The organism is Armatimonadota bacterium (genome assembly GCA_013314775.1).
Taxonomy (GTDB): Bacteria; Armatimonadota; Zipacnadia; order Zipacnadales; family JABUFB01; genus JABUFB01.
This window is the reverse complement of sequence record JABUFB010000001.1, coordinates 230,686-288,356: the sequence shown is the minus strand read 5'-3', so window position 1 is coordinate 288,356 and position 57,671 is coordinate 230,686. Positions and strand designations below refer to the sequence as shown.

Genomic DNA, 57,671 nt, shown 5'->3' with positions numbered 1-57,671 from the left:
CCCGTGCTCCAGCACCGTGCCCCCGACCAGCGACGCGGAGATCAGTCTGCCCCCACCGTCGCGGCGGATCAGGGCGAAGCGGGCATCAGTGACCACGCTGTCTCCGGCCCGGATCGGATCGCCGCTCTCGGCGCATGAGAGCAGGACGTCTGTTCCGGCGGCGTGACGCACCTCCAGCGCGAGCGCTCTCGGCGGAGCCTCCACCCCGTCCAGGCGGGTCACGGACTGCACCGGGTCCACTGAATCCCAGCCGCGGTGGATGGCGGCGAACACGCTGGACAGCGGGGCCTCAGCGGACCTGCGCAGGACGGCCACGGGCATGCGGTCGCGGTCAACAAGCTTGTCGTCTTCCTTCGCGCGGCGGATGGAGGGCGCATCGCCCAGGGCAATTCGTGTCCCGGCCTCGCACAGGAAGCTGCCGGTGTACCGGGCCCCGGCGCCTTCCGGCTCGAAGGTGATATTCAGCAACTGCCCGGCGGGGCCTTCGCGCAGGTTTTGGATGAAGCCGTAGGCTGGGTTGCGGCCGGCCGGGGCCTTGCCACTGTCTGATTCGCCAAGAGTGGGCAACCGGAACTCCACGCCAGGCCCCAGCAGGCTTCCGTCTATGGACTGGAGCGGGGCATTACAGCGCGCCGTCTGCTCCACGTCGGCGCTTCCGTGGAGGAAGTAGTCGTGCTGCGCGCCGCCGGTCACGCGAAAAACATCCAGGACGTATGCGTCGGCGTCGCCCACGGGAACCAGCGCCAGCATGCGTCGGAAGTCTTCGGCTTTTTCGGGGTAGCTTGCCCGGGATTCTGCCTCGACCACCTGGGCAATCCCGGCTTCTGGCGCCCAGAGGGTGAGATTGCAGACATGGCCCCGGGATGCCTGCTCCTGTTCGTCGATAGCCACCGTGTTGTGGGCGGGGGTACAGACGGTCCAGGCCCGGTAGCGCGTGTGGGTGTAGCCAAGATCGGGCAGCAGTTCATGCCCGGCGGCGTGGAGGCTCAGGTGCAGGTTGTCCCGGTGCTCGTGGCCATACCCGCCGCTGAAATGCAAGTGGGCCTGTACCTGTCCCTGCCCTTTGCCGAACCCGAGGATAGCCTGCCCCATTCCCGGCAGTATCCACGGCTCAGACTGCTCCGGCGCGCGCACGGAACTGTATGGCCATGCATCATGGGTGGGGATGATCCTGCCGTCAGGGTAGACATAACGCTGCCGCATGTTCAGCGCGGTCTTCGCCAGCGGGAACTGGGCCATCAAGTCCAGGTTGTCATAGCGCTGCCCGGTGGTTTCGTCCGCGTACCCGGTGGGGTCGGAGTAGCCCTTGACCATGTCGGCGACCCGGTTCATCCAGAAGATGGTCTGGTCGTGGTACGAGATCGACCCCTCGCGCCAGAAGCCATCATGGAAGAACTGGCGCTGGAGGAGGCCTTTGAAACGTTCGACGCCGTCATGCACATATGAGGGGTCGCCCAGCACCCGCCCGGCGATGATGAGCCCCTCATAGATACCGGGGGACATGTTGCTGTACTCTTCCTTATAGGTGCGCACGAACCAGACGCTGAAGCGGAAGAAGTCCTCCTCGATCTGCTTGCGCACATCCCTGCCAAGCTCGGCCGAAAGCTCCTCGAGCGCGCCGGAACCGGCGATGAGGTCGTAGGCAAGGAGCGGCTCCTTCGGCACATCTACGTAGAACCAACGGTTCCACATACCGCCAGTGGTGGGGAAAGGCGGCTTGGGCGGCACGGGCCCTTTGGGGCGGAAAGGCCAGTCATTGTGGGCGCACCAGCCCCTGTACGCTTCGGCTAGAGCGTGCAGGAGAACCGCCGCCTTGTGCGCTACCTTGGGGTCTTTCGTGGCCGCATAAAGCCTCGCGAGATCCAGCAGGCGATCGGACAGCCAGAGCTTCTTGTCATAACTGATTCTTCCGGAGAAGAAATACTCGTTTCCCTCGGCATCCTGATAGTACCGGTAGGTGACGGTCTGGCCACGGAAGTTGGTACCGGTCTTGGTGCGGTTCTCGGGGTACTTGTCGCTGGGGTATTCGAACCCGCAGAAGCGGCACTGGGCCTTGTCCGGGTCAGCCATGCCTTTCCACTTGATCTGGCCCTCCTGAGTGCCCATATCACAATTGGGGCAGCCACAGAAGAGGAAGCCGTTGACCTTCGGAACAAAGTCGCGCAGCTCCTGGTCGGACATGGCAAGAAGATCTTTCACCGCCGCCTGAAGGCTCGGAACGCCGGCTGCCGTGACGTTTGAGGGATACACGGGATGGGCGACCTCCTGTGCGCTGCAGGGAGTGGAGAGCACGAGAGCGATCAGCGCAAGTAGGGGCATAGTGGACCTCTTTATGGGGCGTTGGGCCCGAGGATTGGCGTAGTCGCTAGTTTCCCCCTGCTCGGCCAAAGGGCCTTCACGAAGGGACGAAGGTGTCGGCCTTGCCGGTGGGGAAAAACGAAGGACTGGCCCACGGTGTTCCATCGATCACTCTCGTCCCCGCCACAAAGTATGAACAAATGGGCCCCGTGGCGCGTTATCGAAGGCAGGTCCGGGGCATAATGGGGCCAAACGCATGAAAGGCGGACTGTCGATGCGACGAACACCGTTCTCGGGGTTTACCCTGATCGAGCTTCTGGTGGTCATCGCCATTATCTCGATCCTGGCCTCGATCCTCTTCCCGGTATTTGCCAGGGCGCGCGCTAAGGGGCGTCAGGCCGCGTGCATTTCCAATGTCTACCAGATTACGCTGGCCGTCGTCATGTACGCCCAGGACTATGACGAGACCGTGGTGCGTGGGGATGCGGACCTGAATGCCGCCACCACCGATGACCAGTGGTATAACGGCGTGTTCGCCTACACCCGCAACCGCCAGATTCTCTTCTGCCCTGACCGGAAGGACAGCGGCCCCGGCTACGGCCTGAACATAGGCGCGAGCGGACAGTCGCTGGGCAATTTCTGGGATCCGTCCACGAAGATCGCGGTCGCTGACGTCCCGCCCGAATGCGTGCAAGGCGATGGGAAGATCTCAACCAGCGGGCGCTGGTGGGCCAATGATGCGAACAATGACATCTGCGGAGCGCCGGCCGACAACTCCTTCATCGGGAACCGCTACCCTCAGCGGCACAATGACGGCATCGTGTTCGGGTACATCGACGGACACGCCAAGTGGGGTCGCGAGGAGCAATTGGACCAGGCGGTTTTCTGGAACCCCTACACCCCGACCGAGTAGCTCTTCGATCACGAACCGCAATGCGAGCGGCGAGCCCAGGATGGGCTCGCCGTTGTTGCTTGCTTCTGCGGCTTGGCCCGGCTATTCGGCCTCAGGCGGCGCACTGTCTTGCGACGCCAACTTGCGGGCAATCTCCGCCACAGTGTCGGGCAGGAACACGAAGTGGTTTCCGTAGCCGTGCTGGGCGGCCTGCTGGAGGATGTCCAGCTGCCGGTTGGCCATGACCGCCGGGTTCTCGGTGTAGATCTTCGCTGCATTGGCCTCGGCCCGGGCAGTGGCCACCTTGTGGCGGGCTTCGATGAGCGCCGCCTGCCCGCGCTGATCGGCGGCAAGCTTGGCCTGGTACGCGGCGCGAAGATCGGAATCGAGCACCGCATCCTTCACCGCCACCAGAGTCACGTCCACGCCGAATTGGGCCGCTGCGGCCGCAACGGTTTTCGTGAGCCTTTCGCCGAGAGTCATGCGCTGGGCAAGGAACTGCTCGAGATCCATGGACACGACGACGTCGCGGGCGGCAAGCTGAGTGGCCTGGTACAAGGCGTCGCTGAACGAGGTCACCTCGTGGATCGCCGCGGCCGGGTCCACCACCCGGTAGCGCACCAGGAGGTTCAGACGCACGGGCACGTTGTCGGCGGTGAGCACTTCCTGCCCGGTGACCTGGAGCGCAGTCTCGCGCATATCCACATTCAGGATGGCGCGGCCCTGGAAAGCCCAGAGGCGGTACTGGCCGGGCTCAAGCACTCCAGCGAAACGCCCCTTGCGGTAGTCGAGCCCCCGTTCGTACTGCCGGATCGTCACGGTGGTGAACACCCTCGTTCGCACCTCCTCGTGCGCGGAATTGCGTCCTGGCCGGGCCTCCGCCCCGCCTTTCGCCGACCAGGGGGAACGTGGTTGAGCCGGAGCAGGTGTCCGGCGGTATCCCCCGCTCGCATACCCGGTCACCGATGCAGGCCGAAGCCTGCGCGGCGGGGCTGGAGGGTGTCGGCTGATAGAGCCCTTTTGCGAGGGCGCAATGGAGGCCTTGCGGGCCTCCGGTCCTCACAACCGCAGCCAATGGGAATACCCTCCGGGCAAGGGATCGCCGCCCGCGGGATGCTTAAGCTGCGGGTGAGCCATATGCGTGCGATCGCCGTCTGCGGCAGTCCTCAGTCGGCTTTGTGGTGGCGCGACATCTTCACCTTCCACGGTTCGTGGAAGTCCCAGATCCGACGGTGCAGTTCATGCACCAGTTCCGGGTTGTCATCAGCAATGTTGTGCTGCTCCGCGGGGTCGGCCACCATGTCGAACAGTTCGTTGCTTTTCTCGCCCCGGTTGTCAATGAACTTGTGGGTCGCGGTCCGCACGCCGGTTCGGTAGTTATAGGCCCCCAAGTAGAGGTTCTCGCGCACGGACGCCTTCTCACCTCGGGCAAGCTGCATGATGTCGTGTCCCGGCAGAGCTATGTCGATTTCGATGCCGGCCATGGCAAGAAGTGTGGGCAGGAAATCAACATTTGAGACCAGCGCCGACGACCGCGCGCCTTCAACTCCCGCACCGGGGACCCGCATTATCCATACGATTCGCGCCAGTTCATCGTACACCGGGTAGCCGAACTTCCGCACCAGTCCGTGTTCACCCAGGGGCATGCCATGGTCGGACAGGATCATCACGACGGTATCCTCGGCGAGGCCGCACTGGTCGATGGTACCGAGAACTCTCCCCACGTACTCGTCAGTTTCCGTGGCCGAAGCTTTGTACAGCGCGCGCACATGCTCGATGTCCCCGGGCATCATCCACTTGTCGGAATCCGGCGCCATGGGCATGGGCAGGTATCGCCCGTCATAGCCGAACCGGGGTTCATACATGCTGCGATACGGCTCCCCTGCATCCCAGGGTTCGTGGGGCTGGAAGCTGTCTACCCACAGGAAGAAAGGCGCCGAGTGGTCCTGACGCAACCATCTGCACACTTCATCGAAGAAATACTCGCCCGGGGTCATGCCGTACTTCTCCAGGCACAGTGCCCGGTTGGTCATGGTCTTGGCGTAGTAGAGGACTTCCTTCTCGGGATACCCCGGCGGGAAGAAAGCTTCGGAAAAATCCACCAGGTCCCGGCCATCGGCAGGCGGCAGGCACTTGCCCGTGGGGAAATGCCGAAACTCCGCGAACCCACGGTCCATGCGCGCACCGTTATTGAAGGGCGTGTCGGACAGGGCCGCCGTGTGGTACCCCGCATCGCGCAGTATCTCGGCGACATGCAGGTCATCAGGCTCCAGCGCCTGCCACGGCCTGCAGGGGAAGGTGTACATCCCGGACACGAAGGCCGTGCGGGCCGGGATTGTGTTCGGGAACTCCGCGTAAGCGGTCTCGAACACGGCAGATTGCGCCGCAAAACGATCGATGTGCGGGGTCTTGACGTCGGGGCTTCCCAGACAGCCCAGGTGATCGGGCCGCAGGGAATCGAGCATGATGATTATGAAGTTCATGGCTTACCGTCACTCCAACAGACGCCGTGCATTGGTGAGTGCGGGGCTCCCGGGCCCGGCCTCACTATCGTCATGTGCTTGACGCAGGAAAGCTTTGCTTCAACACCGCCAACCGGGCGACCTTCGCGGCCGGGCGGCTCCCGTGTCACTTCGCGAGGCCCAGAAGGCCTGATCCCAGCACCGCGCACACCATGGCGAGGGCGATTGTTGCGCGGTGTCGCGCTGCGTCGATTTCCCGGAAAATGAGAATCCCGGCACCGACGGTCACGATGGTATTCAGGTTCGTCACGGGCCAGGTTATGGATAGCCCGATGAGCCGGATCGCTTCGGACATGCTGATGGTCGCCAGAGCCCAGATGCATCCGGCGAGGGCCGCGAAAAGGTGGTCTCGCAGCCGCTCCCTCAACCAGCGCCTGCGGTTGCGGCTGAACACCAGAAACAGCACCAGCCCGCCCAGGAGCGTGCCCAGGCCCATCCAGGCCATGATAGTGGTGCTGTCCAGGCCCGACTTCTGTGCCAGTTTCAGGGGCACCGTGTACGCGGCGAAAAACACCGCCGCGAGGAGGGCGAAGACTGTGCCCAACGGATTGATGCAACTGCGCTCGCAAGTGCGGTCCGAAGCGCGAGAGAGGATCACCGCGCAGGCTACCACCAGCACGCTGCCTATCAGCGCCAGCGCCGCGTTGGTGTCACGCCACTCGGCGAACACCAGCAGGCCCAGGAGCGTACCGAGGACAGCGGTGGTATTCTTGATGGGTGTTGCCAGGGTCAGGCCCATCTGTGACACGGAGAGCGTGTAAAAGAGAATCCCGAGGGTCCAGATGGGGCCGCAGGCGAAGGACAATGCGAGGCCCACGGTGCTGGTATCCCCGACCGAAGGACCGTTCACCACAAGCCGCGCGATCTGGGTCGTGATGACGGCGCCGATGCACATAGACAGCACAAAGTCATAGTCCCGCAGACTGCTCAGCTTCCGCGGGACCATATACAGGCCAAACAGGAACATGGACAGCAATGCGACAGAGAAACCAAGGATGTTCAACGTGCGAAAACCCTCTCGATGCAAGGCGCGCTTCGGTGTCGGGCTCATCCGCCGACCGGGACGGTCGGCCTACGCGGCATCGTTCATCATGTCGCAGCGAGAGGTTGACCTCTCGCCGCGTTGGGCGGGTGTCTCGCCCGCCAGCCGTCCGCCGTCCGTCCATGCCCCGGGTTGAAACCCGGGTCTAGGGGCCTTCGGCCAATCGTCCTGCCGGACGCAAAGGCCGGGCACTTCGCAGGCGTCCCGATCCAGTGTTGGAGCGGGCCAAAGCGACCGCCTGCGGTCGCACCGCGACGCCGTCTGCCTTTAGCCGCGTGGGGCGGGCGTCTCGCCCGCCGGCAGTCCGCCATCCGTCCATGCTGAAAGGGCAGTGGCCGGGCCGGATGCGGCCCTTTCGAACGGCGCTATGTCAGCCCCTGCGGGCACGGGCTGAGGCCATCAGCTCAGAAATCAGGCCTGAACTCCCGGTAGTCGCGGGTGTCCACCCAGGGCGTCTCGCGGGCCCACTCGATGCCCATGTCCGAATAGGTCTTGCGCTCCTCATATCCGCGCCGGATGATGGCCTCAATATCGTTGATGGCGGTGAACACGTCACCATCTTCCTCTTCGTACCGGGTCACATACTCCGCCGGGATTGCCGTTGGCGCACCGTTGGACTGGAACCCGGCATTCACCGCCACTGTGTAGGGCCGGGTCATGGCCGCCGGGCAGTTGAGCTCCGGGGTCAGCCCGCGGATGTACAGGATGGCGTTGCGGAACACCTCGTCGTGCTCGCGCTGGCGGTCCCACTCAATGACCTGCTCGGGCCGGCCCTCGACGCGCAGGATCGTGGGGCCGTTCATGGACCACTCCGCCATGCCTTTCGTTCCATAGACCTTACTGAGCGGGCCGATGTTCTCCCACCCCGCGAGTGTCACGAGATAAGTGATGTCGACGCCACCCGCCGTCTCGGCCTTGATCGCGCCCAGATCGGAACCTGTGATGGGGTGCGCGTGGTACATTTCGCCCCGCACGCGCACCGGGTCATCGGCGTGAAGCCACTTCGGGCTGGCCCAGTAGAGGGCATTGAAGAGATAGTGCGCCAAGGCGTTCTGAGTGGGCCCATCCAGGCAGTACTTGCCCTGCCAGATAAGCTTGCCCGCCCAGTCATTGCGGTGGTAGTACGAATCCTTGCGCACCCAGGTCGCCATGACCTCGATGTGCTCGATGTCCCCAAGCTTCCCGTCGCACACCGCCTGCTTCAGGGCGCGGACCGTGTTCTTGGACTGATTCTGGAACCCGATACAGCAGACTTTGCCGGTGCGATTGGAAGTCTCGATCATGGCATCCAGTTGCTCGATGGTGGCGGCAGGGGGCTTCTCGCACAGCACGTGGTAGCCGGCCTCCATGGCCATGACTGAGGTCTCGCCGTGGTCGGGAATTGCCACCGGAAGCGCAACCAGTTCGGTGTTGCCTTTCTCGGCTTCGAGCATCTCCGGGTACGAGGTGTAGACCTTCACGCCCCGGCTCTTGTAGTTCGTCACGGCGTCGGCGTACTTATCCGGGCTGCGCACCACAGCGCAAGACAGGATGGCGAGTCCTTCGTCCACCATGCGCTGGATGGACCCGGCATGGCTCTGGGCGAAATTGGACACGCCCACCAGGCAGATGCGAACCGGATCGGAAATCGGGCCAGGCATTGTCTCACTTCCCTAGAAAAGCGGACCAGCACACTTCGCAGGAATGAGCCGCGGCATGTTCGTGCAGGAAGCCGTGGCTCCGGCAGAGAAAGGATACCCCTCCGCGAGGGATACTGCAAGGGCGCAGGAGGGCTTTTCGGTGGCATACGACGGTTACCCCGAGGGGTACGCGGCCAACCTTCGACGGGAGCTTGAGGCAGCCGAACCGGTGCTGTGGGAGGGGCGTCCGGTTCGGCGCGGGTTCCGCTTCAGACTCGGGCCCAGCAGTTGCATGGGCGTGCCCTTCCTGGCCTTCTCTCTCTTCTGGACAGGCATGGCTTTTTACATGACCAGCCAGGTTCCTGCCGGAGACGACCTCGGGGGCGCCATGCGCTACATCTTTCCGCTTTTCGGCGTGCCCTTCATAGTGGTGGGCTTTGGCCTGTGCTTCGGTCCGTCCATCGTCGCCACCGCAGGCCTCAGGAATGCGGAGTACCTGGTCACCGACAAGCGGGTGCTGGTGCGTGGCGGCGCGAGTAAGATCACCATCACCCAGGCCCCGCTTACGGATGTGACAAGCGTGACTTCCAGCGGCGGCGCGGTGGGTTCGTTGACGCTGTACTTTGCATCGCCCCCAGCCAGCCGCATGGCCGACGGCACGCCCGCCACCAACACCGAGAACACGCTGGTTTTTGAGAGCATCCCGAACCCATCACAGGTGAGGGTGCTAGTGGAGGATGCGGTGAGGAGGGCGAAGGAGAGTAAGGCGAAGTGAGGGCTGGAGGGCAGCGCGGAAGGGGTCCGTCGCCTATTGTTAGCGGTCCTGCGGCCGCATACCCTCTCGCGTACATAATCATCTGCCAACCGCAAGTCAGGAAGTGATCCACAATGCAGTTGCGTCGGCTGGGACACACAGAGATCCTGGTATCCGCCGTGGGTATGGGCTGCTGGGCAATCGTCGGGGATTCCACCTGGGGCAGCCAGGATGACTCGGACACTTTCGCTGCCATTCGCGCCGCCATGGACTCCGGCATCAACTTCTTCGACACCGCCGAAGCCTATGGGGACGGCTACTCCGAGGAGCTTCTCGCGAAGGCCTTCAAAGGCATCCGGGACAGGGTGGTGATCGCCTCGAAGGCCTCGCCCAATCACCACGCCCCGGCGGACCTGAAGAAGGCCTGCGAGGGCAGCCTGCGCCGGCTGAGCACCGATTACATTGACCTGTACCAGCTTCACTGGCCCTCGCGCGCGGTGGGGTTCGACGAGACCTGGGCGATGATGGAGCAGCTCATCCGCGAAGGCAAGGTGCGCGTTGCGGGGGTCTCCAACTTCGGCGCCGAGGACCTGTCGGCGCTGCTTGAGACCGGCAAGCCCGCCTCGAACCAGCTCTGCTACAACCTGCTGTTCCGGGCCATCGAGTTCGAGATCCAGCCCCTGTGCCTGGAAAAGGAGATCAGCATCATCTGCTACAGCCCCATCATGCAGGGACTGCTCACCGGCAAATTCGCCTCGCCGGATGATGTGCCCGAGGGCCGGGCACGCACAAGACATTTCTCCAAGGACCGGCCCCAGGCGCGACATTCCGAAGACGGCGCCGAGGAGGAAACCTTTGCGGCCCTGGACCGCATCCGGGAGATCAGCCGCAACATCGGGGCGGAGATGGTGGATGTGGCGCTGGCGTGGCTGCTGTATCGCCCCGGGGTGGCGAGTGTGATTTCTGGAATCCGCAATGCGAAACAGGCTGCCGAGAACGCCCGGGCCGCGGCGCTGGAACTGGACCCGGGGACCGTGGAGGAGTTGGCCCGCGCCACCGACGGACTCAAGGAGAAGCTGGGCGCGAACGCGGACATGTGGCAGACGGAGTCGCGGATCCGATAAGTGCGATGCTTCCCCGGCCGGGGGACCCGACGCGATCCCTTCGCGCTGGCCTCCTTAGGAAGGTGCGCATTGATGCCTGGGGGAGGCGTACGCGATGCGTGTTGGTCTTTGTGCAGTTCTCATCGGTCTCATGTTGGTGTCAGTGTCGTTGCTCGGCTGCCGAGTGCGGGGGAGTTCACGAGACCGCCCGGACCGCGACGGCAAGGTGTCCTGGAGGTCGTCGGGGTCTGAGCGCAAGCCCCCGGAGAAGCTGCCTAGGGGGGCACGTACGCTCTTCGAGCGTAATGGCTTTGTTGTTCTTGGCCGCCAGGAATCTCGGAGCATCAAGGATGGATACTTCACCGTCCTCGGCCGGAACTTCATCACCTCGGATGCCGTCTTGTATGTTTTCCACTGTCTCTTCCGCGGGGGGCTCTCTCGGTATGAGAAGGACCGCCTCACGCCGCTCCTGGAGGGTCTTACGGGCAAGTGCCTGGCGCATGCCCGCGAGGAACGTGACAGGCTGCGCGCGGACCCGCTTCTGTCTGAGCCGGCCCGGCGGAACGTGGTCCTGTTCGCCGTCGCTTCCGAGCTTCTGACCGGGCAAGCTGTCCCGGATGAGCGGTCTGATGTAGCCGCGTTGGTCACCGACATCCTCGCCGCAGACAAGCCCGGCTACTACCCCGCCGAGGACTTCACTGTTTACAAGCCCCGGGGCGCCTACGCGTCAGACCCGAGGCTGGCATCCTACTTCCGGGCGACGAAATGGTTGGGCCGGCATATAATGCCCATCATACCCGGAGCGCTGGACACTGAGCCCGAAGCGAGCATCCGGCTGCGACAGGCCCATCTCCTCGGGAAGATGCTTCAGGACCCCGAACTCGCCGGCCTGTGGCGCAAGCTCGAAGGGGAACTCAGCTTCCTCATCACGTACCCCGACAGTATCACGCCCTTGCAGTTCGCTGCTGCCACTGCAGGCATCCCCGGTCCTTGCGATGGCGCCTGGGTGGCGGCCGTCCGACGCGAGTTCGCCTTGGCGAAGTACCCCGACTCAGCGGTAGTCCCCATACCACAAGCCCATCCGGGCGATGCCCCTGCCAAGTATGTGCAATTCCTCGGGGAGCGGTACACGCCAGACGCCCAGATCCACCAGGAAGCCACCTCTCCCCATATCGCGGCAAGAGCCCTCCCGCGCGCCCTGGATATCGGCTATGCGTTGTTTGGGAGCGAGAGGTGCAGGGAGCATCTCGCACCCGAGTTCGAGGCCTATCCCGGACTTGCGGACCAGCTCGACATTCTCCAGAAGCGCTTCGGTGGCTGGGGCGCCGGCAAGACGCCCGGAAGTGTGTATGCAGGTTGGGTCGGCGCCATCCGCGAGGTAATCTCCCCGCCTTCCTCACCGAAGCTGCCGCCCTTCCTGGCAACGGAGGCCTGGAAAGACAAGTCCCTCACCACGGCTCTGGCATCGTGGACGCAGATGCGCCATGATTTCGTACTCTACGCCAAGGAGCCCGTCACCCCTGCGGCCGCAGGCATCGAATGGTTCGTCGAGCCGGTCCCGGAAGCCTAGGAGCGGCTCTCCGTACTCGCCGACGGCCTGGACAAGCGAGGTTTCCAGGGCATGGCGGACTTCGGCAAGCTCTGTAAGGCGCTGAAGATCGCTTCCGAGGCGGAACTGGCGGGAGCAGACCTTCGGGCCGACGAGACCATGAGCAAGGCCTTCCAGGGCATTCCCGGGGACGAGGAATGGCATTTCTACATCGGGGCCTTCGGTCAGTGGCTGCTGGAAAACTTCAGCCCGGTAGTGGCCGAGGAGCATCCCTGCTTGGTCGTGGACGTGGCGGCCGACTCCAACCCGCCCAACCGTGTCCTTCACGAAGCCACCGGCCCGTTCCAACTCGTCGTGATCCCGGGGCGGAAGCGTGACTACCTGTACGGTTGGGTCCTGAGCCATTACGAGTTCAGCGAAGACAACTTCACTCGACTCACCGATTCCGACTGGGAGAAGAGGGTAGACAAGGGACGTCACCGTGAGCTTCGGCCCGAATGGACCAACAGCTATGTGTATCCCGGCTGATTGCAGACGGCAAGAAAACCCTTGCCCACTGCTGGTCGCCGTGTTTCAATAGCCGCCGTTGCCGTGCCAGTACACTCAACCGAAAGCTGAGGCTACCCATGTCTGACAAAGTGCGTCTTGCCATCGTTGGAACCGGCGGTATCGCCAAAGCCCACCTGGGCGGGTACAAGACCCTCCTGGATGCCGGGTACGACCAGTTCGAGATCGCCGGCCTGTGCGACACCAATGAGGGTCGCCGCAGCGAATATGCCGCCCTCGTGAAGGAGAACTTCGGCCTGGAGCCCGCCCAGTACTCCAGCGTCGAAGAGATGTGCGAGAAGGCCGATGACATCCAGGCCGCCGACATCTGCACGCCCCACGCTTTCCACCACACTGCGGCGATCCCGTGTCTGGAAGCGGGCATCGATGTCATGGTGGAGAAGCCCTGCGGAATCACGATCAAGGCCAGCGACAGGATCATTGAAGCGGCGAGGAAGAAGGACCGCATCGTTGCCGTGGCCGAACAGGTGCGCCGCGGCCTGAAAGCGCGCTGCATGGCCTGGGCGGTCAATGAGCAGAAGATGATCGGCGACCTGCGGTTCCTGTCGGTCATCGGCTTTTCGTATCGCGACTGGTCCAAGGAAGCCGCGACCTACGCTATGGGCTGGCGGATGCTGAAGCTCCTCACCGGCGGCGGCATGATCTTCGACGCCGGCGCGCATTTCGCGGACATGATGTACTTCCTGTTCGGCCGTGCCGACACCGTCTCGGCGTGGATCGGCACCTTCCAGGATGTCACCGTGCCCTCCCCCGAGTTGGGCGAGCAGAAGATGGACACCGAGGACACCTGGATGTCGACCATCACTTTCGAGAGCGGCCTGGTCTGCAACTGGTCCTGGTCCTTCTCGGCTGCGGGTGAAGGTTCCGCTGCCCAGATTCTGTACGGTTCTGAAGGCAGCGCTCGGGACCGTGGCGGTTGGATGCACACTTTCCAGAACGGCGCGGACATCACCATGCTGGACGGCTCGAAGAAAAGCTACGAGGAGATCGAGCAGGAGTACCGGGCCCAATTGTGCTGCGAGACCAGGGAGAAGTTGTTCCCGTACGGCGTGGAGAACGACATGGCACTGGAGTGCTGGGACTTCGTGGACGCCGTGCAGAAGCGACGCAAGCCGGAAATCGACGCGGAGACCACCAAGTGGACCAAGGCCCTGTGCCTGGCGCTGTATGAATCGGCCACGGCCGGCAATACGGTGAAGGTCCAGGACGTGTTCGACGGCAAGATCAGCGCCTACCAGGACCCGATCAACGAGTACTGGAAGATCTGAGAGAAGAGGTTTGGCGAGAATAACCCGACCCCGGTGGCGACTGCTGCCGGGGTCGTTTCGTCAGCGCCGGCGATTGTGCGGACCCCCTCCGAGAGCTACAATCGGTGTATGCGCAGGGGCTTCACGCTCTTCGAGATGTGCTGCTGCAGCGCCCTGTTCGCTCTGGGCGCGGCGGTTGCGGTTGCGGTGGGTGGTGTCTGGGGAACGTGGGCAGGCCTGGCGGCTTTCCCCCTCAGCATCGCCGCCGCGGTGCTGCTTTTCATGGGCTTCGCGTACTTCTGGATGTGGCTCACCCTGGACTGGCTGCCGTTCTGCCATAATGAGAAATGCAGTGGTGACCTGCGGGATCCGAACCGTGACTACGACTGGCAGCGTGAGGGCGCCGACTTCCTCGCGGTCTGCAAGTGCGGCCATCGGTATCGCCGCATCGGGCCCAGGTTCCTGCGGGTGAAGGAGGATGGCTCGCTGGAGCCTTACCTGCGCCGGGGACGGCTGCGGGGTTGGGTGAAGGATACGCAGCCGCCGCCCGACGGATGACTGAATCTTCGCGCGCCCATCAGGGGGCCCCGGTCAAATGCTCCAAGTCGGCCAAGTCCTTCAGCCGGCCGCTGGCGGCCTTGTTCGCTCTGAGGTGCTCCAGGCTGATGAGGTTGACCGCCACACCGTCGACGGTATCAGCGATCCGCCGGGCATAGCAATCCTCGAAGGTTACACCAGACACCTTGGTGAGTATCTCAATTCGTATCGGCGGCTCACCGAGGCGGACGATGTTCCCCGGCTCAGTGAAGAGGTCGGGCGTCAGGCCGGGTACGTCGAATCCGAATTCCCGAAGAATCGCGACCAGTTTGGCGGCATTGCTCTCACTCGCCGCGACCCATATATCCATGTCAGCCGTGGCCCGGACATATCCATAGTAGGCCACGGCATAGCCGCCCACGAGCAGGTACTCAACGCTCCTCGAGGCGAGCAACTGTAAGAACTCTCTGAAGTCGGGCGGAAGTTCTTCGATGGCCATACAGGACCTGCCTCAAAGTCTCCACGGCGGCGATGCGTTCGCGGGGCGTCCGGGTCAGCCAGTAGGCCACGTCATCGTCGGCATCGTCCATCCTGGCGACAGAGAAAGCGCGCTTGTTCAGGGTAACGTCACGCCGTGGTTCCATGCCGGTATTGTACATCACAGCAGGTGTGAGCAGAAGCCCCCGAGAGGTCGGAGCCCGTCGAATCCGCCAAGCCCTCACTCCCCCATCTCCACATTGCACACGCCCTCTTCGCCCGGGTGGAAGACGTTGCCCTGGAAATGCACCCCGCGGGGATACACGGGCGCGTGGCCTTCCGTCGCCGGGGCCGGTTCCAGGTACACGGCGTAGCGGTATCTCGGCGGCTCGACGCGCACCTCGCCGTCCACGATGATCCCGTCCCGGTTCTCGTCGTACACCATGTTGCCCTGGATCAGCACGTCGGAGAGCACCGGGTTCGAGGGCAGTTGGGGCCGCAGCAGGGCGATAGCGAAGCTGGAGCCAAGATCGCCGGGTCTGCGCCCCAGATTCCAGTAGTCGTTCCCGCGCCCATAGTCGGTGATGATGTTGCCGCTGATGACGATCCCGGCGTCCACGTTGGCCGCTCGGGCCGGGCGGTCACCTTCGGCCGGCTCCGCAGCGTGGGATGCCGCGCCGGGGTTGATCAGGATGCCCCACAGGTCCACGTGGGTAATGATGTTTTCGGCGACCACAATATTGCGGCACCCGTGGGTCATCTTGATGCCGATCAGACAGTGGTCGATCACATTGCCGCTGACCACCGCCTGATCGCAGTGCAGGTCGATGCCCTGGGCCGCATTGACGATGTGGTTCCCGGTGATGGAGTTATGGCTGGTGGTCTCCGGGCCGGTCATGAGGATCGCCGAGCCCTGGTGCCAGTTGCTGGTGTAGCCCGCCGCGACTACTCCACCCTCAAGCGCTCCTCCTGCCACCGTGGGATAGCGGCCTTCGGTGAGGCTTCCCAGCTTGTACTCGGCTTTGAGTTCGGGGGTGGGGAACAGCCGGCGCTCGATGATGTGGTTGTCGGACACCCGGCAGTTGCAGCAGCCGTTCACCAGAATACCCGTGCCGTCGATGGCCCAGAAAGCATAGCCATAGTTGCCCGGTGTGGCCGACGTGCGATCATCCACGGCGATGCGCTTGTAGTTGAGCACCCGGCAGTCGCGCACCGTGCAGCCCGTGGATTCGCGAACCTCAATGGCGGCGCTGCGGGAGCGGCTGTCGATGACCTGCACGCCGTCGATGACCACATCGTGGCTGTCCCAACAGAAGAGTCCCGGTGCGGTGGCATCCTGCGCGCCTTCGGCCCGAGTGAGGGTGATGTCCTGGATGCGCACCCCCCGGGCGTGCTCGATCTCCAGGATGGTGTCGGCGGGGTTGGTCTGCACGATGCGGCCGAATCCCCACAGGCCCGTGTCGTGGCTGGCGATGCGCAGTTTCTGCGAGATGGGGTAGTCACCCGGGGGCAGGAAGATCATCTTCCCCGGGTTGGCATCCACGGCGGCCTGGAGGGATTCATAGTCCGCCGCGGAGATGGCGCCTGTGGGCGCCTGGGCGAAGATGGGCCCCGCGAGGGCGAGACAGAGGGTCACCAGCAGACGCAACGGCAACATGTTGGGTCTCCGTGATTGTCCTCGGGGTGGTGGGGAGTGACAGAACCTGTCCGTACCTCGGGCTATGGAGCAGGCTTCAACATGTAATCCGGGAAGTACGTTTCCCACGTCTCGGGCGTCACCACGACGCAATCGCATATGTACTTGCGCTTCCACGGCTCGTCGGCTTCCTGTAGCAGGCGTCGGAGAAGGCGATCCTTGAAGTTCACGAGCAGCGCCCTCTCTATCCCCAAAGCGCTTGGGTCATCGAGGAAGACAAACACAAGGTGCCTCGTGTCCTCTTCCATCAGGTGCAGGTACGTGTAGCTGTGGCGCGCTTTGGGAACGAGCTCGTTGTTGATGAGGCCGTCCCCGCGGCGTTTCGTTTCCTCTTCTTCGGCCACCTTTGCGACATGCTGTGCGGGTATGGCGGGGTTAGACGGGTTCTTGATCTCGAGCAGCAAGGTTTTACCGCCCTCGCACACCACAAAATCCACAGCCTTCATGTCGGACGGTCTGCTGCGTTTGTCCAACTCGCAGACTGACACTCCCGGCAGGAAGGCGAACTCAAATCCGCTTTCCAAGAGGGTAGGACTCATCGCGCTTCACCGCCCAGTGCCCGGCGAACGTCCTCGTCGTACAAGTCTGCGAAGGTGTCGGAGATTGCATTGGGCGCGATGAGCGCGTACTTATCGGTGCTGCTCACCATAACTGAATCAGTGTTCGGATCGCGGTACAGTGCATGGTACCGCACCGGGTTCTCCGCTTCCGACCGAAGGTCGAACTGCTTCAGCAGCACGTAGTCATGGGTCGCGAGGTGCACCTGCACACCCATTTCTTGCAAACGCAGCAGGATATCAACCACAGTGCCCATCATGCTCGGGTTGAGGTTGGCCTCGGGCTCGTCCCAGAAGAGCACAGACCCGTTGGTCAGCGTACCGTTCTGGATGAGGCGATAGAGCAATCCGAGCTTGCGGAATCCCTCCGCCAGGAGTGTAAACTCCAGCTTGCCTTCAGGCCCATCCAGGAAGAACACCTCATCCTCGGTCGTGACCCGGCCCTTGACCCTGTCTTGGATGAGGTCCAGTAGGACGGCGCGCTGGGCGTCCGGCTTGCCGCGCAGCGGGTTGCGAAAGGCTCTGTCAATGATGTCCGCGTAGACCTCCTCGAAATGCACTTCCCGAAGCGCGTAGTGAGAGCGGAATCCCGGTGCGTTGGCCAGCATCTCCTTGACGGGGACATAGACGCACTCGATGGGGTCTTTCATCCAAGCGGCTGCGTTCGTGACCTCGGCGGAATCCGCCTTGTCGTGGGTGGCAAACGAGATGCGAACGTGGGTCTTTCGGCTGTGCACCTCAATATGAGCGCGTGCGCGGCCCGGCTGCCGATGCACAAGTCGTCCGAGTTCACCGTGAGGAAGGAACACTCTGTACAGCTTCTCTGCGAATGCAGACTTGGTCTTCGTCACATCGCAGGCGGCGTACATCACCTTGAGCAGGTGGGTCTTGCCGGTGGAGTTGGCACCGATGAACACATTGATGCCTGGACTGAGCTCTAGATTAAGGTGCTCAAATGCAGTGAATCTCGTAAGCTTGACACGAGTGAGCGGCATAACCCTACCCTCCTGTGCTGCCAGAGCAGGCTCCGGCTGTCGGCGGAGCGAGTTCAGCCATCATTCTTGGTCCCCGTCCTCGCTTTCGGGCGTGATCCCTGCGGCTTCCTCGCACTCCCGGGCCTCGCGCTCCAGTTCGGCGCGTTCAAGGCCGATGTCCTGCCAGATGTAGATGCCCATCACCAGCGCGAACCCGAAGAGCACCTTGACGGCGGACGCGGGGCCGAAGACGCTCCACACGCCGCCGACTCCCAGCGTCAACAGGGCGATGCCGATGATCCGGAACGTCCGGGGTTCCCAGTCCTGCCAGTAGGCGAACCTGCGCGCGAAGAAGATCGCCGCCCAACCGAGGGCGAACAGCGTGTAGATGCCGCGGACTTCTCGGTCGGTCACGCCATCACTCCCCCTGTCAGTCGGCTACCCCCGGTCTACCCTCACCACCGCGCGCAGCATGCCGGGCTCGCGGGCGTCGGCGGCCGCGAAGGCTTCCGGGGTCTGGTCGATGGTGAACTCCTTCACCGGGAAGGCGGTCAGGTCGACCTTGCCGGTCTCCACAAGCTCCACGCACTCTTCCAGTGTGTCTCGCGAGCGCCGGGAGAAGAAGACGGTCAGCTCCTTGCGGCGGGGGACGGTGGAGTCGATGACCAATTCATCCGGGTGCGGGATGCCGACCACGACCACTTTGCCGCCGGGGCGCACCAGTTCCATGGCCTGCTGCACCGCGGCATTGTCGCCGGAACATTCGAACACCACGTCGGGGCCGTCCACCGGGTCGGGCAAGGAAGCGATGAGCCCCTTGTAATCCGGGGTGACAAGACGCGCGCCGGCTTTGGCCGCGAACTCCCGGCGGTCATCCTGGGGTTCGGCGCAGATGATGTCGTCGAAGCCCTTGGCGCGAGCGACCACGAACACGCACATGCCGATGGCTCCGCAGCCGAGAATCGCGATGCGGTCGCCGGGGCTCATATCCGCGAGGCGCACCGCATGGACGCCCACGCCAAGGGGTTCCATGAGCGCGCGGGTGACCGGGTCGATGCTGGGGGAAGTTGCCTGCACGGCGAACGGCGGCACATTGATGAACTCTCGCAGCGCCCCGTCCTCCTGGGGGAAGCTTGGGAATACCACGTTGCGGCAGATGTTGGTCAGCCCCATCCGGCAAAGGCGGCACTGGCCGCAATGCCAGCTGGGCTCGACGATCAGCGGGGTACCCACCGGCGGGCCATCCACACCCTCGCCCAGTTCCGCCACGCTCCCGGAGAACTCGTGGCCCTGGATGAAGGGGTGGTCGGGGACGATGCCGCTTGCATGGCCGTCTTCATAGATGCGCAGGTCCGAGGCGCAGATGGCGACAGCCTCGACCTTGACGAGTATCTTGCCGGGCTGCACTTCCGTCTTCGGTTCATCAAGGACCCGGACGTCACCGGGGCCGAAAAGACGCGCGACTTTCATGGTCGGAAGCTCCTTGTGGTTGTGTGCGCGTGTTGTCCTCAGTACGCCTTTGCGAAGACCACGCGCTTGCGGGCTGTGCCGCCGCACGCCACGCACTTGCCCTCCCCGTGTTCCTCCGCGTCGAAGGGGATGCAGCGCAGGCTCACGGACAATTCATCGTTCGCCCGTGCCTCGCAGGCATCAGATTCGCACCAGTACGACAGCGCGAAGCCCCCGTGAATCTCGGGCTTGTCCGGGTTCTGCGGGGTGAAAAAGGCCGCGAAGTCGTCCCAGTTGTCGAAGATCCGGGTATTCTCGTCTCGGTATGCCTTTGCCCGGTCGTACAGGCCCTGCTGCATTTCGGCGAGCATGTCGGGGATGGCCGCTACGAACTCCGCGCGGGGCATGTTGAAGCGCTCCTTGCGGCCCTTGTCTCGGCGTCCGACGAACACTGCGCCGGAGGCGATATCCCGTGGCCCGATCTCGAGGACCACCGGGATGCCTTTCTTGACCCACTCCCAGCTCTTTTCACCGGCGTTCATGTCGCGGGTGTCAAGGACGACGCCCACGGGCCTGCCATCGTACTGCTGCGCGCGCAGTTCCGCCGCGAGGGACTCGCAGTAGGGCAGCACCGTCTCGCGCTCCTCGTCTTTGCGGATGATGGGCAGGATCGCCACATGCTGTGGTGCGAGGCGCGGTGGAATGATGAGGCCGTTGTCGTCGGAATGAGACATGACGAGACCGCCCACGAGACGGGTGGACACGCCCCAGGAAGTTGTCCAGGCGAACTCCTCTGAGCCTTCGCGGGACTGGAACTTGATCTCGGCGGCTTTGGCGAAGTTCTGCCCCAGGAAGTGGCTGGTGCCGGCCTGGAGCGCCTTTCGGTCCTGCATCATGGCCTCTATGCAGTAGGTGCTCACGGCGCCGGGGAAACGCTCGCCGGGGCTTTTCTCGCCGGTGAGAACCGGCATGGCCATGTAGTCTTCGGCGAAGGCCCGGTAGACCTCGAGCATCTTGAGGGTCTCATCCAATGCTTCTTCCCGGGTCTCGTGGGCGGTGTGCCCCTCCTGCCAGAGGAACTCGGTTGTGCGCAGGAACAGGCGAGTGCGCATCTCCCAGCGGACCACGTTGGCCCACTGGTTGATGAGAATCGGCAGGTCGCGCCAGCTCTGCACCCATTTAGCGTACATGGCGCCGATGATGGTCTCGGAGGTGGGCCGCACAACCAGCGGCATCTCCAGTTCGCCATCGGGAACGAGCTTGCCGTCCACCGCCTTGAGGCGGTGGTGGGTGACCACGGCGCACTCTTTCGCGAAACCTTCCACGTGCTCGGCTTCCTTTTCCAGATAGCTGATGGGGATGAAGAGCGGGAAGTAGGCGTTTACGTGGCCGGTTTCGCGGAACATCGCGTCCAGCTGGCGCTGCATGTTCTCCCACAGGGCATAGCCCCAGGGCTTGATGACCATGCAGCCGCGCACCGGACTGTTTTCGGCGAGATCAGCCGCGCGAACCACGGCCTGGTACCATTCGGGATAGTCTTCGAAGCGGGTGGGCGTAATCGCTGTCTGGGCCATGGCAACTCCGTGATGCAAGGGTATCGTGTCGGCGAGACACTCGGCCGACGGGGCATAGTATCCCACGAGAGGGGCGGGTTTGTCCACCTGGGAGAGAACGCAATCGGCGCCGGTCTCGCAGGTCGCGGGAAGCCGGCGCCGGATCGTCTCAGGAGGGAGGGGCTCAGTCCAGACCGCGCAGGAACTGGACCGCGCGGCCCACATCGCCCATGGCGTCCTCGCCGCACTCGCGCTCGATGGCGTAGTAACCCTGGTAGCCGTGCTCGGTGAAGATCTTGTGCAGCTCCGGCCAGTTGGTCATCCCGGTTCCCAGAGGGACCTCTTCGGCTGACCCGTCGGGGCGCAGCACTGAATCTTTGGCGTGTGAGTGGGCCACGTACGGGACGAGAAGCCGCAGGCCGGCGACTGGATCGAAGTCGGCCATGGCGGCGTCAAAGTCGAAGGGCACGCCGTGGGCCTTGGCGATAATCGGCGGCCAGAGCAAGAGGTTCGCGGGGTCGAAATTGACCCGGAGCGAGGGGCTGTTGATGGAGTCCATGAGCTGCTTCACCACGCGCGGCGGCTCGGGGCCGGTCTCCAGCGCCAGGACAGCTCCGATGCTCTCGCCGTGGGCCGCGATCTCCGCCAGGGAGTCATGGAAGCGCGCGAACTGCGGGTCGTCCTCGTCTTCGGGCGCGATTCCTGCGTGGGCCATCCACAGGCCGCCCGCCATGTCCACTGCGGTCTCGTTCAGGCGCTTGCCCCAGGCGATGTTCTCGGCAAGGTTCTCCTCTTTGCCCAGGTCTACCTGACCTCCCCAGCCGATGAGGGCCGAGACTTCCAGTCCGTATGAGTGGATCTTCGCCAGGATTTCCTTGCGCTCGGCTGAGGTGCGGTTTTCCAGGTCCCAGGCGCCGCCATACGCTCCAATATGGACGCCCTCGACGCCGAGCTCCACGGCCATCTCCAGCCCGCGGTTGGGGTCGGCACCGCCAGTGGTGGGGATGATTGCGATCTTCATGACCATGCACTTCCTTCCCGGTGTTTACGTGCGCCGGCCGCCTGGTTCTTTTCTGGGTGAGGGCGGGCGGCTTTGCTCGCCCGGTTTTCGCCACGGGCTTGCCGGAGACCTGCGTGCATCAGAGGCGATTGCGCGCAGGTCTCTCCCTGAGAGAGGGTGAATCTGGCGACATTCAGAGGTTTACCCGGAGGCGAACCATGAACCGCCTGCTGACGGCTGTAGTGCTTCTTGCCTGCTCCATTCACCCGTGCACCGCCGAAAGTGGGCTGCGCGAAGAGCGGATCGTGTCCACCGTGGTGGGTGAGCCCATCATCTGGCATGCCTTCGAAACCGGCGAGCCGCCTGAATTCGTGGCCGTCGCGGAGGAAATCGGGGGCATGCCGGTCTATCCCGACGGGCATCCCGCCGACTACTGGGGCGTGCGCCACCCGGGCTGGACGCCCACGCTGCTGAACGCGAAAGGCAACCCGCCGGACATCACTTTCGACCCCGGCCGGGAGGAGATCTGCGATATCTACCTGGGCCTGCGATCCGTGGATCCGGTGATGACCTTCGCCATCAGGCTGTCCAGCGAAAAGGAATTCACCACCATCACCGCGCCTGCGGCCACACGCACCCACCACTTTGATTTCGAGTTCCACTGGAAAGCCGAAGTCCCGATGAAGGGCGAGAAGATCGTGGTGCGCACGCTGGGCAAGCCGGTGTATATCCAGTACTTCAAGTTCGTCCCGCGAGTAACCCGGGCGTTCACATCGCTGGTTCCAGAAGAGCATTTCACCGTGATGCGCGAGGAGGGACGGCATTTCGCCTTCCCCGGAGTTGCCCAGGTGGCGAACGGGGAGCTGCTGGCGGTGGCCCGCGAAGGCGACGCGCATGTCTGCCCGAAGGGCCGCATCGTCCTGTCGCGCTCCAGCGACCTTGGGAGGAGTTGGTCGCCGAGAGAAGTCATTTACGAGACGCCTTCGGACGAGCGTGACCCGGCGATCATCACTCTGCGCGACGGAACAGTGGTCTGCAGTTTCAACACCTGGGACAGCTGGCGTGGGAGTTCGGCGCTGCGGAGCAGGTACGCGGCAGAAACCGCGCACATGGAGGAAGCAGGCTGGGGCAAGTACTCGGGAAGCTGGACCATGTTCTCGAAAGATCAGGGGAAGACGTGGTCCGAGCGCCATCTCGCGCCGGTGTTCAGCCCCCACGGTCCGGTGCAGGGCCCAGATGACGCCCTGTACTGGGTGGGAATGCAGGGTCGAGACGGCGCCGAAGTCACGGTCATCTGGCGCAGTGCGGACCTCGGGCTGACCTGGGAGAGGTTTTCGGAGGTCTGCTACGGTCCGGGGCAGGCGCATTCGGCAAGCACGATAGTGTGGGATGAGCCGAACCTCATCTTCCTGCCAGACAACCGCGCGTTGTGCACTTTTAGAGTGGACTACGCGGGCAATGTGTACCAGGCGGCATCATCCAACGGCGGGAGGACGTGGGGATGGCCGCGCAAGCTGAATGTCTGGGGTTATCCGCAGCAGCTCTGCGGCTTGTTGGACGGCCGGCTGCTCATGTCCTACGGGTACAGGCGCGAACCGATGGGCATCCGGGCCTGTCTGAGCGCTGACCAGGGGCAGACGTGGGACACGGATCGGGAGATCATCTTCCGGCATGAGGGTGGCAGTGCGGACCTGGGCTACCCGTATTCGATCGAGCTTGCGGACGGAAGCGTGTACACGGTCTACTATTACAACCAGCGGGGGAGTGACTGCTACATCGAGGGCGTGAGATACAGGCCGTAGGCGGCGGGTGGGGCGACACTCCAATCGCGTGGGGAAACGTACGCGCGAGGCGGGCGTCTTGCCCGCCCGCCCATCCGCCGTACCCGAGACAATTCATTGTTCACCATTGCCCATTCACTACCTGCCGTTCCCTGCCGTCAACTCACACAGTATGGAGGAACGACTGTGAAAGTACTGATCACCGGCGGATGCGGGTTCATCGCCCGCAGACTCATTCAGGAACTGGGTGATGCCCATGAGGTGCGGCTGTTCGATCGCGTAAGACCCGAAGAAGCCTCATTTTTCGGGGGGCCCGGCGGCCGCACGCCGATGCCCTTCGAGACAGACCTGCCCTTTTTCCAGGGCTCGATCACTGAGCCCGAGACGGTGCGTCCCGCAGTGGAGGGGATGGATGCGGTCATACACCTCGCCGCCGATCCCACCGGTCTTGCCGAAAACGGTGTAAGCATCTTCCGAGACAATGCGCTGGGAACGTACGTGATGCTGGATGAAGCGCGCCTGGCCGGTGTAAAACGGTTTCTGTGCGCTTCGAGCATCAATGCTTTCGGCACTTTCTTCTGGCGCATCAGCGGGCGGCCGGTGGACTGGGGCAGCCTGCCGCTTACCGAGGAGTTCAAAGTCGTGCCCGAGGACCCCTACAGCCTGAGCAAGTGGGTGAATGAGGAAACCTGCGCCGCATTCCACCGCGCGTACGGCATTACCACTGCGGCATTCAGGTTCGCAGGGGTTCTGCGGGATGAGGCTTACGAACAGGTCAAAGCCTCGCGCGGTCCGGCAAAGGAATGGTCGCCCACACTCTGGCAGTGGGTGCACGTGGCGGACATCGCCCGTGGCATCCGACAGGCGTTGGAGTGCGAAACATTGCCGGGTCACGGGGTCTATACGCTTGCTGCCGCCGATACGACCGCTCTGGAGCCGAGTATGGAACTTCTGGAGCGCTTTCGGCCCGACCTGCTGGCGAAGCTATGGCGCCCACTGGAAGGCCGGGAATCCTTCCTGTGCACCCGCAAGGCGCGCGAGGCCTTTGGCTACTCGCCGTTCATGCGGATGGATCCTTGAGGTTGGCACCAAGATCTGACACCGGCGCGTTAGCCGCTCCCCCGAGGCAGGAAGATGCAAACGGTCCAGGCGGCAGAGGTGTTCAGCCAGACCATCCGTTCGGGCTGGTTAGAGCACACCACGGGCCTGGAGGGTATCTGGGCGCGTCGCGACGGTGATCTTGCCGCGGTAGCGGGTCTGGTCGCGCAAGAGGAGGACCTCCACAATTGCCTCCGGTTTGGTTTTCTGGATCGCGGCGGATAGATCGGAGGGGCTCTTGAGGTCGGTGTCGCCCCATTTGAGGAGGACATCCCCCGGGCGCAGGCCGGCCATATGAGCGGGGCCGCGGCGGATGACATTGGAGATCAGCACGCCGACCGGATTTTCGAGGCCAAGGGAGCGGCAGATGGCGCGGTCGATCTTGCGAACAATGATGCCGACCCAAGGGCGCGGGATGGAACCGTCGCGGATGAGGGCGTCCATGACGGGCCAGACTACGGAGCTGGGCGTGGCGAAGCAGATGCCGTCGTAGCCGCCACCTTCGCTGGCGATGGCGGCGTTGATACCGACGACTTCGCCGGCGAGGTTGACCAGCGCGCCGCCGCTGTTGCCGGGGTTGATGGCGGCATCGGTCTGGATAAAGTCTTCGTAGCCCTGGATACCCAGGTCCTTGCGACCAACTGCGCTGATGATGCCGGCGGTGACGGTCTGGGGCAATCCGAGAGGTGAGCCGATGGCGATGACCCATTCGCCGACCTGGAGTCTGGTGGCGTCTCCAAACCGGGCGCAGGGAAGGTCGGCGGCGTTGATATGAACCACGGCGAGGTCGGTAAATGTGTCCTGGCCGACCAGCGTTGCCTCGAACTCGCGATCATCCGAGAGGGTGACAGTGATCTGCTGGGCACCCTGGACCACGTGGGCATTGGTGACGATGTATCCGTCGGGACGGACGATGACGCCAGAGCCGAGGCTGGTGACCTGACGTTCGGGCTCGACGAGAAGGTCTTCCAGTTCCGGGAAGAACCCACGGAAAAGGGGCGAAAGCGAGGGAGTTTGGGCGCGTTCGACACGGGTCGATGAGATGTTGACCACAGCCGGGCGGACGTGAGCCGCGACTTCGGCAAAGGCCTGACTGAGGCCCCTCGCGAGCTCAAGAGCGGGGGAGGATGGCATGGGGTCGGGAGCGGCGGGAGCAGTGTCGCAAGCCGCGGGCAAGGCAATGAGCACACACAAAAACAGGATGACCCCGAGGGGAACGGACGCAAGGAGCTTCACGATACGTCACCACCTGGTTCGGATGCTGTGGACAGGGCCCGGAGAGCGCAGTGCGGCACGGGTTCTCAGACGAAAGGTTGCAGACGTGAGTTCGGGCGAAACAATCGCGATTGCTTTTCACGCGAGGAGTCTGTCACCAGAAGGCAGGATGTGTCAACCGAATGGCAAAGTACGAGCGGAAGCTGGGCGTCAGTACGTCGCTGTTGATGAACAAGCTGGGCGCAGACTGGCCGGAGACGTCGCTGGAGGCGCTGGCGGCGACGCCGATCCGGACCATTGAATACCTGTGCGTCGAGAATCGTTTCCGCGATGATCGGCACATTGGGAGAGTGAAGGAGGCGGCGGAAGCGTGCGGGGTCTGGGTGCGAAGCGTGCATGCGCCTTTTGGGGAGACGGACATTTCGGCGGAGGATGAAGGGGCACGACGGGAGTCAATGGACAGTGTGGTGCGTGCGATGGACGTTTCAGAAGCCCTGGGGGCGAAGATTCTGGTGTTGCACGGCAGCCGGGAGCCGATTGGTGATGATGAGCGGCAGAAACGGCTGAAGCAATGCGTGCGGAGTCTCAATGAGCTGTGCAAGCGAGCCTCGCAGCGTGGGCTGACACTCGCCCTGGAGGCGCTGCCTCGGACATGCCTGGGCAACACAGTGGAAGAAGTACTGTGGCTGACAGGCATCGTGGACGGAGACCTGAAGGTGTGCTACGACGTGAACCACGTGACATTGCGCGCGGATGTGAGGGATTCTCTGGGCGCTCTGGGGGACCGGATAGCAACGGTGCATATCTCCGACCACGATGGCGTGGATGAGCGGCACTGGATACCGGGGAGGGGCGTAACGGACTGGGCGGGATTTGTGGAGGGGTTGGACAGCATCGGGTATGAGGGCTGCTTGCTGCATGAGGCGATGGATGCGGATCTGGGGCTGGCGGAGAACCTTGAGGCGATTGTGTCGGCGGCGAGAGCTCATCTGGGGTGGGACGGCGGCTCTGCGCCGGAACGTCAGTTGTAGGGATTCCGAGTCCACGAGCTCCGGCTAACGGCAGAGGGCTGGCGCCCGCTGCGGGGCTGAATGGCAAGGGCACGGCGCGGTACGGGCCCGCGCCCGCCAGACGGCAAGGCGAAGGGCGGTCAATTCTGGTCCGATGCGCCGGATCTCGGAGGTGTCGAAGGTCGTGCGACTCCGGCGGGTTTGGAGGATGTCGCCGGCTTCGCGGATGTGCCTGGTCTGGCGGATGTGGAAGGCGCTGTGGATGTGCCGGGCTTGCCTGATGGTGACGGTTGAGCGGGCTTGCCAGGCTGGGCAGTGCCGGGCTGGCCTGGTGCAGCGGCGTCCGTTGCTTCGCCATCGGTGGCACTCTCAGCGGATTCTTCCTTGGGCTTGGTGCCGACCCGCACCACCTCGGCCTGAGGTGAGTAGGTGTCGGTGTGTAAGCGTTCGGTGGCGACGATCTTTCCGTTCTTGCGGACGATCCGGGTAACGGTGACGCGTTTTCCGTTGCGGCCGGGCTTTTCAACCTCGCGTTTTCCCTCTTCGAGTTCGGGATCTTTGATCTCATTGGTGGTGTACGAGATGGTGCTCTCGCCGCTGCGCTGGATCTCCACGTCGTACTTGTCGGAACGTGCGCCGAGCACTTTGATCGTGAGGGAGCTGTCACCGATGGAGCCGATGATGAGGACCGGGTGGCGAAGCTGGTTGCGGATTCGCAGGTCATACTGGCCCCAGTAGACGGTGGCATCGCGTCCGGGGGGAGCGTAATCGACCGGGCGAGAGTGGTGATGGCGTTCGACAGTGTCGAGGTTGGCAAGGAGGGCGGCGTTATAGACCGTTGTGGCGACCTGGCAGATGCCGCCGCCTGTCGAGGGTTCGACTTCTCCATCGACGAAAATCGGTGCCGCGCGCCAGCCTTGTTCGGAAAGGCGTGGGCCAATGCGTTCGTTGAAGGAGAAGGTATCGCCGGGCATGATGACCGCGCGGGCAAGGTTGTTGATGGCGAGGCGCAGATTGTGGGTGCGGTCCTTCTGCCAGGATCGGAAGCGCGTGGTGTAGGAGGCGAGCACGATCTCGAGGTGTTTCAGGTCGGCTGCGCGGATCGCGGGCTGCTGCACGCGGGTGATGAGTTTGAAGGATTCGAGGGACGGATCCTTGAGTGCCGTGACGAGAGCGGCGGTGCTCTTGTCTACGTCGAGTTCGAGACCGGTGCGGCCGGGGATGACATTGACGACGTCGCCGTCTACGCTGATATCGGCGTTGCGGGGTTCGCGATTGATCTCGGGCAAGAGGTCGATGAGACAAGCTTCGACGACACTCTCGTCGACTTCGACGCGAACGGGAATGTCAACGCCAGCGCGCAACAGGCGCAGGCGGGTCATGATCTGGTTGGTGAACCCGCCTTCACGGCCGATGCGCATTGCGCGGGAGACAGCGGTTTTGATGCGAAGGCGGGCCCCGAGTTGCTCGGGAGACTTGCGGACCTTGCCACCCGGCCAGGTGAGAGCGATCTGGTTGGGGAGTCTGGCTGCCCACCGCTGGGAAACCGCTGCCGCTGCTTCTGCCGCGGTGAGGTTGCTGACGTCAACGCCCTGAATGGAGACGTTATCAGCGATCCGGTCGCTCTCTCTGAACTGCTTCGCGGCCAGGGCGGCTGCGGAGATTGCGGCGACGATGGCGGCGACGATCAGCATAAGAGTGATCGCGAGCCATTTGAGGGAGCGTTTGTGCGAGGCTTGCTTCATTGATTTGCGTTCGGTTGCCATCGCTGGTCAATGCCGGGGCTATTCACACATCCGCGCCGAGGTTATTCGAGCTTCGTGTGACGCGCCCTCATCTCCTCTTCGGTAGTCCCCAGTTTTTCCATGAGCCTCATTACCATACCCTCGCAGTGGATGAGCAAACATTGCTCGAAGAGGGACCCCGGCGGCTGGCAGGATGCGCGATCCGGGTGTGTGCTCGTGATGGGCGAGTGAACTTCGAGGACGAGGTCCGCGACGAGGGCGATTGGCGAGCCGGGATGGGCAGTGATCACGGCTGCGCGCGCGCCACGGCTCCTCGCGGCTTCGACCATGGCGAGGGTGGTGCGGGTCTGGCCAGACCCTGATGCGACGATGAGCAGGTCGCCGGGTTCGATGGCGGGAGTGATGGTCTCGCCGACGACGTGAGAAATCAGGCCGAGGTGCATGAGGCGCATGGCGAAGGTGCGGATCATGAGCAGGCTGCGGCCGGCACCGCCCACGAAGATGCGATTGGCGTCGAGTATCGCCTGGACGAGGGCGCGGATCTGCTCCTCGTCTGTTTCGGCGAGGGTTGCGCGTATCTCGTCAACGACGCAGAGTTCGTATCGCTGTAAGGACGACATGGCGGTGCTCCCTGGCGAGGCCACCGGCTCACGCTGGTGGGAAGGAACTATCGCCCCTGCGGGGCTGTGAAAGGCGGCGGCCGGGTCGGATGGGTGCCAATCGCCCCGGTCTATTGTGTTTCGGCAGGCCGGGTGACGGAGATCACACAACGGGTCAAGTCCATGTATTTGCGCGCGGCGGCCTGGACCTGTTCAGCGGTTACCGCTTCGATGTCCTCCGGGTAGGTCGCGTCTTCGTCGAACCCGAGCCCGTACAGCTCGTTGAGCGCCTCCTGCTGGGCCCTGTCAGAAAGGGTGCCTATGCGCACCTGGTGTGCGGCAATGCACATCTGCTTCGCACGTCTGAGTTCCTCGTCACCCAGGGGTACATCCTGGATGGCGCGGACTAACTCCTTGATGATTGTCTCGACAGTCTCCAGCTTATCCGGTTCCGTTCCGGCGAAGATCATGTTGACGCCCGGGTCGAGCCCCGGCGAGGGCACCATGTGGGTGAAGTAGACGAGACCCTCTCCGCGCAAGCGCCCGTGGAGCCTGCCACCGGGATAGTAGACACCGGAGAAGGCGGCGTCAAGCACGTCCAGGGCGAAGCGGTCTTCGGAATCCAGACGAGGCCCGCGGAAGCCGAGGTAGACAATGCCCTGCTGCTGGGGGCGCTCCAGGGAAACACGGGTTTCGCCCGCAGGCAGCTCGGGCATGTCGAGTTCGAGCGCAGGTTGGGCAGGCAGGCTCCAATCGGAGAAGAGGCGACCGGCCAATGCGAGGGCGGCATCAGCAGTGATGTCGCCGTAGATGGCCAGGACCATACGCTGGGGGGTGCAGATGCGGCGGTAGTGGGCGATGAGATCATCGCGAGTGATGGCCTGAACGGACTGAGCAGTACCGGCGGGATCGAGCGCGTACGGATGTGAGCCGAAAAGCTTCTCCATCATCGCGCGCATAGTGACATGTTCGGGATCGTCTTCCTGTGCCTTGATGCCCGCGAGGGCGAGTTGTCGGACGCGCTCCAGTTCGTCTTCGGGGAAGGCGGGTTCGCGCAGGCAGTCGGCGAGAAGAGCCATAACGGTGTCAGTGTCTGCTGAGAGAGCGATTGCGGACGCGTTGAGGCTATTGCGGCCCGATGAGAAGCTGAGACTGGCACCGCGGGAGTCAAGGGTTTCGGCGATCTGGGTGCGGGAGCGCGTGGATGTGCCGCGCCGGAGCATGGCGGCGAGCAGCTGGCCGATACCGGCATTTGCAGGGGTCTCGTAGCGGAGGCCGCCGATGAAAGACGCTTGTATGGTAACCATAGGGACCTTGTGGTCCGGGCGGAGGAGTACGGTGATGCCGTTGGGCAGAGTGTGGCGGGTGGTTTCGGGCGCTGGAGCGGCGGTGACAGCTTCCTGGGAGCCGGTGTCAACAGAGCCGGGCCGGCGGATGGCGATGGTGCGGTTCTCGGGAGTGAAGTATTGTCGGGCAACGCGCTGGATATCTTCGGGCGTGACGCGCTTGATGCCCTCGACATAGCGGCGGCTGAAATCAACGTCACCGGTGCTGATGTAGTCAGTCCCCAGTGTTTCGGCCCAGTTTTCGACTTCTGAACGGGCGTATACGAGTTCTGCTTCCTTCTGCTTCTTCGCTCGATCGAGTTCAGTCTGCGAGACCGGTCGGGAGGCGAGGTCTTCGAGATGGTCGAGTATGGCCTTCTCGGTGGCGGGGAGATTGGCTTCATCCAGGGTAGCAGAAACGACGAAACGGCCGGCTCCGTAGGCCGGGGTGTAGGAGTAGCTTGAGATGGTATCGACGAGACCGCGGGCATCGCGCAAGTCGGAGACGAGGCGAGAACTCGCACCCTGGGTGAGCAAGTAGGCGAGAACGTCGAGTGGATAGAGGTCAGGATCAAGGAGCCCGACGGTGTGGTACCCCATGGCGAAGTAGGCACGGGAAAGCTCGGGTGCAATCTGGTCGACGCGGCGCGGTGCGATCTGCGGCGGTTCGGCGGGAATGGGAGGAATCGCGCGCCCTGCGCGGGGGAGGTCTGCGAAAGCAGCACGCAGTGACTTGAGGACGTCGGCCGCGCTGAAGTCGCCGACTGCGACTACCGCCGTGTTGTCGGGAATGTAGGTGCGTTTGTAGTAGGTCTGGATGTCTTCGCGGGAGACCTCTTTGAAAGACTGCGGGTAGCCGAGGATGCGGTAGCGGTCGGGATGGACGCGAAACATGGTGCTGGTGAGGAGTTCGTAGATGCGGTCGCCGGGGTCGTCCTCACTCATGGCCATTTCGCGCAGGATGATGGAGCGCTGTTCCTCGACGTCGTCGGAGTGCAGGGGAGCAGTGAAGACATAGTCTGCCAGGAGATCGATCATCTGGTGGACGTTCCGCGCCGCGCTGGTGATGTGATAGCAGGTGTGGTCGGTGGTGGTGTAGGCGTTGGTCTGGTTGCCGAGCTCTTCCTGGAGGGCTTCGATTTCGTCAGCGGAGCGTTTTGCAGATCCTCTGCCGACAAGGTGTTCGAGGAAGTGCGAGATTCCGGCCCCTGTGAACTCCTGCTCATAAATCGCGCCGGTTCGGATGTAGACGCGGACGGCGGCGAGAGGTGCGGTATGCATCTCATCGACGATGAGCGTGAGCCCATTGGGCAGGGTTTCGACGATGGGATCGGCGGCGACTGCCCAGGTGGAGCCCGCGAGTGCGACAAAGGCGAGGAGCATAAACGCGAAAGGCCGCGGCAGGGATTTCATGGGAGTACTCCCGAGGTGAGTGGATGACGGTGAATGCACAACGAGGTTAAACAACGTTACGGCAGAGAGGGTTTCCGGTGTGGGGACCGGTCGCGGACGGCGGCTCGCTCCTCTGTCCCCAATTCCTTGCCCCGCTTTACTCGGTCAGGATGGGAGGCGAAAGGCGGATGAAATGGCGCTGGGATGAAACTCCGGCCTCCAGGCGATCGAGGAGGACCGGGCGCATCTGCCGCCCCCTTCGGGGGCTCTTATAGTTTCGAAGGGGGCCTGAATCCACCAGCTTACGCTGGTGGCAAGAGACTGACGCCCCTTCGGGGCTGAACGGCAGACGGCGCCGATCGGGACGGTCAGGCTGCGCGGTTTTGAGGCGAACGGCAGCCGACCGGGACGGTGCGGCTGCGCGGTTTTGAGGCGAACAGCAGCCGATCGGGACGGTCGGCCTGCGCGGGGAAGCAAGGGGAAGTGATGGAGGAGATGAAAGCTGGGTTCAGAGTATGATGATAAGTGTATAAGAAAATCATATCGGTTGGATAATGATGAGACACGATCCTTCGAAATATCGGGAGATTCGAGGTTTTGATGGGCATTAGTATGCGGTCGTATGCTTAGGTACGGAATGCTGTCAGAACGGCATGGTGATGATTGGCGGACTTACAATGTGCGGAGGGTTGCGCGCCGATATGTCGGTGCGCGGAGGCGAACTGCAAGAGTGGGATATGATCCGAAGGCAGCCGTGGCTGGTGGACAAGAGGCAGACAGAGCTTGCGCGGGTTCCGGTGAGGCGGTTTGTGTGCGATCCGCAGTACCTGGGGCTTGAGGGGCAGGTATTTCCGGAGGTTATCAGGACCCTCGAGGAGCTGATGCGAGGGGCGTACAGGGAAGCGGTGGTGTGCTGGGGGATCGGGTCGGGGAAGTCGTACCTGGCATCCATTGGGCTCTGCTACATGATCCACAGCGTGCTGTGTCTGAGGAATCCACAGAAGACGCTGGGGCTGGCGGACGGTGCGGCAGTGAGCTTTGTGATAGCGGCACCGACAGCGCGGCATTCGCGGGACATCGTCTATGGCCAGGTGGGGCGCCTGGTGAAGGGGTCGCCGTGGTTCAGTGAATACGCGGCCGGGATGAGGATGACGGCGACAGAGATGCAGTTCCCGAAAGGCATCCTCCTGGCATCGGGCAACTCGTCGGCAACGTTCGCGACGGGTTACAACGTGTTTGGGGCAGTGATCGATGAGGCAGCGTGGTTCCCGGCGAATGTCGGGGAAGGACGGGAACAGGTGGAGGAGCTGTACTACGCGCTACGCCACAGGATTGCGAGCAGGTTCGCGGGCCGCGGTTTGCTGATGATGATCTCATCGCCCCGGACAGCGGGGGATTTCTTCGACCGGCGGCTGAGATCGGCGATGGATGATGGTGAGGTTTTCACCTCGCACCGGCCGGTTTGGGAAGTTCGTCCAGTGGCGAGTGAGACTGAGGGGTTCTTCGAGCACGCAGGGCTTATGGTGCCGGAGTCTTACCGGCGGGATTTCGAGTTGAACCCCCACCGAGCCCTGCGGGACCTGGGTGCGGTGCCCTCGACGGCGTTGCAACCGTTCTTCGCGGACAGCCGGGTGCTGGAGGAGGCAGTGTCGGCGGAGCTCGCGCATCCCTTCGATTCCCAGGGCAGGCTTGCGGAATGGTTCGTGCCGACGGAGCCTGGACAACGGTACGTGCATGTGGACCTGGGTCTGAAGCGGGATGCGTGCGGGATTGCGATGGCCAGGTGCACAGCGACACCGGGGGATATGAGTTCGCCCACGGTGGTCGTTGAGCTGATGCTGCGGCTTGCGCCAGAGTCCGGGGCGGAAGTGGATATCTCGCGGCCCCGGGAGTTGGTATTGGCATTGCGGGGACGGGGTTTTCCGATCGCGCAGGTGAGCTACGACGGTTGGCAGAGCGCGGACAGCCGGCAGATTCTGGCGCGCAAGGGCCTGCGGACGAAACTCGTGTCGGTTGACAGGACACCGGAAGCGTATGAGACCCTGAAAGCGCTGGCGATGGAAGGAAGATTGGTTGTGTACGCGTACGAGCCGTTCCTGTCAGAGGCGGCGAGCCTCGAGGTGGTGCGGGGTGGAAGGATCGACCACCCGCCGCGGGGATCGAAGGATGTGACGGACGCGGTCGCAGGGGCGGTGTCGGAGGCCCTGCTGGGTTGGCAGGGGATGGCGGGAATCCGGGCTGAGGTGGTGTGACAGCTCACGCTGGTGGCAAAGGGGTAGCGCCCCTGCGGGGCTGGAAGGCGAAGGCGGACGGCAAAGGCAAGAGGCTCGGCCTGTGCGATCGCAGCGAACGAGGCGAAGGGCGGCGGGCGCGGTGACAGTTGTGGATATGGGAGGTTGAGAACGTGGAAGAGGTGCTGGCGAAGGCCTACGTGGTCGGGGACGGCGCGAAGGCAGGGACGTCGCGGGTAGTGGCTGATCCGAGCTGGAGCCCGCTGTACGACCAAGGCTGGGTCGTGGAGCCGCCGTACGATCTGGATATCCTGGCGGACTTGTACGAGACCAATGCGGTGAACAAAGCGTGCGTGGATGCCAAGGCCGGGAGCATCGCGGGATTGGGATACCGGCTGGTGCGGACTGATGAGAGTGGGACGGAGCAGGGCCGAGAGGTCGCAATGCGGCTGCTGGAAGGCCCGCGGGGCGCGACCGGTTTCATGGACGTGATCCACGGAGTCTGCCTGGACCTGGAGAGCGTGGGGAACGGTTACATCGAGATCACGCGGGATTCGCGAGGCGTGATAGACGGGCTGTACCGGGTGCCTGCGACAACGGTGCGAGTGTCGCCTGACCGGGAGAGGCTGGCGCAGGTGATAGATGGGCGTATGCAGTGGTTCCACGCGTATTCGTACGGAGTGCGGGTGCCGACGGACGGCCTCACCGAGATTCTGCACTTCAGGAAGCCGTCTCCGGCATCGAGCCACTACGGAGTGCCGGACATTGTGGCGGCGATCGGGGCGGCGGCAGGAGACCGTGCGGCCAAGGAGTACAACCTGGACTTCTTCGAGCACAATGCGGTGCCGCGGATGGCGATTATCGTCGAGGGCGGGCAGCTGACAGACGATCTCATGCGGCAGATTCAGCATTTCATGGAGAACGAAATCCGGGGTAAAGGTCACAAGACGCTGGTGCTGGATGTGCCAGGGCATGATGTGAAGGTGCGGATCGAGCCGCTCACTGTGGGGAATCAGGATGATGCGGCGTTTCTCGCATATCGGAAGGCGAACCGGGACGAGATCATGATGGCGCACCGGGTACCGCCGAGCAAGATCACGGTGGTCGAGAACGCGAACCTGGCAAACAGCAGGGATCAGGATAAGACATTCCGGGAACAGGTGGTTCGGCCTGAACAGCGGCGGATTGAGCGTCGGATCAACCGGATGCTGGCGAAGGACCTGGGGGTGTCCGGCTGGGAGTTCCGGTTCGTGGAGATGGATCTGGACGAAGAGCGAGACCAGGCGGAGATCGCCCGGGTATATGCGGAGATCGGTGCTTGGGATGTGAATGAAATCCGGGCAAGGCAGGGCCTGGCGCCGATCAAGGGCGAGGATTAGAGGAAGGCGCAGGCCGGAAGGTCAGGATGAGAGGTAGGTACCGGACCCCAGCGAAGGGCGGCGAGCAAGACGCCCGGCCTACGCGACCAAGGCGATCGAGGCGACCAAGGCAAAGAGGGAGGTGGTCGGGTGGCAGGCCCGGCGGGAGCAGGGGCGTTCGAGTTCCAAGCGTCCCTGGAGAAGACGTGGGAAGATGAGGGCGAGCTCTGGTTTGAGGGCGTAGCGTCGTCGAGGAGTCTGGATCGGCAGAGCGACCGAATGAGTGCAAGGGCCATCGAGATGATGGCTGAGTGCGTGCCTTTGGACTTGCTGCCGGATCATAAGGCGGGGGCGCTGCAGGAACTCGGGCTCGTGGAGAAATGCCGCGTGGTAGACGGGCAGTTCGTGGTCCAAGGGCGGCTGTATGCGGATACGGACGCAGCGAGGGTTTTGTGCCGCCGGATCGCTGAGGGGAGAAAGTATCAGCTCAGCGTGGGCGGCAAGGTCACCAAGGCGCGGCGGGAGATGGACCCCGTGCTGGGACGAGAGGTGCGGGTGATTGAGGAGGTGGTTCTCGACCATGTTGCACTGTGCCGGGCGGGGCACGCGGCAAATGCCGACACTTACCTGACAGTGATGGCGAAGGCGGCGGAAGGCTTGTGCGGGGACAGTTCGGCAGCCGGACTACGAGGACTCGCCAGGGCATTGTTGCGAGTGTGCAGAGCGCTGTGGAAGTCGGATCCCGCCAATGCAGGCCACACAACGCCAGGGGCAGAGAGGGAAACGCCAAGGGAACGTAGCGAGGGGTTCGGAGAACTGGAGTGCGAGCTGGCGCGGGTGGCAGAGGAGCTGGACACCGTCTCCAAGGAACTGGATTGTGGGGACGAGGCGCCGGGTGGGGATGGTTGTGAGGCTGAGCCGGACCCGGGCTGCCGTCGCAGCCTGGAGTTGCAGGATCGGGGCTGCCGGGAGGCAGTGAATCTGTGGAAGGGGGTACTCTGATTTGGGTACGGAGGAACTGTTGCAGAAGGCTGTTGACACGACGGATCTGGCGGGCGGCGGCCTGCTGACCACGGGGCAGTCGGAGCGGTTCATTGAGCTTGTGACTGACCAGTCGGTGATGCTGCGAGAGGCGCGCGTGGTGAAGATGCGGTCTCCGGTGGTGGAACTGGACAAGATCGCCACGACCGGCCGGGTGAGCCGGCTGAAGTCCGAGGGGGTTGCTCCGGAGGCTCTCAGCGAACCGGCATTCGCCAAGGTCACTCTGACGGCTACGGACATCATCACGCCTTTCGAGATCACCTTCGAGGCGCTGGAGGACAGCATCGAGGGCAGCGACCTTGAGAACACGCTGATTTCGGCGATGGCGAAGCAGACGGCGACGGACTTGGAGGAGCTTGCGATCCAGGGCGACACGTCGTCCCAGGATGCTTTCCTGCAGGGACTCGACGGATGGCGGGTTCTGGCCGGCGACGGGCATGAGGTGGATGTCGAGGGCGCGACGGTGGACAAGAGCGTGCTGGCCGCGATGTACAAGGCTCTCCCGGACAAGTACAAGCGGAACCACGGGGACCTGCGGTTCTACCTGGCCCCGGCATGTGTGCAGGATTGGCACGACAGCTTCGCGGACCGGCCCACCGCGGGCGGTGACAGCGCGCTCCAGAGCGCCCAGGCGCCGAGGTACATGGGTATTCCGGTGGTTTCGGTGCCCACGATCCCGACGGACCTGGCGGGGATCAACGGTTACGTGGGAAGCGGCTTGTCCTATGGCTTCCTGACATCCAAGGACAACCTGGTGTTCGGCATCCATCGCGAGGTGCGGGTGGACAAGGACCGGGACATTCTGCGGGGTGTGAACATCTACGCGATCACGACACGGATCGCGGTGGAGTTCGAGGAAGACGATGCCGTAGTGCTGGCAGTGAACGTCGGCAAGAGCGCGTAGGCGAGGGTCACGCCGGCGGCAAAGGGCTGACGCCCCTGCGAGGCTGGAAGGCGAAGGCAGACGGCGAGTGAGAGAGACCGGGCCGGCAAGGGCCGCAAGCTCGCGGGGGTGGCGAAGGGCTGACGCCCTTGAGAGGTTGGGCGGCGGGCGGGAGGGTATGTCGCAGTGGTGGTCAAGGGCGAATAATGCTTTGGGCACAGGCATCCAGCTCCCGGTAAGGCTGGGAGCTGGATGCCGGTTGCCAGTGCAAGGACGCAGGCCGAGGCGGACGGCGGACGACAGCAGGCGATCGGCGGGGCCAGAGAGTGGAAAGGTGGGTATTCATTGCCACGCAGACAGTTCTTGTGGATCGACCCAAGGGGAGCCGAGTGCTTCTACCAAGCGGCGGGTAATGTCAACATCGGAGCCGGGTCGAAGGGCACGCTGGCCGTGTGGCAGTGGCCCGTGATCACGCATGTGGACGATTCGATCTATTGGCGAATTGAGATCGATGGGTCCAACTACATGCGCCAGTTCCGGGGCCGGACGTTCCGGGTGTGCTCGCAGGGAAGCGTGAAGGATGTATCGCTTACCAACGTCACGAGCGTGTATGAGTGGGAACACCTGGTCTACACGTGGGACTTCACGACACCCGGAGCCGGCGTGATGAGGGTCTATTACAACGGCCAACTGACGGGAACTCCGGTGACCAATGCGAATGCGCCGGTGGGAACGCCGACGCGGATTGCGGTGGGTGCTCCAGCGGGAGTGATCTCGTATGGAGCGCACGCGTTGAACTCGCTGGCGATCTGGGATGATGTTGTGACTTCGGAGCAGGTGACTGCTCTGTATGCGATGGGTGCACGAGGACGGATCCGGCCGGAGGACGGGCCGGGAACAATGACCCTGTATGCGCATTTCGACGGGCAGTATGACGCCCAGATTGCGGCGGGAGACGGGACGTTCTATGCGCCCGGGGCGCAGGACAGATACTGTCTTGTGGACGACGGGGCCAGGCACCAGGGACGGCTGAGTTTCCTGCTGGGGATGCCGCGGCACGATCTGAGCGAGGATGACCGCGTGCCGCTGAGCGTCCCTTGGCCGCTAAACGTGGATGCGGGCAGGGCGGCTTACCTGCAGGACATCAACGAGGCGACATACGCTGATCTGCGGGTGTTGGCGGGATACACCCAGAGCCGGCGGGTGGGTGCGTATTTTGCTGGAACGCCGGTGTTCGACGCACGGGTGATGAACCCTCCGTGCACGTACCGGCAGCGACTGCACATTCCGATGGCCGACACACCGATGGGTCGGGTGGTGCGTATCGGACCTGTCGACTATGTTCACTACCCGACCGGTGCAGACAATGTGTTCGACCAGTGGGGCAGTGGGCGACGGCTCACGGTGGTGGCTGACGCGGGGAACACGACGACCCAGTTCAAGACGGATCTCGGGGCTGAGTATGGGACGAATTACTGGGCCGGTGCGATGATCACGTTCCTGGGCTCCAACTGCGGCGGACGGCGGCTCAAGGTGGCCTCGTATGACGCGACGACGCGGGTGATCACGCTAGAGAGCGCGCTGCCAGCGGTTCCCGCAGCCGGCAGTATTGCGGTGGTGGATTTCCGGGCCAGGATCCAGGGGTGCCGGTCATACGGGTCCACGTCGTACGGGACGCGGATGGAAGACATGAGCACGGATGCGTGGCTGTGGGAGTTCCACGGTGACTCGCGGCTCTTCACGGAGCTTGAGTGGCAATTCGTGGGAGCCAACAGCGCTGAGAACCTGGTTCCGAACATGCTGCGGTATGACCGTGGGCGGACGGTGTACATGGATGGGGCGAATCACTCCACGCTGGACTGGGGCGCGTGCTACGGGAAGCCGTCGGTGCATGAGGACAATACGCTGTCCTGCCGTGTGCTTCTGGAGCGTGTTGAGCTGGATGGGCCGACCACTTACCAGCGGCTGCGGAGGGGTCCGGCCGGGGATGGACCGGATTTCGCGGACAACTTCATGGTGGTTGCGGGCAACGGGCAGAGCACGAAGGTGTGGCGCAGCAGCGGCGTCGCGCGGCAGAAGACGCGGCCGACGAAGTGCCAGGCCCCTGCGGCGGCGAAGGCTGACTTGTGCAAGGCGGGGACGTGGCGTGAGACGGTGGGCTCGTGGCCGATCCCCGTATGCTACGACGAGTCCAGGCAGGAGATCACCGCGCTGTTGACGGGCACGGGTCCGGATGGAGTGGCGCGTCTGGGGTACGTTGTGGGCAGTTGGGATGCGGTGACGGGGCGGATCAAGTGGGTGGACGAGGTCCCGCCCGCGGGTAAGTCCAATCCGTTCATGGCTCAGGATGACCTGCGTCCGGCTCCGGAGGGGGACGGGCCGGTGTCCTCTTCGTATCCAACGGCGGTGCTGCAGGGTGGCGACGGGCTGTGGTCACTGGTGTACATCGGGCAGACATCGCACCCGGATCATTTCATGGCGTACCTGCTGACCGGGGCCGAGGACCGCTGGAGCTTTTCCCGCGAGGAGCATTTCTGGCGGGGGAATCCGATTTCTCCGATCATCGGGGGAGCCGAGCCGGTTCTGCCGGACGGGAACGCTTCGAGCGCATGGGCCAACCGCGATGCCGGGTGGCGGATCACTGACAACCCGTACGCGACCGATGAGAGCCGGCGATTCGTGGGGTATGCTCGGGGGAAGTCGATCAACCACCGATCGTACAACTACGCGCTGGATATGCGCCCTTTGATCGGCATCCAGGGCGGCGACCTGCGGAGCATGAGGCCGCTTCCGCACGGGAACATGGTGTCGCCGTTGCCGGCTCCGCTGGTTCATTCGTGCGATGTGGCGGTGTTGGGGCAGTCGGACTGCATCGGTCTTTACAGCGACACCGCGACCGCGGCGACGTCGGGTGTGTACTGCTATGTGAGCGAGGACGGGATTCATTTCCAAACCTTCGCTTCGCACAGTGAGTGGCTCCCGCAAGGTCAGTTGCCGGGAGAACCGACACGACTAGGGCCCGGTCGGCCCTTCCAGCTTGGCGACCGGCGCGTGTACTACTACGGGGCCGGGGACTTCGTGAACTTCGGATGGGTGCGGCTGGATGGAGAGGCATGGTACGAGCTTCAGGCAACGGCGACGAGTGGTTTCTTCGAGACGCCAATCCTGGAACGGCCCGTGGGTGGCTGGGGGACGCTGCGGCTGAACTCGACCCAGGGGGCGGGATCGGTGCGGGTCGAGGTGGTGGATGCGGAGACGGAGGAGGTCCTGCCGGGGTTCTCGGCGGCGGATTGTGATGCGCTGGGGGACAGCGTGAATGCGCAGGTGAGGTGGGGCGGGGTGCTGCTGTCCAGCCTGACGATGGACGCGATACGGCTGCGGTTCGTGTTGAGCCGGCATGACGCGGGGGCCGAGACGCCGCGCGTGTATGCGTGGAGAGTGCGCCGTGCAACGGCGATTCCGCCGCCTGTGGTTGGCAGTCTGAAAGTCGAGGGAGAGACAAACCCGATTGCGGTGCTGGACCCGGCGCCGGAGCTGTCCTGGGAGTATGCGGACCCGAGTGGGTATCCGCAGACGGCATACCGGGTGCTGGTGGCGACGAGCCGGGATAAGCTGGCGGCGGGCCTTGCGGATGTGTGGGACAGCGGCGTGGTGGAGTCCGATGCGACGCGGGTGACGCTGTCGGCAGTGGAACTGGCGAGCAACAAGGTGTATTTCTGGCGGGTGCAGGCTCGCAACAGCCAGGGGGTGTGGTCGGCAGGATGAGTGCAGAGGGAGTGTTCGTGACCGGGCTGTTCGAGTGGTACTGCACGGTGGATGATGTGTTTCGATTGCTGGCGGGGCATGACGTATCGGCAATTGGTGACAGTGACGCGCTGGAGTTGAGGGTCCGCGGGCTGATGCCTGTGAGCATGGCGGCGATCGATGCGGAGGCCGGCAGGGATTTTCTGCTTCATTCGGACGAAGTGGTCATGTGTGACGGCCAGGGCGAGGGTCGGCTCATGCTGGGACCGCTGGGTGTCTCGCCCCTGCTGGCGGTTCATTCGGTGGTGGTGGGCGGGCGCAAGCTGAGCACCGAAGAGTACGTTGTGTACTACCCGGAGGCGGTGATCCGGCTGAGGTCGGGCGAGTTCCCGGAGGGTCTGGCGAATGTTGAGGTCACCGCGGACTGGGGCTACAACGGGGCCCCGCAGGAGATCCGGATGGCCCAGGCGCGGCTGGTTGCGGCGCAAATCCTGAGCGAGTGCGCGGGTGACCGGGGGTCTGTTGAGCGGCTGCAGATCGGGGACTATGCAGTGGACTACGGATCGGGTGGGGAACATGCCGGGGTGATCGAGCGCTGGGTGACGGATGCCCGGAGCGCAGCGCGCTCTTACCGGAAGTTGCGGCTGGCGGCGATCTGAGGACGGCTGGAAGACAGACGAGAAGTCAGACACGGACCAAGGGGCTCTTGGGCTCGCGGACGCGGGTTGAGAGCCCCTTTTCGCGAGTCCGGAAAGGCAGGCCCACAGAATGGGAGACGGTAGCTTCCTGACACTGCTGCGCGATGTGGTGAGCGTACGTCGGCCGCAGGTGGATGTGTCGACGCTTGGCAGCCCACGCAGACCCCGGTATGTGCTGGTGACTGAGGACGTTCCGTGCACGCTACAGCCCGTGAGTTCGGAGTACGGCGAGACGGTGATCGGTCAGGCTGAGAAGGCGACGCATGTGGCGTACCTGGAGCCTGCGGATGTGCGCGCGGGTGACCTGCTGGTGGAGCGGGTGGTGCGGCTTGAATTGGCAGAGGATGTTGCGGCGGGTTCGAGGGTGTTCCGGGTGTCCGATGAAGCGGGTCTCGTTGCGGGGTTGCGTGTGGAGTTGGGAGCGGGTGTGGACTCGGAGCTGCGCCTGGTGGTGAGTTGCGATGGGGATGAAGCTGCGGTGGATGGGCCGATGACGACCGGGCACACGGCAGGCGAGCCGGTGTACGTGGTGAGCGTGTACGAGGTGTGTGGGGTGCGAGACGAAGCGGGCAAAGGACATCATGTGAGGCTGGATCTGAGGGCGCGAGAGGGGTAGCAACACCGCCAGCTCACGCTGACGGCAGAGGGCCGGCACCGGAGCCGGGAGCAACCGCGGACGGTCGGCAACGTGACCGCAAGCGGGTTGGTCGGCACGAGCCCGCGTACGACAGACGACGATCGGCAGATGCAGGGATGGATGGCGGATATGAATAGCGTGTGGACAGAGCGGGGAGGCAAGTGAGCGATGCCGGGCATGCACCATCATGCAGAGATACTCGGGGCCATCTGCGACCTTTGCCGAGGTGCGGTGAGGTTGAGTGCGGATGTGAGCGGTGGCAATGTGCTCGAAGTAGGGAGCAACAAGATCCTGCGAGTGGGCGACAGTGTGCGGGTGGAGGATGACCGGCAGGCCGGAGAGATTCGCACCGTCGCCGGCTTAGGCGGGCGGACGCAGGTGATGCTGGACAGCAGCGTAACCGGGGACTATGCGGTGGATGCCGGCGCTCGGGTGGTTCTGCTCAGCGATATTGTGCCTGAATTGGCGTGGGTGGGTCGCGGGAAGCCCGAACTGGCCCCACAGCCCGGCACGGTAGGGTTCCCGTGTGTTGTCGTTGCCCCGACGCGACTTGAGCAGCCAGTGATGGGGGGCACAAACCGCTCGTACAGCCAGGAGTACCACAGCAGCGTGTACTACGTCAGACAAGAGCGCGAGGGTGAGGAAGCGGAATTACGGCTGCTCGAGGAAGTCGGGCGGCTGTTTAGCCTGCTGATGCGCGACCCCTACCTGGCGGGTACCTGCTGGTACTCGCAGGTGGTTGGGGTTGACTACGCCCCGCGAGAGCAAGCGGCAGTGGACGAGCGGTTATCGGGGCTGCGGGTGGTGCGGCTGGATATGGTGGGGCTGCGGGCGCAGGAGCCGGCGGCAGATGCGGCGGGGTGAGTGGAAGAGGCTGCCTCTCCCCCCTGCCCCCCTCTCCTTCGCGGTGAGGCTGCTCAGGACGAGGGGGAAAGGCAACTGCGGACCGCACGGGCCACCAGCTCACGCTGGTGGCAAAGAGCCAGCGCCCCTGCGGGGCTGAACGGCAAGGACGGGTGGGTGACTGATAGCGATCACCCGGCACGGGCCCGCGCACCACAGAGGGCAAGGGCCGACGACGGACGACGATGAGGGACGATGAAGGCAGACACCGGGGACCGGCACCCCGAAGCAACTGCGTGCGGTCGCAGGATGGATGCCTGTGCGGGGTTCATAGACGACCGCGGGCGACGGCGCATCGGGTGCAGGCATCGAACTGGGACGGGGCTTGAGTTCGAGTGCCAGTCTCCCATTGGGGGAAGGCCGGGCGTAGGTCGCAGAGTGAGCACGAGAATGTCAGGCGGTTATGCCTGGATCGCAAGAAAGAGGGTGTGCGAATGTCGGTGGCCCTTTCGATGGACGGGGCATTCGGTTTCGGACTGCAAGCGCAGAAAGGTGTGTACCAGGCTCCGAGCACCTGGCTGCCGCTGATGGGGGACAGCGATACCCCGGTGGACACGGTTGAGTGGAAGAAGAACTATGTGATGCTGGACACGGCCGACGGGAAGGACTACCAGACCAGCTACTATTCGGCAGGAGAGTGGGCTGAGGGCAGGCTGCGTTTTCCAGTGATCCCGGGCAGCGTGAGCCAACTGTTCGCCTGGATCCAGGACCGAGACGCGGACAACCAGGGCAAGTGGGCGTCGGCGCTGATCGACTGCGTACATGAGGTCAAGAAGCTGACGGATCTGAAGGTGGCCAAGGCGGTATTCGACCTGGTGAAAGGCGAGCCGGTGACGTGCACACTGGAAGTCGCGGGCCTGAAGATGGAGAGGGGTGGAACGGCCAATCCGGTGATGCCTCTGTCCGCACCGTACCTGTTCCGAGAAGCAAAGGTTGAGCTTTCGGTGGGCGGCCAGGCGGTGGCCGAGGATGTGAACTGCGAGGCTATCCGGATCGAGATCAACACGATGCTGGAGGATCCGGCGGAGGGCTTGCGGCTGGGAGAGACCGGCAACCCGACGCAACTATATAACCTGGCGGGGTTGCGGTGCACCGGGAGCCTGTCGCGGGACTTCGTGGATGCCGGGGTGTATGGGGACTTCGTGTCGGGGCAGGAGGCCGCGCTGGTGCTCACGCTGGAGCGCGACGTGACTGTGGCGACGATCCATCTGCCACGGGTTCTGTATTCGGGATCGGACCTGGGGCTGCCGGGATCCCATGCACGGAGGATCGTGGAGGAAGTGAGTTTCGTAGCGCTGGGAAGCGCAGATGGGGTGACGCCCCCGGTGGTGCTTGCGTGAGTGAGGGGGACGGCGGCGTTATCGCGGGCGAAGCTGAGCGATGCCAATGGGTGACACACGTCGCCCAGCCCGGCAAAGCGGTGCGCTTCGAATACCCCGGGGATGACTGCGAGGCGTGGGTCGTGGTGCGCCCGTTGACGTACCGGGAGAGCCTGGAGCGCGAGAGCGTGGGGACGGTTGAGGAGTATGAACTGGACGACCACGCGCGGGTGCTGAGCGTTCGGAGACAGTATGATCTGTGGGCGATGCGACTCTATGAGCTAGAGCGGTGCCTGGTGGATTTCGCACTGCCGGAGCGCGGTGAGGACGGCCGGGTGAGAGTCCGGGAGGCGGGGACGCTTGAGCCGTGCGAGAGAGAGGTGTTCCTGTCCGAGCTGAGCCCTGAAATTGGTGAGTGGATCGAGGAATGCCTGGCGAAAGTGAACCTGCGTGATCGCGCGGGAAGGCAAGCACTGGATGACGCGAAAAAAAAGTGAGGGCGCTGGCGAACCTGCGTGGGACCGCGGGGATAAGCCCAGTTGGGCTGGTGAGTGCTGACGATGGGCCAGCGGATGTGCCCCGGGTGCGCGAGGGGACGGATTTCGCAAGTCAGGCGGCACTGGAACGGGTGCTGGGGCCGAGGGCGGTTCGGGCGCTTTCGTGCCTCGCAGTAAGGCTGGTTGCGTTGGGGCGTTGTGACCAGCGGTTGGTGGACGCGGCGGGGATGAGACCGGGAATCGAGGCTCTGGAGATGTGGCCGTGGTGGCGGGTGGAGCTATGGCCGGCGAGCGGGGATGGCAAAGGGCTGACGTGAGGCAGGGCAGAGTAGAGAGATGCCCCGTGCGGTGGGAGGGACCCTTGCACGGGGCTTTGTTCTGCGCGGGCGAGGGCACGGTGGGGCATGTCGCTCGAGAGCGAGATGACGCGGAAGCGACTGTGTGGCCGGGGTGGCGCGGAAGAGACGGCATCGAGATAGCAATGCGGGGATTGCGGAGCCACAGGAGCGTGCTGCGACAAGCGCGGAGATTGGGTCGGCCGGCCCGGGTGAGGCACGGCGAGGGGAGGGCTTGCAGGCCGAAGTGGGCACAGAGCGATGAGGAAGTGACAGAGCGGGGGGGCGTTCTGTCCGAGGCCCGAGCACAGGAGGCCGGGCAAGCTGGAGAATGGGCTGGACCGCGGGGGGAACCAGGACCGGAGACTGGGCGCGCGGTGACTGGTCGTCCCGGGGGCATCGCGCATCCGGGCCGGCCCGGGTATGGGTGGATGTGGCGACGGGACACGGCGGAGACGGCACCGAAGGCACGAGACCGGTTGAGGCGTGGCGATGAAATTGTGCCGGGCAGGCGAGTTGGACGGACGGGGGCAGATGCGCATGCCGAGGGAGCGCTGCTCGATGAGAGCGAGGGCGCGTTGAGTGTGCGCAAGAGGCCCGTCGGGCACTGTGCCGAGGAGTGCATGGAGGCAGTGGATGCGGTGGAGTTCGGTGTTAGCAGGGACCAAGTGCGCGAGATGCGGCTGGAACTGGCGCGGTAGATGAGCGGCTGCACCGCCGGCACCTGGAGGTGGGCGGATGATCTGTCGATTCAAGCTACAGGACGCGGTGGGGCTGGGAGCGGCGAGTGGGACAGTGGTGGCAGGGACGCAGGCGGACGAGGATGGCTCGTTCGCGTTTGAAGTTACGGACGGGACCATCAGCGGTCAGGTGTTCAAGGCGCGAGGGCCCGACGTGGCGCTGGCCGGAGTGCGGGTATGGCTGGTGCAAGAGATGTGGCGCGGCCTGCCGGTTGAGCGGTATGCGGTGCTGGTGGATGACGGGTACTGGGGCGTGCGAGTGCAGGGGACCGAGTTTCGCGCGGCACCCTTCGCGGAGACGTTCGTGATGGGCTACCGGCTGCAGGGACGCGTCCTGGAGAACGGGGCTCCGATTCAGGGGGCCCAGGTGAGCCTAGAGACCGAACTGGCAACGGAGAGTGACGGACGCGTCCTGTTCTGGGACAGCCAGGAGTACAACGAGCTGGTCTACTCCGAGGAACTCGAGACATGGGTTGAGGGGCCGGTGGTGCGGACGCCTATCGAGACGGACGAGAACGGCGAGTGGGAGTTCATCGCACCGAAAGGGCACGGAGCGATCTACCAGCGACAGGGTGACCGGCGTGACGACTGCCCCGAGACAGTATACACGGCGCCGGAGCGGACTGCGCAGGTGACGTACGCGGTACATCGGGGTGTGAAGGCGGTTGCGAGCGAAGGCCGGTGGGCAGTGATTGACCTGCTGAGTTCGAGCCTGCGGATCGTGGGCACTCCGGGGGCGTGGGTGCTGGTGGGGACGATGGATGATGCGGGGCAGGCGTATGAAATCCCTCCATCCGGCGAGGTGACTATCAGCGGGCTGCCGGCATGCGAGCATTCGGTGGTTCAGTTCCGGCGGACCGATTGGGGCACGTGGGACAGCACGTTTGGGTGTGCGCGGAAGGTCGTGACGCTTGAACCGGGGCTTACGAGCACGGTTGTGATGGGGACGCTTGAGGAGTACCCGCTCGAGGACCTCGTCTACGCGGGGCGAGTGTACCTGAGGCCGGGGGTCCCGGCGGTGGGAATGGCTATCAAGGTGCTGGATCTGGAGACGTGCACGATCGTGGGGACTGTGGCGACCACGGATGAGGGCGGTTTCTGGTGGGCGGAGTTGCCACCGAGTGGATTTGGCGGCGAGTTGGTTATCCACGATGAAACCTGGGGCAGCGTGCCGGTGCTGGGCGCTCCTTATTCGGACGTGGTGCTGGGTGCGCGCATGTACTCGTCGTGGCTCGAGGAGTACCGGCCCGAGGCATGGCGTAAGGGAGATTTCGGGCACAAGAACTTCCCCTGGGTGCCGGGGAGCATCTGGGTCGAGGACCCGGAGACGCAGGAACGATTCGGGACAGTGGAGGCGAGTTACGGGGGCTGGGAGACCGAGGGAACGCTGCCGAAGTTCCGGTATGTGGAGAACCTGGAGGAACTTGTGTACGGCGGACCGGTGGTGCGGGAGTATGCGCTGGTAGAGCCAGAGGGGATCATCGCGACGGGGTTGGTGCTGGGGACACAACCGTTCGAGAATTGGGAAACGGCGCCAGGGCTGTATCGGGCGACGGGTTATTACCCGGAAGCCAAGATGCTCCTGGGCGGCAAGGTCCACGGGAATGTGGTTGCCCACGGGGATGCGGCGATTGACGAGGAGCACCCGGAGGCGGCGCGGATGGGGCTGGAATTCGGGGAGCCGATGGTGTTTGGGGAGACCCGGTGCGGGCCCAGGGACGGGCAGTGCGATGTGACCAGCGTAACGGGCCTTCTGTGCCCGTATTGCGGCGGACCTGCGCACCGTGATCCGGGAACAGGAGTGGCTGAACAGGGGTACTGCGAACAGTGCGCCGCTGTATTCGGCGATGCAAGGGCGATGGACTGCCGGACGTTCTTTCGGACGCCAACGGTGGGTGGGACCGGGCGGCGAATGCTACGGGTGTTGGTGCCGGCCAGGGACCTGGTGTCAGCGAGAATGGTGCGGTACCACTGGCGGCCCGATATCTACGACGAAACCGATGACTTTCTCTGGCAGAGGGGACCCGCTCAGCCGACGAATGCTCCCCGGTGGATAGCTCGACACGTGGACCGGTTTGGGGACGGTAAAGGTTTCGGGAGGTTCGACGGTGACGGAACGCCGATGTTCACGGCGGGGCACGGGATGGGCTATTTCGAGGGGCTGCCCGAGATCGGCCGGGAACTTGGGCTGGCGCAACTGAAGGCGGTGTTTGAGCCCGGATACGTGGCACCGTTGACGTTCACCGTGGATGTGGACTGCGAGCTTGGTGACGGTACCTGGGAGACGCGGCGGGTGACGATCCCGGCGGGAAGCCGCGGACCGTGTGAGGAAGTGCCGTTGGGCGATGCGGTGCGGGTGAGTCTCGTGCCGAAGCTGAAGGCGGAGACGGCTGCGGCGCCGTATCGCGGCGTGGGACTGTATACGGGAGTGCGGGACGTCCGGCTGGTCTCGCCAGCGAGCGCGCCTGGGTGCAGGTTCACGCTGGTTGCCGATGTGCCTTTCCTGGCGGATGCGGCGGGGCTTGATGTGGGTCCGAGGCGATCGGTCCCGACTGCGGTGCAGGCTGATCGGCTGTGGGGGAACCCGTGTCTTGCGCAGGACCGATTTGGCCAGATCTTCGCGGCCTACTGCGACGAGGGCAATATCCGAGTACACCGCAGGATGGGGATGGCCGGGAACTGGGACGGCGGAACGCAGGTGACCAAGGAGGGGATCTGCGACGAGCCCGCACTGGCCAAGGACGGCGCTGGGGGGCTGGTGCTTGCGATGCAGAGGGGCGACTCCCAGATCCGTGTGAGTGTGTCGAGGGATGACTGGCGTTCCGGGGAGGCTTGAGAGATGGCGGAGGCGCTGCTTGCGCACCCGAGCGCGGTTGAGCACAACGGGATTGTGTACGTGGTGGGAATCCGAGGCGGGGAGTACGTGATCCGACGGCTGAACCTGGCGAATGAGACCTGGCTGGAGTACGGGGACGGCTCGGAGGAGAAGAGCGTCGCGCCTGTTGCGTGCGACCAGAGGGCGGCGTTGGTGAAACTGGTGGGACAAGGGTCGCCGCTGCTCGTGGGTATCCCGCGATGGCCGCACGTAGTGTTTTACTGCTCTTGTGACGACGGCGAAACGTGGACGGAAGAAAGCGCCATCTGAGGGACGATGCGCCGGCACAGCGAGAATGGGCGCGGGAGAGTGGGCATGTCTGAGCGCAAGCATCCGATAGCGCGCGCGCGGCTTTATGAGCCGGGCCAGCGCTTCATTCAGCGGTACGACGGGTTCGGGCGGTACGATGTGGTCGCGGATCTGTGGCGAGTTGGGGCGGTGGTCTGCAGCCGGATTAGCCCGGCGGAACTGGGTATTGGGGCTGGGTTGGGTGACGCTTCGCCTGTGCCGACGGCGATGGTGCTGGAGCACCCCGACCTGAACTGCGTGATCTGTCGCCCGTTCCTGGATACCACCCAGGCGTTGGGGACGGAGCATTTCGACCTCAGGGGAGGGAGCTGGTTACCGCTCACTGGTCTGGGGATGGGCGAGGAGGTGCGGCTGTACCAGTACGACGGCAGGCAGGGAGAGCGCACGGGTGCGGTGAGCCGTTTCACGCTGCCGCCGAACCCCGTGGTGTGCGTGTCGCTGTACCGGACGGCCCCGCGGCCTGACCACGACTGGGGAGGCGATCCGCCAGGCACCACGATCGAACTTGGGCTGGGGTCCGCGCATGAGTTGTCGGTGGTGCTACCGTACGGCGGGAGCCCGATTGTGAAGCGGCGCCAGGGCGGAGTGTGGGAACGTGTAGCGAACGCCGGCAGAGGAGCGCGGTTTGGCCGGCTGGAGGGGTACGGACCGGATGGTCGGCTGCTGATCTGGATTGGGGTGTGGAGAGGGAGGCTGGTTGTTTCCACGGATGGGTTCAGCGAAGACCTGTGGGTTTGTCCGACCGGGCCAGAGCAAGTTTCGGTGGGCGCGGGGCACCTGGGGCTGTGGCACAACGCAGGACAGTGGGCGTTCTCGGTGCTCCCGATAAAAATGGCGGCGGTTCAGATCGACAGCGAGCCGATCGAGGCAGGGTATGACACTGAGGCGTGTGCGGGGGAGTTGATCCTGAACGCCCGGTCACAGCCCGTGCGAGATGGGTATGGGAATGTTTCGGCCGGAGTGACCGCAGTGGACAGTACGGCGCTGAGGGGGGACCTAAGGGCAACGGAACGGGCCTGGCGATGCACGATGTCGCCGCATGTGCACCAGGTTGCGGAGCCTGCGTTCGAGACGGCGGTATCGCCGGAGCTGTACAGCGTGCAGATCGGGCAATTCCCGGAGGTCATTGACAGCGGGGCGGCGGCATGGACGGACATCAGCGCGGATGTCGAGAGGGTGTGGGGCGAGTCAGGTAATGACGGCCGGGCGACGGCGTTCACGCTTGAGCTGGATAACTCGCTAGGGCAGCATGCGAATGCGGGGGAGTACCGGCGGGCGTCGCTGGAACTGGGCTGGCTGATGGCTGACGGGACGGCTGAGTATGAGGCAGTGGCGGACGGGTACCTGGTTGAGCCGGAGCCCGCGGTGCTTGCGGGACCGAAGAGCCGGATGCTGGCGGCGATCATCGATCCGATGGTACGACTGCGGGACGAGAAGTGCGACGGCCGGGCACCGGTGTTCGACGGCTGGGCGGTAAAGGACGTGTTCGCGTGGGTGCTTGATCGGTGCGGGATTCCCGAGGCGATGCGAGAGCTCGAAGACACGGGGACGGTGCTGAGCACGGGGAGCTTTGAGCGGCCCCTTTGGCAGGCCGAACCGGGGCGCACGTGGGCGGAGTTCCTGGATGAAGTGGCTGCGTTCGACTACCGGGCCGCGGTGTTCTTCCGGGAGGACGGCGTGCTGATGAAGGCGTGTCGTCACTGCCGCAATGCGCGGACAGCGGAGAACCTGACGGAACATGACGGTTCGCTGACCGGCGCCTGCGGGAGTGAAGTGCGGTGGGAGCTGTACACCCGGGCCGAGCTGGCACCCGAGCCTGATGCTCCCGGCGCCGTGCTGTCGATCGAGCGGCCGCGGGAAAGCCTGTTCCAGGGGGACTTTGCGAACTACGTGGCGGTGCTGGGAGTTGGGCCGGACGGCCGGCCGGTGCGGTCGGTGATCTACGAGCCGGCGTCGCTGTTTGACGCGCAGGCGCAGGTGTATGTCGGCTGGCGGAAGATGGAGGTCGCGGCGTTGGAGACGTATACCACACAAGCCGAGGTGAACCGGCTGGCCCAGGAACTGTTCCGGGAGCGGTCAGCCCGGCCGGAACATGTTGTGGTGACGATGCCGCTGGAGCCGGGGGTCCGAGTTGGGCAGGTGATCCGGGTCAAAGGTGCGGAGACGGTGGGCGCGGTTGACCAGAAGTATCGGGTGGAGCAAGTGACTCACCGGGTGCGGAAGGACTCGGGCAAGGTTGCGACGACGCAGGTGAAAGCGCGCTGGCTGGGGGATGGGGCATAGCATGTGGGCGATCAAGCTCTTGAGACAGGAGATCGAGCGGCTTGTGCGACCCGGACAACGAGGGGCGAGTGTCGCGGTGAACCGAGATGTGCGGCGCGAGGTGACGGGTTCCGGGAATGGGAGTTTTCTGGTTCGTGCTGATGGGACGGGCGAGGTACACCGCGCCGCGTTGTACGGGCGCGGGCGGTATTCGGCGACCAGCTACGCGGCGAGATGAGAAGCCGATTCCGGCAGGCGATGGAGGCGGAAGAGTATGGCGGGAACGACGCCCAATTACGGACTGGCGACGGATGTGCAGACGGACGACCTTGTGGAACCGTGGCATCACAACCGCCTGGCGGATACGCTTGACCGGGCGCTTGGCGAGATGGTGCGACACCTGCTGGGGGACGGGGTGCATGCAGGGTGGATGATTGAGGAGACCAGGACGGTCACGGAGGGCACGGGACTCATCGGCGGGTGCTGGTGTGGAACCGGGACATCCGCGGGGATCGCTGGGCTCACGAACGGCGCGGTCAATTACGTGTATGCGGTGGCGGGGGAGGGGTCTGCTCCGGATGGGAGCGTGACCTTCGTCGCCCAACTTGCGCCTCCGGGTCCTGGGAGGAGCGTTCTGTTGGGGACGATCGAACTGGCCACGGACGGGTCCGTGGTGGCGGTGGACAACGCCTGCGAGGGGGCTCAACGCGACCGGCACGGCCTGGTGTTCGGGCATGTAAGCGGGTCGGGCGTCGAGGAGGACGTGGGCGCGAATGAGACCGTGGAAATTGTGGTGGACCACAGGGCGTCGGGCGAATTCCGGGTGCCGGGTGATCTGAGGGTCACGTCGGACAGCCCGGGATTCACGTGGGTCGTGTTGGCGCATCACAGGGGAGACGGCTTCGTGATCGCGGCCACGAACGACGGGATGGAGAGCGCAGACTTTGAGTATGACTGGGAGCGCGAGGGACTTCTCAGGTAGGAGAGCCGGTACCTGGGATCGCGTGTCGAGGGGAGCCATGTGATGCACGAAATCCCGTCCTGGGTTGCACTGACCGGTGGCGGAATACTTGGGGCGCTGACCAACGCGGCCCTGGGGACACGGGTCATCGTGATGCCCCACTTGCGTGGGCACCGGCTGCACATGGGGTTCGTGGGGCAACTTGTGATTTGCGTGGGCGTGGCGCACGCGGTGGACCATGATTTCCAGACGGCGTTCTTCGCGTCGCTATGCGGCACGGCCCTGCTGCGCCAGGTGAAGCGCCGGCTGGAGACGAGTTTCAGCCAGGCCATGGAGGAACTGGACGATGATCACTAACCCGTGCCTGCCGGCGGTGGCGCTGCTTGAGCTGCTGCTGTTAGGTGGGATCATATCGGTGGGGTTTCTGCTGGCCCGGATGCGGGTGAATGGCCCGTGCCGGTTTTGCCTGGTTCTGTTGACGGCGTGGCGGGTGTCGGTGGTGGTGACAATGGGGTACGAAAGGCCGTGTTGGGATTATCTATGGGGCGTGTTCTTCGGGTATGCGTTCCTGTATGCGGCGTACCATCTTGCGGTTCTGATTCGGCTGGCGCGTGAGAAGGCCGGACGATCCGCGGGTTGCTGAGAAACTGGAGAGGTGATGTGGAGTGGAGAATGTGCTGGAGTATGTGCGGGTGCTTGCAGTGCCGGGATTGGGCGCGCTGCTTCTCGGGCTGGCCTTTCGGGTAAGCAGGAAGTATGTGGAGAAGATCAACGATGAACGGCTGCGCGCCTTGCTGCTGGAGCTTGTGAAAGCGGCTGAGCAGATCTACGGGTCCGGCAATGGCGAGGTAAAGATGCGGTACGTCCAGGAGCAGGCGACGCGGCGTGGTGTGCGGGTGGACAGGAACAGCGTTGAGGCTGCGGTCTACGACCTGGCGACGGGAAAACAAGGGTGAGGGAAAAGGGCCCCGGCGACACGTGCTGGGGCCCTTCTTCATGCAGATCCGGCGTACGATTGCTCAGACGCGGGGTGAGATGACGAGCTGGCGGTCTTCGCCCTGACCCTCCGAGTAAGTCTCCACGTCCGGGTCCTCCTTGAGAGCAAGGTGGATGATACGGCGCTCGTAAGGCTTTAGGTCGCGGATGACGATCTCCTTTCCGGCGGCCTTTGCCTTTTCGGCGTGCGAGAGCGCCATCTCGATAAGCATCTTCTCCCGGCGTTCGCGGTAGCCTTCGGCGTCGAGCAGGACGCGTGCTCCCGCGGATGCCTTGCGATTGGCGATCACGGCTGTCACAAGCTGCAGAGCATCGAGCCCAGCGCCATGTCTGCCAATGAGCCTGCCGGCATCAGGGCCCTCGATGTCGATGACGACTTCTTCGAGAGACGCGCTGCGCAGACTCGGCGTGGCCTCGAGCTGCATGAGGGAGATAATCGTCGCGATGGTCTCGAGCGCGGCCTCGCCGACTGCCTGGGCGTCGCCGTCAGGTTCGTCCTCGTGGTAATGGGCAGTGGTGTCTTGGCTGTGTTCCATTGGGCTCTCCTGGGCGACTGCTGTTTCCTCGGCTTCGGCGGCGGTTGCGCGGATGCGGTACTCGGCCGGGCCGAGGATGCCGAAGAGCTTGCGGGGCTCCTCGAGGATCTCCACTGAAATCTCTTCGTCGCTGACCCCCAATTGCTGTGCAGCGAGGCTCCTGGCTTCTTCAAGGGTCTTTCCGGAAACCTCCACAGACCTCATCCCGTGTCGTCTCCCTTCTGGAAGGAACCCAGCCCTGTCGGGCTGGTTTTCAGCGTCGTCCCGGGGTGCGTCTTTTGCGCTTCCCGGCCTGCTTTTCGTCTCTGCGGCGCTCTTCGAGGCTGCGGCGATCCACGTCATCGGCGGGCTTGTCCTGGGGTGCAGCGGCATCCTCCTGGGGTTCGCCGGAGAGCATTCGGGCCATGGCGTCGACGACGCCGCTGCGCTTGCCCTGGATGGGGGCGTTGTGATCGATCTTGCGCATGTAGTTCCACTGCTGGGCGAAATAGACGATGTTTGTGCCAAGCCAGTAGAGGATGAATGCCGCTGGGAATGTCCTGAACATGAAGAAGAACATAAGCGGCATCATGTACATCATCATCTTCTGCTGCTGTTGCTGCTGTGGGTCCATGACGGCCTGCGGGTTGGTCTTCTGGGTCATCTTCTGGAACAGGATCATGCTGATCGTGTAGGCGACCAGCAGGATCATATCCGGTCCGGCGAGGTTGTCGACCCACAGGAAGGAGGCCTTGTCGAACTCGACGATGTAAAGGCGGATGCCCTGGTAGATGAGGATGAGGATTGGCATCTGCACCAGCAGAGGCAGGCAGCCCCCCAGGGGGTTGACGCCGTTGGCCTGGCAGAGAGCCCAGAACTCGGTCTGGAACTTCTGCTTGTCGTCTGCATATCGGGCCTGGAGTTCTTTGATCTGGGGCTGCAGTTTCTGCATGGCGGCGGCAGACTCCAGCTGCTTGCGGGTGAGGGGCCAGATGATCAGGCGCACCACCAAGGCCAGCAGGAGGATGCCAAGGGCTGCATTGCCACCGCAGATCATGACAAAGAATGCGACGAAATGATACCAGAAGCTTTCAGAATTGAGCTTGCTCAGGGTCTGTCCGATGGCGTCGTGGACTGTAGAGCGGGTCCAGATCTTCTGCGCAGGTTCGGGCGACCAGACATTGAGAGGGGCAGTCCCCGGCGGGATGTTGGTGATGTAGGTGGTCCAGGCGGTGTTGAAGTGCTTGCTCGCAAGCTTCTTATTGCGCAGGTGATCGTAGGCAATCTGGCCCGATCGCACGCGGCAGAAGGCAGCGAGGTCCCCGGGGACGCTGCGGAGTGCGGATTCCGCTTTTTGGTAGGCCTCCAGCGCGTCATCATATTCGCCGGCGAGGTCGTAAGCCCGGGCGGCGCGGAGCCAGCTGATCCCTTCGGAGGGCGTAACAAGGGTGGCGCGAATGACCGGCTGCTTGCCCTTTGCTTCCACCATTCCCACGACGCGCGCGGGCACCCTGTCAGTCTCTTCTCCGCCGAATCCTTCTACGGGCGTCCCTTCGGGCAGAGTGACCTTGCAGGCGGTTTCGGCACCTTTGAGTACGCCTTCGTCCTTGTGAATAGGCACGTAGAGACCTTCGACGGCGACGAGTTTGCCACGCAAGGCCTCAAGATTGGCGTTGAGAAGGTCCAGGGACACCGGTTGCGGGTCATCGGAGGAGCCCATGAGCTTCTTGATGAAACCGGAGGATGGTCGGTTCTCGCCGGCCCAGGCGGCCATTGATGCAAGGCGTTCGGCCTCGGCCTTCAGGTCCGTGACGGCGGGCACGTCCTTCTCGTCAGTGCCGGGGCCGATGACCAGTACTTCCGGCAGGCCGGCCTGAAAGAGTACCGGCGCTGCGAGTGCGGGCAGGGCGAAGGCGAGAAGGATCGGCACGAGGCCGACCAATGTGATCCCGCGCGCGATTGTCTTGGGTCGGGCGTTGTCCATCAGGGCCCCTTGGTATTCAGTCCCGCTCAGTCGGGCTCGTAGGCGGTTTGTTTTCATCCCGCGCTTCCGGAACGGGGTCGTACCCGCCCGGGTTGAATGGATTGCAGCGGGCAATGCGCCACAGGCCCAGAAGCAGGCCGCGGAGTGCGCCGTGCCTCTGGACCGCGGTGATCATGTACGTCGAACAAGATGGTTCGAAGCGGCAGGTTGGGGGCAGGACACGGGAAAGGGTCCGCCGGTAGATTTTGACGAGAGCCACAATGGTGCTTGCCGGCAAGCGCCGGAGGCTATCCCAGAACCTCATGCACTCGGCCCCACGCCAAGCAGTCCCGCGCGCTCCATGAGACGCCGCAGTTCGCTGGAAAGCTCGCGGTAATCGGCCAAAGCGGCCGTGGGGAAGCTGACCAACGCGATGTCGTGCCCCGGTCTGATCTCGTTACGCAGAGCCCGGACCGCCTCACGGAGGCGTCTGCGGACGCGGTTGCGGACAACGGCGTTGCCCACGCGCCTACTGGTAACGAACAGGTAGCGCAAAACGCCGTGGTCTCGTGGGAGCACCACGACGTCCATATACCGTCCTCGTCGTCGCTTGCCCCGTTGGAAAACCTCGCTGATCTCCCGCTGCTTCCTTAGTGTCTCGAGATGCCCCGAAGGTTCCATCCGGCCCCGCTTCAGACAGACAGACGGACGCGTCCCTTGCGCCTGCGCGCCTTGATAACCCGGCGTCCAGCTTTGGTGGCCATGCGGCTGCGGAAGCCGTGGGTCCGCGCCCTCTTTCGCTTCTTCGGCTGGTAAGTCCGTTTCATTGTCCCCTACCTCAGGTGTTTCCGCCCACTGCGTTTCTAGCAGCGGGAATGGTGAAGACGTGATGATACCACACAGGCCTACCTCGTGCAAGAAACCGCCGGCCGTTTTTTCGGGGAAGACCGCCAGGCCTCGCGGTGGAGGGCATTGGGGTCGCCCCGGCGAACTTGCAGGTGTCGCCGGCGCGGACCGATCCCGGGGACGGTGGCGCCCCGCAAGTAACCGCTCCCCGGACGACGGGAGGGTTCGCCTACATGGGTGACAGCGCCTGTCGCCCGCTGCAAGTTAGACGGCTCGACGGTTCACGGCTCACAATTCCACGGGCCTGCCGCGATGCTTATGCGGGGGAGGCCACGCTGGCTGCGGATTTGGCCGGGTGCGTTGTGCTCACCCCACCCGGCATCTGGGAACGGGTGCTGGCGGACTTGCAGAAGCTGAGCGCGCGTAACCGCCACGCTCTTGAGCTTTTCCGCTTTCATTCGGTCAGCGCGGTCACTGTCGCAGTGGACAGCCGAGGGCGCCTTGTTATTCCAGACATCCATCTGCACTGGGCCGGGCTTGAACGGGGCGGGAGCGTT

The 57,671-nt window shown here is 63.9% G+C and carries 52 protein-coding genes (2 of these 52 only partly in view); 30 read left to right on the top strand and 22 right to left on the bottom strand.

From position 1 onward, the window contains the following. Positions 1-2,319: the 5' portion of a heparinase II/III family protein gene (locus HPY44_01125; protein ID NSW54588.1), read on the bottom strand. The gene continues 351 nt to the left of window position 1, outside the view; 2,319 of the gene's 2,670 nt are visible here — the first part of the coding sequence; it begins with the start codon at positions 2,317-2,319; its stop codon lies beyond the left edge, outside the window. A gap of 253 nt (positions 2,320-2,572) precedes the next feature. Between HPY44_01125 and HPY44_01120 the strand changes: the two genes are divergently transcribed. Beyond that, positions 2,573-3,211: a prepilin-type N-terminal cleavage/methylation domain-containing protein gene (locus tag HPY44_01120; protein ID NSW54587.1), complete on the top strand. Its 639-nt coding sequence runs from the start codon at positions 2,573-2,575 to the stop codon at positions 3,209-3,211. 81 nt (positions 3,212-3,292) lie between these two features. Here HPY44_01120 and HPY44_01115 read toward each other — a convergent pair whose 3' ends face one another. The 4 genes from HPY44_01115 to HPY44_01100 all read right to left on the bottom strand — a co-directional run bounded on the left by HPY44_01115 (position 3,293) and on the right by HPY44_01100 (position 8,394). Further along, positions 3,293-4,021 carry a hypothetical protein gene (locus tag HPY44_01115; protein NSW54586.1) on the bottom strand — a complete coding sequence of 243 codons (729 nt, stop codon included), beginning with the start codon at positions 4,019-4,021 and terminating at the stop codon, positions 3,293-3,295. Between the two features lie 335 nt (positions 4,022-4,356). After that, the gene (locus HPY44_01110) at positions 4,357-5,673 is read right to left on the bottom strand and encodes a sulfatase (protein NSW54585.1); all 1,317 of its coding nucleotides are present in this window, start codon (positions 5,671-5,673) and stop codon (positions 4,357-4,359) included. 145 nt (positions 5,674-5,818) lie between these two features. Beyond that, entirely contained in the window at positions 5,819-6,715 is an 897-nt protein-coding gene (locus HPY44_01105) for an EamA family transporter (protein ID NSW54584.1), read from the bottom strand. Between the two features lie 443 nt (positions 6,716-7,158). Then, complete coding sequence (locus HPY44_01100) at positions 7,159-8,394, bottom strand: Gfo/Idh/MocA family oxidoreductase (GenBank protein ID NSW54583.1); 1,236 nt, start codon at positions 8,392-8,394, stop codon at positions 7,159-7,161. A 139-nt stretch (positions 8,395-8,533) separates the two neighbouring features. Here HPY44_01100 and HPY44_01095 point away from each other — a divergent pair, with 139 nt between their 5' ends. From HPY44_01095 to HPY44_01070, 6 genes are all read left to right on the top strand, one after another. Next, positions 8,534-9,148: a PH domain-containing protein gene (locus HPY44_01095; GenBank protein ID NSW54582.1), complete on the top strand. Its 615-nt coding sequence runs from the start codon at positions 8,534-8,536 to the stop codon at positions 9,146-9,148. Positions 9,149-9,261: 113 nt separating this feature from the next. After that, complete coding sequence (locus tag HPY44_01090) at positions 9,262-10,251, top strand: aldo/keto reductase (protein ID NSW54581.1); 990 nt, start codon at positions 9,262-9,264, stop codon at positions 10,249-10,251. Between the two features lie 94 nt (positions 10,252-10,345). Further along, positions 10,346-11,800, top strand: a complete 1,455-nt coding sequence (locus tag HPY44_01085) for a DUF3160 domain-containing protein (GenBank protein ID NSW54580.1) — start codon at positions 10,346-10,348, stop codon at positions 11,798-11,800. A gap of 51 nt (positions 11,801-11,851) precedes the next feature. Further along, positions 11,852-12,307 carry a DUF3160 domain-containing protein gene (locus HPY44_01080; protein NSW54579.1) on the top strand — a complete coding sequence of 152 codons (456 nt, stop codon included), beginning with the start codon at positions 11,852-11,854 and terminating at the stop codon, positions 12,305-12,307. Between the two features lie 98 nt (positions 12,308-12,405). Continuing rightward, on the top strand, positions 12,406-13,614 hold the full coding sequence (locus tag HPY44_01075) for a Gfo/Idh/MocA family oxidoreductase (protein ID NSW54578.1): 1,209 nt from the start codon (positions 12,406-12,408) through the stop codon (positions 13,612-13,614). Between the two features lie 108 nt (positions 13,615-13,722). After that, positions 13,723-14,151, top strand: coding sequence for a prepilin-type N-terminal cleavage/methylation domain-containing protein (locus HPY44_01070; protein NSW54577.1), 429 nt, complete (start codon positions 13,723-13,725; stop codon positions 14,149-14,151). A 19-nt stretch (positions 14,152-14,170) separates the two neighbouring features. On the opposite strand, the gene HPY44_01065 is transcribed toward HPY44_01070, so the two are convergent. The 8 genes from HPY44_01065 to HPY44_01030 all read right to left on the bottom strand — a co-directional run bounded on the left by HPY44_01065 (position 14,171) and on the right by HPY44_01030 (position 21,857). Next, the gene (locus HPY44_01065; GenBank protein NSW54576.1) at positions 14,171-14,629 is read right to left on the bottom strand and encodes a nucleotidyltransferase; all 459 of its coding nucleotides are present in this window, start codon (positions 14,627-14,629) and stop codon (positions 14,171-14,173) included. Between the two features lie 219 nt (positions 14,630-14,848). Further along, positions 14,849-16,264, bottom strand: coding sequence for a right-handed parallel beta-helix repeat-containing protein (locus HPY44_01060; protein ID NSW54575.1), 1,416 nt, complete (start codon positions 16,262-16,264; stop codon positions 14,849-14,851). Between the two features lie 62 nt (positions 16,265-16,326). Then, positions 16,327-16,842: a hypothetical protein gene (locus HPY44_01055; protein NSW54574.1), complete on the bottom strand. Its 516-nt coding sequence runs from the start codon at positions 16,840-16,842 to the stop codon at positions 16,327-16,329. Next, on the bottom strand, positions 16,839-17,855 hold the full coding sequence (locus HPY44_01050; protein ID NSW54573.1) for an AAA family ATPase: 1,017 nt from the start codon (positions 17,853-17,855) through the stop codon (positions 16,839-16,841). The genes HPY44_01055 and HPY44_01050 overlap by 4 nt, the downstream gene beginning before the upstream one ends. A 60-nt stretch (positions 17,856-17,915) precedes the next feature. Next, on the bottom strand, positions 17,916-18,248 hold the full coding sequence (locus HPY44_01045) for a hypothetical protein (protein NSW54572.1): 333 nt from the start codon (positions 18,246-18,248) through the stop codon (positions 17,916-17,918). Between the two features lie 24 nt (positions 18,249-18,272). Beyond that, a complete protein-coding gene (locus HPY44_01040; protein ID NSW54571.1) occupies positions 18,273-19,304 on the bottom strand; it encodes an alcohol dehydrogenase catalytic domain-containing protein in 1,032 nt (343 codons plus the stop codon). 38 nt (positions 19,305-19,342) lie between these two features. Further along, the gene (locus HPY44_01035; protein ID NSW54570.1) at positions 19,343-20,857 is read right to left on the bottom strand and encodes a proline--tRNA ligase; all 1,515 of its coding nucleotides are present in this window, start codon (positions 20,855-20,857) and stop codon (positions 19,343-19,345) included. A gap of 163 nt (positions 20,858-21,020) precedes the next feature. Then, positions 21,021-21,857, bottom strand: coding sequence for a sugar phosphate isomerase/epimerase (locus HPY44_01030; protein ID NSW54569.1), 837 nt, complete (start codon positions 21,855-21,857; stop codon positions 21,021-21,023). 197 nt (positions 21,858-22,054) lie between these two features. On the opposite strand from HPY44_01030, the gene HPY44_01025 reads away from it, so the two are divergent. Both HPY44_01025 and HPY44_01020 read left to right on the top strand, forming a co-directional pair. Then, positions 22,055-23,638, top strand: coding sequence for an exo-alpha-sialidase (locus tag HPY44_01025; protein ID NSW54568.1), 1,584 nt, complete (start codon positions 22,055-22,057; stop codon positions 23,636-23,638). Positions 23,639-23,803: 165 nt separating this feature from the next. Beyond that, positions 23,804-24,697, top strand: coding sequence for an NAD(P)-dependent oxidoreductase (locus HPY44_01020; GenBank protein ID NSW54567.1), 894 nt, complete (start codon positions 23,804-23,806; stop codon positions 24,695-24,697). 108 nt (positions 24,698-24,805) lie between these two features. On the opposite strand, the gene HPY44_01015 is transcribed toward HPY44_01020, so the two are convergent. Further along, a complete protein-coding gene (locus HPY44_01015) occupies positions 24,806-25,951 on the bottom strand; it encodes a trypsin-like peptidase domain-containing protein (GenBank protein ID NSW54566.1) in 1,146 nt (381 codons plus the stop codon). A 161-nt stretch (positions 25,952-26,112) separates the two neighbouring features. Here HPY44_01015 and HPY44_01010 point away from each other — a divergent pair, with 161 nt between their 5' ends. Further along, positions 26,113-26,961 carry a sugar phosphate isomerase/epimerase gene (locus HPY44_01010; GenBank protein NSW54565.1) on the top strand — a complete coding sequence of 283 codons (849 nt, stop codon included), beginning with the start codon at positions 26,113-26,115 and terminating at the stop codon, positions 26,959-26,961. Between the two features lie 119 nt (positions 26,962-27,080). Here HPY44_01010 and HPY44_01005 read toward each other — a convergent pair whose 3' ends face one another. The 3 genes from HPY44_01005 to HPY44_00995 form a co-directional block, all read right to left on the bottom strand. Next, complete coding sequence (locus HPY44_01005) at positions 27,081-28,685, bottom strand: VanW family protein (protein NSW54564.1); 1,605 nt, start codon at positions 28,683-28,685, stop codon at positions 27,081-27,083. A gap of 62 nt (positions 28,686-28,747) precedes the next feature. Further along, positions 28,748-29,305, bottom strand: coding sequence for a 6-phospho-3-hexuloisomerase (hxlB, locus tag HPY44_01000; protein NSW54563.1), 558 nt, complete (start codon positions 29,303-29,305; stop codon positions 28,748-28,750). Between the two features lie 110 nt (positions 29,306-29,415). After that, positions 29,416-32,022 carry an insulinase family protein gene (locus HPY44_00995; GenBank protein ID NSW54562.1) on the bottom strand — a complete coding sequence of 869 codons (2,607 nt, stop codon included), beginning with the start codon at positions 32,020-32,022 and terminating at the stop codon, positions 29,416-29,418. 680 nt (positions 32,023-32,702) lie between these two features. On the opposite strand from HPY44_00995, the gene HPY44_00990 reads away from it, so the two are divergent. The 19 genes from HPY44_00990 to HPY44_00900 all read left to right on the top strand — a co-directional run bounded on the left by HPY44_00990 (position 32,703) and on the right by HPY44_00900 (position 53,750). Beyond that, a complete protein-coding gene (locus HPY44_00990) occupies positions 32,703-34,253 on the top strand; it encodes a hypothetical protein (protein ID NSW54561.1) in 1,551 nt (516 codons plus the stop codon). A gap of 152 nt (positions 34,254-34,405) precedes the next feature. Beyond that, entirely contained in the window at positions 34,406-35,611 is a 1,206-nt protein-coding gene (locus HPY44_00985; GenBank protein NSW54560.1) for a phage portal protein, read from the top strand. Positions 35,612-35,740: 129 nt separating this feature from the next. Then, on the top strand, positions 35,741-36,592 hold the full coding sequence (locus HPY44_00980; protein NSW54559.1) for a hypothetical protein: 852 nt from the start codon (positions 35,741-35,743) through the stop codon (positions 36,590-36,592). 19 nt (positions 36,593-36,611) lie between these two features. Beyond that, positions 36,612-37,535 carry a phage major capsid protein gene (locus HPY44_00975; GenBank protein ID NSW54558.1) on the top strand — a complete coding sequence of 308 codons (924 nt, stop codon included), beginning with the start codon at positions 36,612-36,614 and terminating at the stop codon, positions 37,533-37,535. A gap of 324 nt (positions 37,536-37,859) precedes the next feature. Beyond that, positions 37,860-41,279: a hypothetical protein gene (locus HPY44_00970; GenBank protein NSW54557.1), complete on the top strand. Its 3,420-nt coding sequence runs from the start codon at positions 37,860-37,862 to the stop codon at positions 41,277-41,279. Further along, entirely contained in the window at positions 41,276-41,917 is a 642-nt protein-coding gene (locus tag HPY44_00965; protein ID NSW54556.1) for a hypothetical protein, read from the top strand. The genes HPY44_00970 and HPY44_00965 overlap by 4 nt, the downstream gene beginning before the upstream one ends. 109 nt (positions 41,918-42,026) lie before the next feature. Beyond that, positions 42,027-42,572: a hypothetical protein gene (locus HPY44_00960; GenBank protein NSW54555.1), complete on the top strand. Its 546-nt coding sequence runs from the start codon at positions 42,027-42,029 to the stop codon at positions 42,570-42,572. 189 nt (positions 42,573-42,761) lie between these two features. Then, positions 42,762-43,457 carry a hypothetical protein gene (locus HPY44_00955; GenBank protein ID NSW54554.1) on the top strand — a complete coding sequence of 232 codons (696 nt, stop codon included), beginning with the start codon at positions 42,762-42,764 and terminating at the stop codon, positions 43,455-43,457. A 473-nt stretch (positions 43,458-43,930) separates the two neighbouring features. Next, entirely contained in the window at positions 43,931-44,836 is a 906-nt protein-coding gene (locus HPY44_00950) for a hypothetical protein (GenBank protein NSW54553.1), read from the top strand. After that, positions 44,833-45,312, top strand: a complete 480-nt coding sequence (locus tag HPY44_00945) for a hypothetical protein (GenBank protein NSW54552.1) — start codon at positions 44,833-44,835, stop codon at positions 45,310-45,312. The genes HPY44_00950 and HPY44_00945 overlap by 4 nt, the downstream gene beginning before the upstream one ends. Further along, positions 45,309-45,629: a hypothetical protein gene (locus tag HPY44_00940; protein NSW54551.1), complete on the top strand. Its 321-nt coding sequence runs from the start codon at positions 45,309-45,311 to the stop codon at positions 45,627-45,629. Before HPY44_00945 ends, HPY44_00940 begins: the two co-directional genes overlap by 4 nt. A 497-nt stretch (positions 45,630-46,126) precedes the next feature. After that, on the top strand, positions 46,127-46,348 hold the full coding sequence (locus HPY44_00935; protein NSW54550.1) for a hypothetical protein: 222 nt from the start codon (positions 46,127-46,129) through the stop codon (positions 46,346-46,348). A gap of 37 nt (positions 46,349-46,385) precedes the next feature. Next, positions 46,386-49,223, top strand: coding sequence for a hypothetical protein (locus tag HPY44_00930; protein NSW54549.1), 2,838 nt, complete (start codon positions 46,386-46,388; stop codon positions 49,221-49,223). A 3-nt stretch (positions 49,224-49,226) separates the two neighbouring features. After that, complete coding sequence (locus HPY44_00925) at positions 49,227-49,532, top strand: hypothetical protein (protein ID NSW54548.1); 306 nt, start codon at positions 49,227-49,229, stop codon at positions 49,530-49,532. Positions 49,533-49,577: 45 nt separating this feature from the next. Continuing rightward, positions 49,578-51,854 carry a hypothetical protein gene (locus HPY44_00920; GenBank protein NSW54547.1) on the top strand — a complete coding sequence of 759 codons (2,277 nt, stop codon included), beginning with the start codon at positions 49,578-49,580 and terminating at the stop codon, positions 51,852-51,854. 253 nt (positions 51,855-52,107) lie between these two features. Next, positions 52,108-52,815, top strand: a complete 708-nt coding sequence (locus HPY44_00915; GenBank protein NSW54546.1) for a hypothetical protein — start codon at positions 52,108-52,110, stop codon at positions 52,813-52,815. Positions 52,816-52,857: 42 nt separating this feature from the next. Beyond that, entirely contained in the window at positions 52,858-53,151 is a 294-nt protein-coding gene (locus HPY44_00910) for a hypothetical protein (protein ID NSW54545.1), read from the top strand. After that, positions 53,141-53,437: a hypothetical protein gene (locus HPY44_00905; protein ID NSW54544.1), complete on the top strand. Its 297-nt coding sequence runs from the start codon at positions 53,141-53,143 to the stop codon at positions 53,435-53,437. Before HPY44_00910 ends, HPY44_00905 begins: the two co-directional genes overlap by 11 nt. A gap of 22 nt (positions 53,438-53,459) precedes the next feature. Continuing rightward, positions 53,460-53,750 (top strand): hypothetical protein, encoded by a 291-nt coding sequence (locus HPY44_00900; GenBank protein NSW54543.1) that lies wholly within the window; start codon positions 53,460-53,462, stop codon positions 53,748-53,750. Between the two features lie 63 nt (positions 53,751-53,813). Here HPY44_00900 and HPY44_00895 read toward each other — a convergent pair whose 3' ends face one another. The 5 genes from HPY44_00895 to rpmH are packed head-to-tail and all read right to left on the bottom strand — an operon-like array spanning position 53,814 to position 57,095. Beyond that, complete coding sequence (locus HPY44_00895; GenBank protein NSW54542.1) at positions 53,814-54,530, bottom strand: Jag N-terminal domain-containing protein; 717 nt, start codon at positions 54,528-54,530, stop codon at positions 53,814-53,816. A 49-nt stretch (positions 54,531-54,579) separates the two neighbouring features. After that, positions 54,580-56,289, bottom strand: coding sequence for a membrane protein insertase YidC (gene yidC, locus HPY44_00890; protein ID NSW54541.1), 1,710 nt, complete (start codon positions 56,287-56,289; stop codon positions 54,580-54,582). A 16-nt stretch (positions 56,290-56,305) separates the two neighbouring features. Further along, positions 56,306-56,593: a membrane protein insertion efficiency factor YidD gene (gene yidD, locus HPY44_00885; GenBank protein NSW54540.1), complete on the bottom strand. Its 288-nt coding sequence runs from the start codon at positions 56,591-56,593 to the stop codon at positions 56,306-56,308. Further along, positions 56,590-56,949 (bottom strand): ribonuclease P protein component, encoded by a 360-nt coding sequence (rnpA, locus tag HPY44_00880; protein NSW54539.1) that lies wholly within the window; start codon positions 56,947-56,949, stop codon positions 56,590-56,592. The genes yidD and rnpA overlap by 4 nt, the downstream gene beginning before the upstream one ends. Positions 56,950-56,960: 11 nt before the next feature. Next, the gene (gene rpmH, locus HPY44_00875; protein NSW54538.1) at positions 56,961-57,095 is read right to left on the bottom strand and encodes a 50S ribosomal protein L34; all 135 of its coding nucleotides are present in this window, start codon (positions 57,093-57,095) and stop codon (positions 56,961-56,963) included. A 252-nt stretch (positions 57,096-57,347) separates the two neighbouring features. Here rpmH and HPY44_00870 point away from each other — a divergent pair, with 252 nt between their 5' ends. Continuing rightward, positions 57,348-57,671, top strand: partial view of a hypothetical protein gene (locus tag HPY44_00870; protein ID NSW54537.1) — the 5' portion only. 189 nt of this gene lie beyond the right edge of the window; the window shows 324 of its 513 coding nt (coding positions 1-324); it begins with the start codon at positions 57,348-57,350; its stop codon lies off the right edge, out of view.

Coding starts and splice junctions, on each gene's coding strand:
- HPY44_01120 (NSW54587.1), top strand. CDS start 2,573: ATGCGACGAACACCGTTCTCGGGGTTTACCCTGATCGAGCTTCTGGTG.
- HPY44_01110 (NSW54585.1), bottom strand. CDS start 5,673: ATGAACTTCATAATCATCATGCTCGATTCCCTGCGGCCCGATCACCTG.
- HPY44_01100 (NSW54583.1), bottom strand. CDS start 8,394: ATGCCTGGCCCGATTTCCGATCCGGTTCGCATCTGCCTGGTGGGCGTG.
- HPY44_01090 (NSW54581.1), top strand. CDS start 9,262: ATGCAGTTGCGTCGGCTGGGACACACAGAGATCCTGGTATCCGCCGTG.
- HPY44_01085 (NSW54580.1), top strand. CDS start 10,346: ATGCGTGTTGGTCTTTGTGCAGTTCTCATCGGTCTCATGTTGGTGTCA.
- HPY44_01080 (NSW54579.1), top strand. CDS start 11,852: ATGGCGGACTTCGGCAAGCTCTGTAAGGCGCTGAAGATCGCTTCCGAG.
- HPY44_01075 (NSW54578.1), top strand. CDS start 12,406: ATGTCTGACAAAGTGCGTCTTGCCATCGTTGGAACCGGCGGTATCGCC.
- HPY44_01070 (NSW54577.1), top strand. CDS start 13,723: ATGCGCAGGGGCTTCACGCTCTTCGAGATGTGCTGCTGCAGCGCCCTG.
- HPY44_01065 (NSW54576.1), bottom strand. CDS start 14,629: ATGGCCATCGAAGAACTTCCGCCCGACTTCAGAGAGTTCTTACAGTTG.
- HPY44_01060 (NSW54575.1), bottom strand. CDS start 16,264: ATGTTGCCGTTGCGTCTGCTGGTGACCCTCTGTCTCGCCCTCGCGGGG.
- HPY44_01055 (NSW54574.1), bottom strand. CDS start 16,842: ATGAGTCCTACCCTCTTGGAAAGCGGATTTGAGTTCGCCTTCCTGCCG.
- HPY44_01050 (NSW54573.1), bottom strand. CDS start 17,855: ATGCCGCTCACTCGTGTCAAGCTTACGAGATTCACTGCATTTGAGCAC.
- HPY44_01040 (NSW54571.1), bottom strand. CDS start 19,304: ATGAAAGTCGCGCGTCTTTTCGGCCCCGGTGACGTCCGGGTCCTTGAT.
- HPY44_01035 (NSW54570.1), bottom strand. CDS start 20,857: ATGGCCCAGACAGCGATTACGCCCACCCGCTTCGAAGACTATCCCGAA.
- HPY44_01030 (NSW54569.1), bottom strand. CDS start 21,857: ATGAAGATCGCAATCATCCCCACCACTGGCGGTGCCGACCCCAACCGC.
- HPY44_01025 (NSW54568.1), top strand. CDS start 22,055: ATGAACCGCCTGCTGACGGCTGTAGTGCTTCTTGCCTGCTCCATTCAC.
- HPY44_01010 (NSW54565.1), top strand. CDS start 26,113: ATGGCAAAGTACGAGCGGAAGCTGGGCGTCAGTACGTCGCTGTTGATG.
- HPY44_01005 (NSW54564.1), bottom strand. CDS start 28,685: ATGAAGCAAGCCTCGCACAAACGCTCCCTCAAATGGCTCGCGATCACT.
- hxlB (NSW54563.1), bottom strand. CDS start 29,305: ATGTCGTCCTTACAGCGATACGAACTCTGCGTCGTTGACGAGATACGC.
- HPY44_00995 (NSW54562.1), bottom strand. CDS start 32,022: ATGAAATCCCTGCCGCGGCCTTTCGCGTTTATGCTCCTCGCCTTTGTC.
- HPY44_00990 (NSW54561.1), top strand. CDS start 32,703: ATGTCGGTGCGCGGAGGCGAACTGCAAGAGTGGGATATGATCCGAAGG.
- HPY44_00965 (NSW54556.1), top strand. CDS start 41,276: ATGAGTGCAGAGGGAGTGTTCGTGACCGGGCTGTTCGAGTGGTACTGC.
- HPY44_00960 (NSW54555.1), top strand. CDS start 42,027: ATGGGAGACGGTAGCTTCCTGACACTGCTGCGCGATGTGGTGAGCGTA.
- HPY44_00955 (NSW54554.1), top strand. CDS start 42,762: ATGCCGGGCATGCACCATCATGCAGAGATACTCGGGGCCATCTGCGAC.
- HPY44_00950 (NSW54553.1), top strand. CDS start 43,931: ATGTCGGTGGCCCTTTCGATGGACGGGGCATTCGGTTTCGGACTGCAA.
- HPY44_00930 (NSW54549.1), top strand. CDS start 46,386: ATGATCTGTCGATTCAAGCTACAGGACGCGGTGGGGCTGGGAGCGGCG.
- HPY44_00925 (NSW54548.1), top strand. CDS start 49,227: ATGGCGGAGGCGCTGCTTGCGCACCCGAGCGCGGTTGAGCACAACGGG.
- HPY44_00920 (NSW54547.1), top strand. CDS start 49,578: ATGTCTGAGCGCAAGCATCCGATAGCGCGCGCGCGGCTTTATGAGCCG.
- HPY44_00915 (NSW54546.1), top strand. CDS start 52,108: ATGGCGGGAACGACGCCCAATTACGGACTGGCGACGGATGTGCAGACG.
- HPY44_00910 (NSW54545.1), top strand. CDS start 52,858: ATGCACGAAATCCCGTCCTGGGTTGCACTGACCGGTGGCGGAATACTT.
- HPY44_00905 (NSW54544.1), top strand. CDS start 53,141: ATGATCACTAACCCGTGCCTGCCGGCGGTGGCGCTGCTTGAGCTGCTG.
- HPY44_00895 (NSW54542.1), bottom strand. CDS start 54,530: ATGAGGTCTGTGGAGGTTTCCGGAAAGACCCTTGAAGAAGCCAGGAGC.
- yidC (NSW54541.1), bottom strand. CDS start 56,289: ATGGACAACGCCCGACCCAAGACAATCGCGCGCGGGATCACATTGGTC.
- yidD (NSW54540.1), bottom strand. CDS start 56,593: ATGAGGTTCTGGGATAGCCTCCGGCGCTTGCCGGCAAGCACCATTGTG.
- rnpA (NSW54539.1), bottom strand. CDS start 56,949: ATGGAACCTTCGGGGCATCTCGAGACACTAAGGAAGCAGCGGGAGATC.
- rpmH (NSW54538.1), bottom strand. CDS start 57,095: ATGAAACGGACTTACCAGCCGAAGAAGCGAAAGAGGGCGCGGACCCAC.